Annotated in this window: 48 protein-coding genes (1 of these 48 running past the window's edge); 19 read left to right on the forward strand and 29 right to left on the reverse strand. The window is 66.7% G+C overall.

Features of this window, described 5'->3' with window-relative positions; translation table 11 throughout:
* Window positions 1-131 carry the end of a choline BCCT transporter BetT gene (gene betT, locus FEZ61_RS09815; RefSeq protein ID WP_064307322.1) on the forward strand. 1,843 nt of this gene lie to the left of the window's left edge, so only the last 131 of its 1,974 coding nucleotides appear in the window; its start codon lies off the left edge, out of view; the stop codon is at window positions 129-131.
* A 71-nt stretch (window positions 132-202) separates the two neighbouring features.
* Here the strand turns inward: betT and FEZ61_RS09820 are convergent, their stop codons facing one another.
* The 4 genes from FEZ61_RS09820 to FEZ61_RS09835 form a co-directional block, all read right to left on the reverse strand.
* On the reverse strand, window positions 203-2,206 hold the full coding sequence (locus FEZ61_RS09820) for a methyl-accepting chemotaxis protein (protein WP_173148515.1): 2,004 nt from the start codon (window positions 2,204-2,206) through the stop codon (window positions 203-205).
* Between the two features lie 194 nt (window positions 2,207-2,400).
* Window positions 2,401-3,156 carry a carbon-nitrogen hydrolase family protein gene (locus tag FEZ61_RS09825; protein WP_173148460.1) on the reverse strand — a complete coding sequence of 252 codons (756 nt, stop codon included), beginning with the start codon at window positions 3,154-3,156 and terminating at the stop codon, window positions 2,401-2,403.
* A 284-nt stretch (window positions 3,157-3,440) separates the two neighbouring features.
* The gene (bglX, locus tag FEZ61_RS09830; protein ID WP_173148462.1) at window positions 3,441-5,720 is read right to left on the reverse strand and encodes a beta-glucosidase BglX; all 2,280 of its coding nucleotides are present in this window, start codon (window positions 5,718-5,720) and stop codon (window positions 3,441-3,443) included.
* A gap of 147 nt (window positions 5,721-5,867) precedes the next feature.
* Window positions 5,868-7,145 (reverse strand): glucarate dehydratase, encoded by a 1,278-nt coding sequence (locus FEZ61_RS09835; protein ID WP_173148464.1) that lies wholly within the window; start codon window positions 7,143-7,145, stop codon window positions 5,868-5,870.
* Between the two features lie 185 nt (window positions 7,146-7,330).
* Here FEZ61_RS09835 and FEZ61_RS09840 point away from each other — a divergent pair, with 185 nt between their 5' ends.
* Window positions 7,331-8,992, forward strand: coding sequence for a VRR-NUC domain-containing protein (locus FEZ61_RS09840; RefSeq protein WP_173148466.1), 1,662 nt, complete (start codon window positions 7,331-7,333; stop codon window positions 8,990-8,992).
* Entirely contained in the window at window positions 8,989-11,262 is a 2,274-nt protein-coding gene (locus FEZ61_RS09845; RefSeq protein ID WP_173148468.1) for an ATP-dependent DNA helicase, read from the forward strand. The genes FEZ61_RS09840 and FEZ61_RS09845 overlap by 4 nt, the downstream gene beginning before the upstream one ends.
* A gap of 385 nt (window positions 11,263-11,647) precedes the next feature.
* Here the strand turns inward: FEZ61_RS09845 and FEZ61_RS09850 are convergent, their stop codons facing one another.
* A complete protein-coding gene (locus FEZ61_RS09850; RefSeq protein WP_173148470.1) occupies window positions 11,648-12,031 on the reverse strand; it encodes a glyoxalase superfamily protein in 384 nt (127 codons plus the stop codon).
* Between the two features lie 241 nt (window positions 12,032-12,272).
* On the opposite strand from FEZ61_RS09850, the gene FEZ61_RS09855 reads away from it, so the two are divergent.
* Complete coding sequence (locus FEZ61_RS09855; RefSeq protein ID WP_173148471.1) at window positions 12,273-13,907, forward strand: glucan biosynthesis protein D; 1,635 nt, start codon at window positions 12,273-12,275, stop codon at window positions 13,905-13,907.
* Window positions 13,908-13,997: 90 nt separating this feature from the next.
* Here FEZ61_RS09855 and FEZ61_RS09860 read toward each other — a convergent pair whose 3' ends face one another.
* The 5 genes from FEZ61_RS09860 to FEZ61_RS09880 all read right to left on the reverse strand — a co-directional run bounded on the left by FEZ61_RS09860 (window position 13,998) and on the right by FEZ61_RS09880 (window position 19,190).
* Window positions 13,998-14,732 (reverse strand): GGDEF domain-containing protein, encoded by a 735-nt coding sequence (locus FEZ61_RS09860; protein WP_017642456.1) that lies wholly within the window; start codon window positions 14,730-14,732, stop codon window positions 13,998-14,000.
* Window positions 14,729-15,118: a DUF1987 domain-containing protein gene (locus tag FEZ61_RS09865; protein WP_017642455.1), complete on the reverse strand. Its 390-nt coding sequence runs from the start codon at window positions 15,116-15,118 to the stop codon at window positions 14,729-14,731. The genes FEZ61_RS09860 and FEZ61_RS09865 overlap by 4 nt, the downstream gene beginning before the upstream one ends.
* 19 nt (window positions 15,119-15,137) lie before the next feature.
* Window positions 15,138-15,701 carry a SiaB family protein kinase gene (locus FEZ61_RS09870; protein WP_173148473.1) on the reverse strand — a complete coding sequence of 188 codons (564 nt, stop codon included), beginning with the start codon at window positions 15,699-15,701 and terminating at the stop codon, window positions 15,138-15,140.
* A 5-nt stretch (window positions 15,702-15,706) separates the two neighbouring features.
* Window positions 15,707-16,933: a SpoIIE family protein phosphatase gene (locus FEZ61_RS09875; protein ID WP_017642453.1), complete on the reverse strand. Its 1,227-nt coding sequence runs from the start codon at window positions 16,931-16,933 to the stop codon at window positions 15,707-15,709.
* 112 nt (window positions 16,934-17,045) lie between these two features.
* Window positions 17,046-19,190, reverse strand: a complete 2,145-nt coding sequence (locus tag FEZ61_RS09880) for a polysaccharide biosynthesis tyrosine autokinase (protein WP_017642452.1) — start codon at window positions 19,188-19,190, stop codon at window positions 17,046-17,048.
* A gap of 560 nt (window positions 19,191-19,750) precedes the next feature.
* On the opposite strand from FEZ61_RS09880, the gene FEZ61_RS09885 reads away from it, so the two are divergent.
* Complete coding sequence (locus tag FEZ61_RS09885; protein ID WP_051226197.1) at window positions 19,751-21,328, forward strand: hypothetical protein; 1,578 nt, start codon at window positions 19,751-19,753, stop codon at window positions 21,326-21,328.
* A 37-nt stretch (window positions 21,329-21,365) separates the two neighbouring features.
* Window positions 21,366-22,637 (forward strand): hypothetical protein, encoded by a 1,272-nt coding sequence (locus tag FEZ61_RS09890; RefSeq protein WP_017642450.1) that lies wholly within the window; start codon window positions 21,366-21,368, stop codon window positions 22,635-22,637.
* Here FEZ61_RS09890 and FEZ61_RS09895 read toward each other — a convergent pair.
* A complete protein-coding gene (locus FEZ61_RS09895) occupies window positions 22,634-23,767 on the reverse strand; it encodes a YeeE/YedE family protein (RefSeq protein WP_231893040.1) in 1,134 nt (377 codons plus the stop codon). The genes FEZ61_RS09890 and FEZ61_RS09895 overlap by 4 nt on opposite strands.
* Before the next feature lie 266 nt (window positions 23,768-24,033).
* Here FEZ61_RS09895 and FEZ61_RS09900 point away from each other — a divergent pair, with 266 nt between their 5' ends.
* Together FEZ61_RS09900 and FEZ61_RS09905 are read left to right on the forward strand one after the other, a co-directional pair.
* The gene (locus FEZ61_RS09900; RefSeq protein ID WP_346342862.1) at window positions 24,034-25,170 is read left to right on the forward strand and encodes a DUF1615 domain-containing protein; all 1,137 of its coding nucleotides are present in this window, start codon (window positions 24,034-24,036) and stop codon (window positions 25,168-25,170) included.
* Window positions 25,171-25,310: 140 nt separating this feature from the next.
* Window positions 25,311-25,664 carry a hypothetical protein gene (locus FEZ61_RS09905; RefSeq protein ID WP_017642447.1) on the forward strand — a complete coding sequence of 118 codons (354 nt, stop codon included), beginning with the start codon at window positions 25,311-25,313 and terminating at the stop codon, window positions 25,662-25,664.
* Between the two features lie 3 nt (window positions 25,665-25,667).
* Here FEZ61_RS09905 and FEZ61_RS09910 read toward each other — a convergent pair whose 3' ends face one another.
* From FEZ61_RS09910 to FEZ61_RS09925, 4 genes are all read right to left on the reverse strand, one after another.
* On the reverse strand, window positions 25,668-26,747 hold the full coding sequence (locus tag FEZ61_RS09910; protein WP_017642446.1) for an SMP-30/gluconolactonase/LRE family protein: 1,080 nt from the start codon (window positions 26,745-26,747) through the stop codon (window positions 25,668-25,670).
* A 117-nt stretch (window positions 26,748-26,864) separates the two neighbouring features.
* The gene (locus FEZ61_RS09915; protein WP_093250436.1) at window positions 26,865-28,112 is read right to left on the reverse strand and encodes a diguanylate cyclase; all 1,248 of its coding nucleotides are present in this window, start codon (window positions 28,110-28,112) and stop codon (window positions 26,865-26,867) included.
* A 121-nt stretch (window positions 28,113-28,233) separates the two neighbouring features.
* Window positions 28,234-29,487: an EAL domain-containing protein gene (locus FEZ61_RS09920; RefSeq protein WP_093250431.1), complete on the reverse strand. Its 1,254-nt coding sequence runs from the start codon at window positions 29,485-29,487 to the stop codon at window positions 28,234-28,236.
* Window positions 29,488-29,570: 83 nt separating this feature from the next.
* Window positions 29,571-31,328 carry an EAL domain-containing protein gene (locus FEZ61_RS09925; protein WP_173148475.1) on the reverse strand — a complete coding sequence of 586 codons (1,758 nt, stop codon included), beginning with the start codon at window positions 31,326-31,328 and terminating at the stop codon, window positions 29,571-29,573.
* Between the two features lie 235 nt (window positions 31,329-31,563).
* Between FEZ61_RS09925 and FEZ61_RS09930 the strand changes: the two genes are divergently transcribed.
* A complete protein-coding gene (locus tag FEZ61_RS09930; protein ID WP_064307307.1) occupies window positions 31,564-32,241 on the forward strand; it encodes a haloacid dehalogenase type II in 678 nt (225 codons plus the stop codon).
* Between the two features lie 77 nt (window positions 32,242-32,318).
* Entirely contained in the window at window positions 32,319-33,620 is a 1,302-nt protein-coding gene (locus tag FEZ61_RS09935) for a leucine-rich repeat-containing protein kinase family protein (RefSeq protein ID WP_242455137.1), read from the forward strand.
* On the opposite strand, the gene FEZ61_RS09940 is transcribed toward FEZ61_RS09935, so the two are convergent.
* Window positions 33,617-34,309, reverse strand: coding sequence for an aspartate/glutamate racemase family protein (locus tag FEZ61_RS09940; RefSeq protein WP_093250421.1), 693 nt, complete (start codon window positions 34,307-34,309; stop codon window positions 33,617-33,619). The genes FEZ61_RS09935 and FEZ61_RS09940 overlap by 4 nt on opposite strands.
* Before the next feature lie 183 nt (window positions 34,310-34,492).
* Here FEZ61_RS09940 and FEZ61_RS09945 point away from each other — a divergent pair, with 183 nt between their 5' ends.
* Window positions 34,493-34,684 (forward strand): hypothetical protein, encoded by a 192-nt coding sequence (locus FEZ61_RS09945; RefSeq protein WP_017642439.1) that lies wholly within the window; start codon window positions 34,493-34,495, stop codon window positions 34,682-34,684.
* A gap of 91 nt (window positions 34,685-34,775) precedes the next feature.
* Here FEZ61_RS09945 and FEZ61_RS09950 read toward each other — a convergent pair whose 3' ends face one another.
* The gene (locus tag FEZ61_RS09950) at window positions 34,776-35,582 is read right to left on the reverse strand and encodes an SDR family NAD(P)-dependent oxidoreductase (RefSeq protein ID WP_017642438.1); all 807 of its coding nucleotides are present in this window, start codon (window positions 35,580-35,582) and stop codon (window positions 34,776-34,778) included.
* Between the two features lie 122 nt (window positions 35,583-35,704).
* Between FEZ61_RS09950 and FEZ61_RS09955 the strand changes: the two genes are divergently transcribed.
* Window positions 35,705-35,920, forward strand: a complete 216-nt coding sequence (locus tag FEZ61_RS09955; RefSeq protein WP_173148479.1) for a DUF3820 family protein — start codon at window positions 35,705-35,707, stop codon at window positions 35,918-35,920.
* Here FEZ61_RS09955 and FEZ61_RS09960 read toward each other — a convergent pair.
* Window positions 35,917-36,369: a GNAT family N-acetyltransferase gene (locus tag FEZ61_RS09960; RefSeq protein WP_017642436.1), complete on the reverse strand. Its 453-nt coding sequence runs from the start codon at window positions 36,367-36,369 to the stop codon at window positions 35,917-35,919. The genes FEZ61_RS09955 and FEZ61_RS09960 overlap by 4 nt on opposite strands.
* 2 nt (window positions 36,370-36,371) lie before the next feature.
* Window positions 36,372-36,593: a hypothetical protein gene (locus FEZ61_RS09965; protein ID WP_017642435.1), complete on the reverse strand. Its 222-nt coding sequence runs from the start codon at window positions 36,591-36,593 to the stop codon at window positions 36,372-36,374.
* Window positions 36,594-36,852: 259 nt separating this feature from the next.
* Between FEZ61_RS09965 and FEZ61_RS09970 the strand changes: the two genes are divergently transcribed.
* Window positions 36,853-39,000 carry a methyl-accepting chemotaxis protein gene (locus FEZ61_RS09970; RefSeq protein WP_173148481.1) on the forward strand — a complete coding sequence of 716 codons (2,148 nt, stop codon included), beginning with the start codon at window positions 36,853-36,855 and terminating at the stop codon, window positions 38,998-39,000.
* 69 nt (window positions 39,001-39,069) lie between these two features.
* Window positions 39,070-39,483 carry a VOC family protein gene (locus FEZ61_RS09975; protein ID WP_017642433.1) on the forward strand — a complete coding sequence of 138 codons (414 nt, stop codon included), beginning with the start codon at window positions 39,070-39,072 and terminating at the stop codon, window positions 39,481-39,483.
* 13 nt (window positions 39,484-39,496) lie between these two features.
* Here the strand turns inward: FEZ61_RS09975 and FEZ61_RS09980 are convergent, their stop codons facing one another.
* On the reverse strand, window positions 39,497-39,847 hold the full coding sequence (locus FEZ61_RS09980; RefSeq protein ID WP_173148483.1) for a 4a-hydroxytetrahydrobiopterin dehydratase: 351 nt from the start codon (window positions 39,845-39,847) through the stop codon (window positions 39,497-39,499).
* Window positions 39,848-40,010: 163 nt separating this feature from the next.
* Between FEZ61_RS09980 and acs the strand changes: the two genes are divergently transcribed.
* Together acs and FEZ61_RS09990 are read left to right on the forward strand one after the other, a co-directional pair.
* Window positions 40,011-41,969, forward strand: coding sequence for an acetate--CoA ligase (gene acs, locus FEZ61_RS09985; protein WP_017642431.1), 1,959 nt, complete (start codon window positions 40,011-40,013; stop codon window positions 41,967-41,969).
* 283 nt (window positions 41,970-42,252) lie between these two features.
* Window positions 42,253-43,215: a GlxA family transcriptional regulator gene (locus tag FEZ61_RS09990; RefSeq protein WP_064307302.1), complete on the forward strand. Its 963-nt coding sequence runs from the start codon at window positions 42,253-42,255 to the stop codon at window positions 43,213-43,215.
* Window positions 43,216-43,238: 23 nt separating this feature from the next.
* Here FEZ61_RS09990 and FEZ61_RS09995 read toward each other — a convergent pair whose 3' ends face one another.
* From FEZ61_RS09995 to FEZ61_RS10005, 3 genes are all read right to left on the reverse strand, one after another.
* Complete coding sequence (locus FEZ61_RS09995) at window positions 43,239-45,800, reverse strand: EAL domain-containing protein (protein ID WP_173148485.1); 2,562 nt, start codon at window positions 45,798-45,800, stop codon at window positions 43,239-43,241.
* Window positions 45,801-45,976: 176 nt separating this feature from the next.
* A complete protein-coding gene (locus tag FEZ61_RS10000) occupies window positions 45,977-46,657 on the reverse strand; it encodes a hypothetical protein (RefSeq protein ID WP_093250385.1) in 681 nt (226 codons plus the stop codon).
* 60 nt (window positions 46,658-46,717) lie between these two features.
* On the reverse strand, window positions 46,718-47,317 hold the full coding sequence (locus FEZ61_RS10005; RefSeq protein WP_173148487.1) for a short chain dehydrogenase: 600 nt from the start codon (window positions 47,315-47,317) through the stop codon (window positions 46,718-46,720).
* A 98-nt stretch (window positions 47,318-47,415) separates the two neighbouring features.
* Here FEZ61_RS10005 and FEZ61_RS10010 point away from each other — a divergent pair, with 98 nt between their 5' ends.
* Complete coding sequence (locus tag FEZ61_RS10010) at window positions 47,416-48,327, forward strand: LysR family transcriptional regulator (RefSeq protein ID WP_173148489.1); 912 nt, start codon at window positions 47,416-47,418, stop codon at window positions 48,325-48,327.
* A 448-nt stretch (window positions 48,328-48,775) separates the two neighbouring features.
* Here FEZ61_RS10010 and FEZ61_RS10015 read toward each other — a convergent pair whose 3' ends face one another.
* The 5 genes from FEZ61_RS10015 to FEZ61_RS10035 all read right to left on the reverse strand — a co-directional run bounded on the left by FEZ61_RS10015 (window position 48,776) and on the right by FEZ61_RS10035 (window position 53,665).
* Window positions 48,776-49,477 (reverse strand): ATP-binding cassette domain-containing protein, encoded by a 702-nt coding sequence (locus FEZ61_RS10015; protein WP_007159574.1) that lies wholly within the window; start codon window positions 49,475-49,477, stop codon window positions 48,776-48,778.
* 11 nt (window positions 49,478-49,488) lie between these two features.
* Window positions 49,489-50,256 (reverse strand): high-affinity branched-chain amino acid ABC transporter ATP-binding protein LivG, encoded by a 768-nt coding sequence (gene livG, locus FEZ61_RS10020; RefSeq protein WP_017642424.1) that lies wholly within the window; start codon window positions 50,254-50,256, stop codon window positions 49,489-49,491.
* Window positions 50,253-51,509 (reverse strand): high-affinity branched-chain amino acid ABC transporter permease LivM, encoded by a 1,257-nt coding sequence (locus FEZ61_RS10025; protein ID WP_064307298.1) that lies wholly within the window; start codon window positions 51,507-51,509, stop codon window positions 50,253-50,255. Before FEZ61_RS10025 ends, livG begins: the two co-directional genes overlap by 4 nt.
* Window positions 51,506-52,429: a high-affinity branched-chain amino acid ABC transporter permease LivH gene (gene livH / locus FEZ61_RS10030; protein ID WP_017642422.1), complete on the reverse strand. Its 924-nt coding sequence runs from the start codon at window positions 52,427-52,429 to the stop codon at window positions 51,506-51,508. The genes FEZ61_RS10025 and livH overlap by 4 nt, the downstream gene beginning before the upstream one ends.
* A gap of 114 nt (window positions 52,430-52,543) precedes the next feature.
* Window positions 52,544-53,665: a branched-chain amino acid ABC transporter substrate-binding protein gene (locus tag FEZ61_RS10035; RefSeq protein WP_017642421.1), complete on the reverse strand. Its 1,122-nt coding sequence runs from the start codon at window positions 53,663-53,665 to the stop codon at window positions 52,544-52,546.
* A 214-nt stretch (window positions 53,666-53,879) separates the two neighbouring features.
* Here FEZ61_RS10035 and FEZ61_RS10040 point away from each other — a divergent pair, with 214 nt between their 5' ends.
* Window positions 53,880-54,188: a DUF2288 family protein gene (locus tag FEZ61_RS10040; protein ID WP_173148491.1), complete on the forward strand. Its 309-nt coding sequence runs from the start codon at window positions 53,880-53,882 to the stop codon at window positions 54,186-54,188.
* Between the two features lie 47 nt (window positions 54,189-54,235).
* Here FEZ61_RS10040 and FEZ61_RS10045 read toward each other — a convergent pair whose 3' ends face one another.
* A complete protein-coding gene (locus tag FEZ61_RS10045) occupies window positions 54,236-55,222 on the reverse strand; it encodes an aldo/keto reductase (RefSeq protein WP_064307297.1) in 987 nt (328 codons plus the stop codon).
* 110 nt (window positions 55,223-55,332) lie between these two features.
* On the opposite strand from FEZ61_RS10045, the gene FEZ61_RS10050 reads away from it, so the two are divergent.
* A complete protein-coding gene (locus FEZ61_RS10050; RefSeq protein WP_173148493.1) occupies window positions 55,333-56,220 on the forward strand; it encodes a LysR family transcriptional regulator in 888 nt (295 codons plus the stop codon).
* Window positions 56,221-56,266 lie beyond the last annotated feature (46 nt).

Genomic DNA, 56,266 nt, shown 5'->3' on the forward strand with positions numbered 1-56,266 from the left:
TCCGCGCCCAGGTCTATCTGCGCGAGGGCGGTCAGGACCATGACGTCATGGGCTGGTCGCGCGAGGACGTCATCGGCGACATCCTCGACCAGTACGAACGCCACATGCACTTCCTGCATCTGGTGGGCTGAAACGCGAACCGGGCCTTGCGCCCGGTCCGCCGATACCCGAAGACCGCTGCCGACCCGGCAGCGGTCTTTTTCTATTTCACCCGGAAACGCCGGACCACGGCGATCAACTGCTCGTTGGACGACTGCACCGCCGCGGTGCTCTCGGCGGTGCGCTGACCGCTGGTGACCAGGTCGTCGACCATGTGGCGCACGGCGACCATGTTCTGGTTGATCTCGCCGGCCACCACGCTCTGCTCTTCGGCCGCCGCGGCGATCTGGGTCGACAGGTCGCTGATACGCACCACCGAGCCGTTCATCTCGTCCAGGCCAGCGGTGACTTCGCGGGTCTTTTCGGCGGTGCTCTGGCAGCTGCTCTTGGTCACTTCCATGGCCGCCACGGCGGAGCTCACGCCCTGCTGCAGCCGCCCTAGCATCTCGTTGATCTCGGCGGTACTCTGCTGGGTACGGCCAGCCAAGGCGCGCACCTCGTCGGCCACCACCGCGAAGCCCCGACCCTGCTCACCGGCCCGGGCTGCCTCGATGGCAGCGTTGAGCGCCAGCAGGTTGGTCTGGCCGGCGATCTCGCCGATCACCCCGAGCACATCGTTGATGCGCTGGGCATCGCTCTGCATGGCCTGCACCTTGAGGGTGGCGTCTTCCACCTGATCCACCAGAGCCAGGACGCTGGCCGAGGCCTGCTGGACCACCGCGCGGGAACGCTCGGCCTGGCCATTGGCGGCCTGGGTGAGGGTGGCGGTGTCGCTGGCGCTACGTGCCACGGAATCTGAGGTGGCGCTCATCTCGGTGATGGCGGTCACCGCCTGGTCGGTCTCGCTGGCATGCCGGGCCAGGATGGCGCCGTTCTGCTGGGCCTGGCCATGGAGTTGCTTGAGGCCGGTGTCGATGCGGTCGGTGGCGTCGCCCACCTCGCCGATCAGCCGCTGCAGATAACCGATGAAGCCGTTGACCGCGCCTGCCACCGCATCCACTTCATCCTTGCCGTGCACCGGAATGCGTCGGGTCAGGTCGGCATCACCGGCGGACAGGGATTCGATGTTGCGTTGCAGCAGGCCCAGGCGCCCCATCAGCTTGCCGAGCGCCAGCACCATGATGCCCACCAGCAGCAGGACCAGCGGCAACTGGATCGCCGCCAGGGTCTTGAGGATGCCGGTGTTGGTCGCCGCGATGAGCGAGGTGGGCAGCGCCGTGGCCAGCAGCCAGGGCGTGCCGGCCAGCGGGCGCAGGAAGAAGGTGTGAGGCGTGCCGTGTTCGTCGACATAGGTGTCGCGCACCACCGCCTCACCCTTGAGCTTGCCGAGGTTCTGCTGGATGGCGGCGACGAAGGGCGAACGGGCGGCATAGGCCGAGACGTTGTTCAGGATCTGCGAATCGCCGAGTTCGCTGAGGTTGCTGAGGATCTTGCCATCGGCTTCGACGATCATCATGTCGGTGTCGTCGAGTTCCTTGCGCAGCTGCTCCACTAGCGGGTTGAAGAAGCCCAGGGTCAGGTCGACGGTCGAGACGCCAAAGGCCTTGCCGTCGCGCTGGATGGCCATGGCGCAGTTGGTGCGCGGCTCGGCGCTGGCGGCGTCCTTGTAGGCGGCGGCCCAGACGCACTGGCCGGCGGGGCCCTTGAGGCCGGCCTGGAACCAGGGCTGCTCCCAGTAGTTGAGCGACTCGGGCGAATTCCAGTGGGTGTTGACGATCAGCTTGCCGCTGGCATCGCGGTGATAGAAGGTGCTGAACTTGTCACGGTCCTGTTCGCGCTGGTTGGGCAGCGGCCAGATGCCGCCGCCGAACACCTTGGCATCGCCATACTGGTCCACCAGGCCAGGCAGTACCCGGTCGATGGCGGCGCTGTCCAGCAGCGGTATCGTCTGGGTGATGGAGCGCTGCTGCGCCTGGATCTGATTGAGTTCGCGATAGATGCGGGTACCCACCTCGTTGACCCGGGTGAGCACGGCGGACTCGCCGGCGGCGACCAGGTCCGGGGTCACCCAGAGGCGGATGCCGATGATGGTGGCCGCGAGGGTCGCGCCGATGAAGCCCAGGAAGATCAGGGTGTAGCGGGTCCGAATGGTGTTCAAGGCCATGATGTCGCTCCTGCGGTTACAGCGTCGTTCACGCTGCGAAAGGCATCCTTGGCGCCGTTCTGAAAAAGGATGTCAGAGCCTTATCGGCGTCTGATGTGTGACCTTTAGTCGCAGGAAGGGGCGAGATATCAAATCGCTACCAGGGTCGCAACGTGACCCGCCAGCCGCTTTGCAGTCAGCGGATCTTCCTGCACGGATCAGGCCGGTAAGGCGCAGACTTCACCCTGCCAGTCGTCCGCTACCCGCCGCACGAGCACCAGGCAGGCGCCGTCTCCCGGCGCTGCGATCAGGCACTGGCCGTCGGCCTGCCAGAAGGCACTGCGGCCCACGCAGGCATAGCCACCGGTGGGTGCGCCATGATTGGCCATGAGCACCGGCATGCCCAGCCGTCGGGCATGGCCGGCCAAGAGGGCGCTGTCGGTGGAATAACCGGTCGGGCCGATCACCGCCGAGGCCAGATAGAGATCGGCGCCCCGGGCGCGGGCGGCATCGGCATGGGCCGGATGGTTACTGTCGGCGCAGATGGCCAGGGCGGCTTGCAGGCCCTGCACCGCCAGCAACTCCCCGCCGTTGCCGGGCACGAAGGGCGGTGCCTCGCCCGGATGCAGGTATTGCTTGGTATGGACGCAACAGCCACCGTCCGCGCCCAGGATCAAGGCGCCTATCTGCAATCCTGCCGCACCCTGGACCGGCGCCCCGACCACGGCCGTGAGCCCGGCCTTGCTGCAGGCTTCGCGCAGCGGCAGCAGCTGCGTATCGTCGGGTTCCAGCGCCAAACCCGTCGCCAGCGCCGGTTCATAGCCCGTCAGAGATAACTCGGGAAACAGCAGGAGATCCGCCCCAGCCGCTGCGGCCGCGGCGACGAACGCCAGATGGGTGCGCAGATTGGCGGCGAGATCGCCGGCGACTGACGCGGATTGGGCAGCGGCGAGGGTCAGGCTGAGCGCATTCACCGGGACTCCGAAGGCGTGTGGAAATCATTATTCATGTCGCTAATCAACGCTATAGCGGAGATCCGCTTCGGGGCCGGCTACGCGGTTGAGCTCGGCGTGGTGCTCGATGACCAGTCGGTGTAGATAGCGCTTCGTAGCTGAGGTTGAACGTAGCCAAGCCCGACACCTCGCAGCCTTGGCTTCGTGCCCGGTTGGGCTGAGCGTTAGCGAAGCCCAACAGGCTAGATTCAAGGCGCTCGCCCTCACCCCAACCCTCTCCAGGGGGAGAGGGAGGAAAGCGGTCCTTACAGCAGCGTGAAACTCCCCTCACGCACCCGTTCCGAATCCAGGCCGACCATCACCTTGAATTCGCCCGGTTCCGAGACCAGCTTGAGGTCATTGTTGTAGAAGCGCAGGTCCGCCTCGGTGATGGGGAAGTCCAGCTCGCGGCTCTCGCCCGGTTGCAGCATCACCTTCTGGAAGCCCTTGAGCTCCTTGACCGGTCGCGCCAGGGAGGCGGTCACGTCGTGCAGATAGAGCTGCACCACGGTGGCGCCGACGCGGTCGCCGGTGTTCTTGACCGTGACCCTGGCGGTCAGGGTGTCGCCCTGCTTCAGGGTGGCGCTGGACAGCTGCGGCGCCGAGACGTCGAAGGTGGTGTAGCTCAGGCCGTAGCCGAAGGGGTAGAGCGGACCGTTGACGATGTCGAAGTAGCGCGAGGTGTACTTGTTCGGCTTGGCCGCGTCGAAGGGCCGGCCGCTGCTCAGGTGGTTGTAGTACAGCGGCACCTGGCCCACTTCGCGGGGAAAGGTCATGGTCAGCTTGCCGGACGGGTTGTGGTCGCCGAACAGCACATCGGCCACGGCGTTGCCGCCCTCGGTGCCGGGGAACCAGGCTTCCAGCAGGGCGTTGGCCTGCTCCTGTTCCCATTCCAGCGCCAGCGGGCGGCCGTTCATCAGCACCAGCACCAGCGGCTTGCCGGTGGCCTTGAGCGCCTTGATCAGCTCACGCTGGGTGTCGGGCACGCTGATGCGGGCGCGGCTGGAGGCCTCGTGGGCCATGCCCTGGGACTTACCGACCACGGCCACCACCACCTCGGCCTGGCGTGCCGCGGCCACGGCTTCGGCGATCATCTCGCCGGCACTGCGCGGATCCACCGCGACCGCGGGTTCATAGGAGTTGAGGTAGGCCAGCACATCGCGGTCGTCCAGCAGGTTGGCGCCCTTGGCATAGAGCACCTTGCCCTGGCCGGCCACGGCGTTTTCCAGGCCGCGGCGGATGGAGATGGCCTGGGCGGCCACGCCGGCGGCGGACCAGTTGCCCATGACGTCGCGCGGGCTGTCGGCCAGCGGACCGACCACCGCCAGGGTGGCGCCCTTGCGCAGCGGCAGCACGGCCTTTTCGTTCTTCAGCAGCACCAGGCTCTCGCGGGCCACCTGGCGCGCCTCGACGCGGTGCAGGCGCGATTCGGCGTTGGTGTCGACCGGATCCTGGCCCTGCAGGCGACGATAGGGATCGTCGAACAGGCCCAGGCGGTACTTGGTAAGGAGCATGTCGCGCACGGCCTGGTCGATCTCGGCCTGGGTCACCTTGCCGGCCGCCAGCAGAGCGGGCAGCTGCTTGCCATAAACGTCGTCGTGCATGTTCAGCTCGACACCGGCCTTGAGCGCCTGCTCGGCGGCGTCGCGGGTGTCCTTGGCCACCCCGTGCAGCACCAGTTCGTTGATGGCGCCGTGGTCGCTGATCAACAGGCCCTTGTAGTTCCAGTCCTTGCGCAGCAGGTCCTGCAGCAGCCAGCGATTGGCCGTGGCCGGAACGCCGTTGATGCTGTTCAGGGCCACCATCACCGCGCCGGCTCCGGCCTCGGCGGCGGCGCGATAGGGCGGCAGGTAGTCCTGCATGAGCCGCTGCGGACTCATGTCGACGTTGCTGTAGTCGCGCCCGGCTTCCACGGCGCCATATCCGCCGAAGTGCTTGATGCTGGCCATGAGGCTGTCGGGGGCGCGCAGGTCGTCGCCTTGGTAGGCGTGCACCAGGGTGGCGCCGATGCGCGAGGTCAGCCAGGTGTCCTCGCCGAAGGTCTCGGAGGCACGGCCCCAGCGCGGTTCGCGGGTGACGTCGACGGTGGGGGAGAAGGTCAGGTCGAGGCCGTCGGCGGCCGCCTCGATGGCGGAGATGCGTCCGCTGGTGGCGATGGCGTCGAGATTCCAGGTGCTGGCCAGGCCCAGGTTGATGGGGAAGATGGTGCGCATGCCATGGATGACGTCATAGGCGTAGAACAGCGGGATCTTCAACCGGCTGTGTACGACCTGGTCCTGCATCTGGCGGATGTCGGGACGGGTCACGGTGTTGAACATGGCGCCCACCTTACCGGCGCGGATGTCCGCCATGATGGCTTCCTTGGGATAGTCCGGCCCGACGCTCACCAGATTGAGCTGGCCGATCTTTTCCTCCAGGGTCATCTTCGCCAGCAGGGCGTCGACGTAGGCGCGCGCCGGATCGGCGTCTTGCGCCGAGGCGAGAGTGGCGCCGATGGCCAGTCCCAGGCCGAGCATGAGTGCGGTGAGGCGTGGTGCGTTCAACATCTTCCCCCGATTCCCTGTGCGTATTTTTTCGTTGTTCTTGGGCACTGTCGTGCGCCGCCGATTGTACACAGCGAAGGGGCGGGAGGCGGAGCCGTCGACGGCCGGCGCGGGGCCGGTCGTCCGGGCTCGGGTGGGCTGCTGGAGGCGTCAGAAGCGCGGCTTGCGCGTCTCCCAGTCCGGCTGGTACTTGCGCATCTGGCGCACGTCGTCGCGGCTGCGGATGTCGATGGCGAGGAACTGCTCATGCAGCTTGGCCAGTTGCTCCTGATCCAGCTCTACACCCAGGCCGGGGGCGTCGGTGATCGCCACGCAGCCGTTGCGGATCGGCAGCTTGCCGCCCTGGATGACTTCCTCGTCCTCTTCCTGCCACGGGTAGTGGGTGTCGCAGGCATAGGCGAGATTGGGCACGGCGGCGGCCACATGGGTCATGGCCATGAGGCTGATGCCCAGGTGCGAGTTGGAGTGCATGGAGACGCCCAGGCCGAAGGTGTCGCACATCCGCGCGAGGATCTGGGTATCCCGCAGGCCGCCCCAGTAGTGGTGGTCGGCAAGCACGATCTGCACGCTGTTCTGGGCCACGCTGCGGCGGAATTCGTCGAAGTCGGTGACCACCATGTTGGTGGCCAGGGGAATGCCGGTGCGCCGATGCAGTTCGGCCATGCCGTCGAGGCCGGGGGTCGGGTCCTCGTAGTACTGGAGGTCGCCCGCCAGGACCTCGGCGATGCGCAGGGACGTTTCCAGCGACCAGTTGCCGTTGGGGTCGATGCGCAGCGGTGCTTGGGGAAAGGCCTGGCGCAGCGCCTTGATGCAGGCGGCCTCGTGATCCGGGCCAAGCAGGGTGCCGGCCTTGAGCTTGATGCTCTGGAAGCCGTTCTCCTCGATCATCCGCGCGGCCTGGGCCACCACCTGCTCGGGGCTGATGGCCTCGCCCCAGCGATCGGGCGGGTAGGGGGCGTCGATGTGCTCGGCGTACTTGAGGAACAGGTAGGCGCTGAAGGGGACTTCGCGGCGCACCGCGCCACCGAGCAGCTCCACCAGCGGAATGCCCAGGGAGCGTGCCTGCAGATCGAGGAAGGCCACCTCGAAGGCGGAATAGGCATTGGCCACCTGCTTGCTCGGATGGGAGCCGGGCGCCAGCTCCGCACCGGCCACCACGCCGCCGGCGAGACTGGCGACGGTCTCCACCACCCGCGCGCGCAGGCCATTGAGATCCCAGGCGGAGAGGCCGACCAGACTGCTTTCCATGGCCTTGAGCACTGCCAGCACCGGGGCGTCGCCGTAGCTTTCGCCGAGGCCGATGTGGCCGTTGTCGCCTTCCACCTCGATGATGGATCTCAGCGCATAGGGTTCGTGGATGCCGCTGGCATTGAGCAGCGGCGCATCGCGAAAGGCGATGGGGGTGACTTTGATGCGTTTGATCTTCACGCTCAGACTCCTGGACTTGTAATTATGACGGCGGTCTTTGTCAGTCATCGTATGACTACTGGTCGGCTTCTTCAACCTGGAAATCGCACGACCGCCCGGGCGAACGACCGCGCATCGCTTCAGGGTTGCCCGCTCCGGTCGGGGCTGGATAAATAGCCAGCCGCTTGCCTATTGCCCGTGTCGTCATGAACGCTCCGCTCGAAGATCCCCTCTACTATCTGCACAACTTCCAGCGGGTACTGGACTGGGTTGCCCTGCGCTATCCCGATTTGCTCGACGACCACGAGCAGGGTTTCATCGCGGCCTTCGCCGACTTGCCACAGCCCTCGCGGGCATTGCTGGTGCGCCTGGTGATGCGCAAGGGCGAGGTGTTCCGTGCCAGCAAGCTGGTCTACAGCGAGATCGGCTGCCCGCGTGCCGCCGCCTTGCCGCTGGTGGACCTTGGCTGGCTGCTTTCCGATCCCGAATTGCACCTGATCGAACTCTTCTCCCTGCTGCGCAAGGAAGAACTGCTCGGCTGTTTCGGCGCCCGCCTGCCCAAGGCTGGCCGCAAGGAAGACTGGCTGGCCCGCCTGGAAGCCGAACAGGCCACGCCCCTGGCCTTTAGCGGCTGGGCCGGCACGGTGCCGGAGCTGGTGGAAGAGGGCGTCTGGCGTCTGACGCTGATGGATCTCTGCGACCGCCTGCGCCTGCTGTTCTTTGGCAATCTGCACCAGGACTGGACCGACTTCGTGCTGGCCGATCTGGGCATCTTCCAGTACGAGACGGTGGCCTTCAGTGCCGAATCTCGCGCCTTTGGCCAGCGCCATGAAGTGGACGCCTATCTGCACATCCAGCGCTGTCGCCAGGCGCTGCGCGATGGCCTGCCAGCCGCCGAACTGCTGCCACTGCTGCCCGCCGAGCGCTTTGCCAACACCTGGCTGGAATTGCGTCGGGGCAAGCTGCTCCACGAACTGGCCCAGCACCACGAGCGCCTCGGCGAACTGGCCCAGGCGCAGGCGCTCTATGCCGCCTCGGCGCATCCCGAGTCGCGTATTCGCGCTTTGCGCATGCTCGAACGCCTGGAGGACTGGCCCGCCGCCCAGGCGCTGGCGGAAGCCATCGCCGCCGCACCGGCCCATGACGCCGAGCGCCAGCAGGTGGCGCGTATCCTGCCGCGGCTGGTGCGCAAGCAGGGTGGCCCGCCCAACAAACGCCGCCCCGCCAGCCCGGTGGAGCGCCTCGATTTCGAACTGGTCAACGACGGCCTGCGCCGGGTCGAGTGGCTGGTGCGCGAGCACCTGGGCCGCGACGAGGCACCGGTGCACTATGTGGAAAACACTCTGCTTACCAGCCTCTTCGGCCTGCTGTGCTGGGACGCCATTTTCCTGGCTATCCCCGGCGCCTTCTTCCACCCCTATCAGCGCGAGCCGGCCGACCTGCGTCTGCCGGGCTTCCGCGAACGCCGCGCCGAGGCCTTCGCCGCCTGCCTGGCGCGGCTGGACGATGGCTCCTACGCGGCGGTGATCCGCGAGCGTTTCGCCGCCAAGCGCGGCCTGGCCTCGCCCTTCGTCGCCTGGGGCATCCTCGGCAGCGACTTGCTCGACCAGGCCCTGGCCTGCCTGCCGGCGCGTCACCTGCGGCTGTGCTTCGAGCGACTGCTGGAGGATCCGGAAAACAACCGCACCGGCTTGCCCGACCTGATCCAGTTCTGGCCGGCGGAAGGCCGCTACCGGATGATCGAGGTCAAGGGCCCGGGCGACCGCCTGCAGGACAACCAGCGCCGCTGGCTGGACTTCTTCGCCGCCCACGACATCCCGGTCAGCGTCTGCCACGTGCAGTGGCAGGTGGCCGCGACCTCCGCATGAGCTATCGCATCGCCGTTCGCGCCCTCTGCGAATTCACCGCCAAGGCCGGCGACCTGGATCTCAGGTTCACCCCGTCGCCCACCGCCCTGGAAGGTATCGAAGGCCACCAGCGGGTGGCGGCGCGGCGCGGTCCCGGCTATGAGCGCGAGGTCAGCCTGCAGGGCGACTTCGAGGACCTGCAGGTGCGTGGTCGCGCCGATGGCTTCGATGCCGCTGCCAATCGCCTGGAAGAGATCAAGACCCACAGGGGCAGCCTGGACCGCCAGCCGGGCAACCACCGTCACCTGCACTGGGCCCAGGCCAAGGTCTATGGCCATCTGCTCTGCCAGGCCCGCGAGCTGCCGGGGCTGACCCTGGCGCTGGTCTATTTCGACATCGGCAGTGGCGCCGAGACCGTCTTTACCGAAGCCTGGACGGCGGCCGATCTGGCTGAGCACTTCGCCTTGCAGTGCTCGCGCTTTCTCGCCTGGGCGCGCCAGGAGCTGGCCCATCGCGCCGCGCGCGATGAGGCGCTGGCGACCCTGGCCTTTCCCCATGCCGACTTCCGCCACGGCCAGCGGCCGCTGGCGGAAGCCGTCTACAAGGCCGCCAGCGTCGGCTGTTGCCTGCTGGCCCAGGCGCCCACCGGCATCGGCAAGACGGTGGGCACCCTGTTCCCGCTACTTAAGGCCATGCCGCGGCAGAACCTGGACCGGCTGTTCTTCCTGGCCGCCAAGACCCCTGGCCGCGCCCTGGCCCTGCACGGTCTCGATACCCTGGACGCGCCGGTGCGGGTGCTGGAACTGGTGGCGCGGGACAAGGCTTGCGAGCACCCGGAACTGGCCTGCCATGGCGAGTCCTGTCCGCTGGCACGAGGCTTCTACGACCGACTGCCGGCCGCCCGCGCCGCCGCCCTGGCCGAACCCACGCAGTTGACCCGGGCGCGGGTGCGGGAGACCGCCCTGGCCCATGAGGTCTGCCCCTACTACCTGGCCCAGGAACTGGCGCGCTGGAGCGACGTGGTGGTGGGCGACTACAACTACTATTTCGACGGCAGCGCCATGCTCCATGCCCTGGCCCAGACCCAGGAGTGGCGGGTAGGGGTGCTGGTGGACGAGGCCCACAACCTGCTCGACCGCGCCCGCGGCATGTACAGCGCCAGTCTCGACCAGCGCCGCCTGGCCGCCGGCAAGAGCGTGGCACCACCGGCCATCGCCAAGGGCCTGCAGGCGCTCAATCGCGAATGGAACCGCCTGCACAAGGAGCAGCAGGTCGACTACCAGATGCAGCCGGAATTGCCCGCCGCCTTCCTCACCGCCCTGCAACGGGTGGTGGGTCTGCTCACCGAGCATTTCGGCGAATCCGGCCAGCCCCCGGCGCCGGAGTTGCAGACGCTGTTCTTCGACCTGCTGCAGTTCATGCGCCTGGGCGAGACCTTTGGTGATCACTCGCTGTTCGACGTCACCCTGCTCAAGGGCCGCGGCAAGGCACAGTCGCAACTCAATCTGCGCAACCTGGTGCCGGCGCCCTTCGTCGGTCCGCGGCTGGCGGCGGCGCACAGCTGTACCCTGTTCTCCGCCACCCTGATTCCCCAGCATTTTCACCGCGACCTGCTCGGGATCCCGGTTGGCAGTGCCTGGGTCGATGTCGCTTCGCCCTTCGCCGCCGAGCAGCTGGAGGTGCGCCTGGTGCGGCTCTCCACCCGCTACGCCGACCGCGCCGCCTCTCGCGCACCCATCGCCGCCCTGATCGCCAGCCGCTATCGCCAGCGACCGGGCAACTACCTGGCCTTTTTCAGCAGCTTCGACTACCTCGACCAGGTGGCCGAGGCCCTGGCCGAATTGGCACCTGACGTCCCCCAGTGGCGCCAATCGCGCGGCATGGACGAAGCCGCGCGCCAGGCCTTTCTCGACCGTTTCCAGGCCGACGGTCGTGGTATCGGTTTCGCCGTGCTTGGCGGCAGCTTTGGCGAGGGCATCGACCTGCCCGGCGACCGCCTGATCGGCGCCTTCGTCGCCACCCTGGGCCTGCCCCAGCTCAATCCGGTCAACGAACAGCTGCGCCAGCGCCTGCAGCGGCGTTTCGGTGATGGCTATCGCTACGCCTATCTCTATCCAGGGCTACAGAAGGTCATCCAGGCCGCCGGCCGGGTGATCCGTACCGTGCAGGACCGCGGCTGCCTCTACCTCATCGACGACAGATTCACTCAGCCCGAGGTCCGGGCGTTGCTGCCGACCTGGTGGCAAGTGGAGGAGGGCGCGGTGCCCCTTTTGGAGCCGCTGCCGGCCTGAGGCTGTTGGGCTTCGCTGCGCTCAACCCAACCTACGAAGGTGACGGTGACCTTGGGCGGTGCCTTTCCCTCACCCCAACCCTCTCCCCGAGGGAGAGGGGGCAGGGCGGCAGAGGTTTGGTCCTGTAGGTTGGGTTGAGACGGCTCCACCGTCGAAGCCCAACATGGCGGCGTCGGGCGGTGCCTATCCCTCACCCCAGCCCTCTCCCCGAGGGAGAGGGGGCGGAGCGGCAGGGGGGGCGTGACGCCGGCGTAGGGTGGAAAACCGCGTAGTGTTTTCCACGAAGTGTGCCTGCCCTGATAGCCAAGTCCATCCAGGGTCTTCCGTAGGTTGGGTTGAGACAGCTCCACCGTCGAAGCCCAACGAAGCGGGCCCGCGCCGAGGGCTAACCCGCCGCCTCGTCCTCGCAAAACCTCAACCTGTTGCCAAAGGGATCGGCGATCTCCATCACCAGGCCCCAGGGCAGTTCCTGGATGCCCGGCCAGGCGAAGCCGTAATCCTTGGCCAGCAGCTCGGTCTGCAGAGCGCGGATGCCGGTCAGCCGTACGAAGACCGTCGAGCCGGGACAGGCGTCGCCATGATGGCCGGAAAGGTGCAGGCGCAGACCGGCGCGCTCGACTTCAGCGTAGAGCGGCAATCCCGGCTCGAAGCGATGCTCCCAGACCAGGCGGAAGCCCAGGAAGCTGCAATAGAATTCACGCGCCTTTTCGTCATCGAAGATGCGCAGGATGGGGCTGGGTTGCCCGAAGGCGACGGTATCGATGGGCATGGCGGTACTCGACAGGCGCAGAAAGCGCGGTGGGGTGAGCGCCAGGGCGCACCTTTGAGGCTGCCCGGCAACCCGAACTGTGATCCGGAAAGCTTTGGTAACCCCTCTGGCAGGCCAGAGCGTGCGCTAGGCTGCAGTTCACCGGTGCGATGGCGAACCTATCCGGGTATCGTGCATTCTTTTTCTCTCTGGCGGTTCGGCTGGGCCGAATCTTTTCATCCTTAGTGACCAAGGTTGATCCATGCAGCGTCGACACCTGCTCAAAGCGTCCCTGGCCCTGGCGGCCTACACCGGCATTCCTTCCACCGGGCTGTTCGCCCTCCAGGCCTTTGCCAATCCGGCCAATGGCGACGGCCAGGCCTTCGATTTCGACTGGCTCAAGCAGCATGCCAAGGAGCTGGCCGGCAAGGCCTACCAGCCTACCGCCCAGAAGCTGCCCGACACCCTGGCGAACATGACGCCTCAGCAGTTCAATGCCATTGGCTACGATGCCCAGCATTCGCTCTGGCACGACCTCAAGGGCCAGCTGGACGTGCAGTTCTTCCATGTCGGCATGGGCTTCAAGACACCCGTGCACATGTATTCAGTGGACCCCAAGACCAACGAGGCCAAGGAAGTCCACTTCCGCCCCGAGCTGTTCAACTACAACGACAGCGGCGTCGACAAGAGCCAGCTCAAGGGCGACCTGGGCTTTGCCGGCTTCAAGCTGTTCAAGGCGCCGCACCTGGCCCAATACGACATCGTCTCCTTCCTGGGTGCCAGCTACTTCCGCGCCGTGGACAAGACCCGCCAGTACGGCCTCTCGGCTCGCGGTCTGGCCATCGACACCTATGCCGATCGCCCCGAGGAATTTCCCGACTTCACCAAGTTCTGGTTCGTCACCCCGAACAAGAACAGCACCCGCTTCGTGGTCTATGCGCTGCTGGATTCGCCCAGCGCCACCGGCGCCTATCGCTTCGACATCGACTGCCTGAACGACCGCGTGGTGATGGACGTGGACGCCAACGTCAACGCCCGCCGCGACATCAAGCAACTGGGCATCGCGCCCATGACCAGCATGTTCGGCTGCGGCACCCACGAGCGCCAGACCTGCAACACCTACCACCCGCAGATCCATGACTCCGACCGCCTGGCCATGTGGAAGGGCAACGGCGAGTGGATCTGCCGCCCGCTGAACAATCCGCCCAAGCTGCAGTTCAACGCCTTCAAGGACGACAGCCCCAAGGGCTTCGGCCTGGTACAGACCGACCACGAATTCGAAAGCTACCAGGACGTCATGGTCCGCTACGACCGCCGGCCGAGCCTGTGGGTCGAGCCCACCTCCGCCTGGGGCGAGGGCGCCATCCAGCTGCTGGAGATTCCCACCACCGGCGAGACCCTGGACAACATCGTGGCCTTCTGGGCCCCGGCCGAGACCATCACCGCCGGCAAGTCGCTGCACTATGGCTACAAGCTGCACTGGAGCGCGCTGCCGCCGGTGAGCACGCCGCTGGCGCGGGTCAACGCCACCCGTTCCGGGATCGGCGGCTTCCCCGAAGGCTGGGCGCCCGGTGAGCATTGGCCCAAGGTCTGGGCACGGCGCTTCGCCATCGATTTCAATGGCGGCGGCCTGTCGTTCCTGCCCGAAGGCACCGGCATCGAGCCGGTGGTGACCGTCACCGACGGCAAGGTGCAGGATTTCCACGTGCTCAAGATCGACGAGATCGGCGGCTACCGGGTGATCTTCGATTGGTACCCCACCAGCGACAAGGCCGATCCGGTGCAGATGCGCGCCTTCATCCGCACCCAGGATCGCGCTCTGAGCGAGACCTGGTTGTACCAGTACTTCCCGCCGGCCGCCGACCAGCGCCGTTATCCGGACTGGAAGCAGTCCTAAGCGACCGCTATGAAAAAGCCGCTGCGCCCTTTCGGCGCAACGGCTTTTTTGTGTCCGGGAGCCGGACGGCTGGCGAGACGGCCGAGCTCGTCAGTCGGCCAGCACCACCTGATTACGGCCGCCGCGCTTGGCCCGGTAGAGCGCCGCGTCGGCCAGCCCATAGGCGAGCTCGAATTCGGTACCCGGTGGATTGAGACTGAGGCCGAAGCTGGCCGTCACCGGCGCCGGGCCGGTCGCCTCCTGGGCGATGCGCTGGCGCAGCCGCTCGGTCATGGCCAGGGCCTCGTCCCGTGCCAGGGTCGGCAGCAGCACGGTGAATTCCTCGCCACCCACCCGGCCGACGATGGCCGGCGCCTGGACGAGCTCCTGCAGGCAGCGGGCGATGGCCTGGATCACCCGATCGCCCGCGGGATGGCCGAATTCGTCGTTGATGCGTTTGAAGTGGTCGATGTCCAGCACGATCATGGCGCCGCCGTTCCGCCGCAGGGCCTGACCGGCCTGGTCGATGACCGCGCCGCGATTGAGCACTCCGGTGAGGGCGTCATGGGTGGCCCGGTATTCCAGTTGCTGGGTGAGGGTCTGCAACTGCTGGTTGAGGGCGTTCATCTCGCGTTCGGCGCGGTCGCTGCGGGCGATCAGCCGGCGCGTCTCGCGCATCAGGCGTTCGAAATGCAGCGTCAGGTCGCCCAGCGCCGCCCGGTAGCGCTCGGCGTCGGCATCGTCGGCCACATAGAGGGCGCGCGCGGCCTGCAGCACCCCGGCCTCCTGCTCGAACAGGTCGGGTCCGGGGTCGGCCGGGCTGTAGCGCCTGACGCTGGCGGTCATGCCGGCAGCTCGGGATGCTCGACGAAGGTCAGCGCCTGGAAGTCCAGTCGCAGCTCTTCGCCGAATTCCTGGATGGTCTCGTCCTCGGCGTCGTAGTACCAGTGCAGCTCCACCCGATTGCCGGCCTGGGCCGCCTGGTCCAGGGCGTCGAACAGGGTGAACAGCATCTTGGTGCTGGAGCTGTTGAAGTAGGCGAGGGCGACGTGCACCCGGATGCTGGCGCCCTGGCGCTGGTCGAGATAGGCGCGCAGGGATTCGATCACCGGCAGGTAGAAGGCCGCGGCGTTTTCCGGAAAGGATTCGCCCTTGAGCCAGAGTTCGTCCTCGGTAAAACGGAAATCCACCTCTGGAGAGGTGGGCGTGGGAGCGATGAACATGGTGTCCATACGAAGTTGGAGCCCCTGATCAGATGATGGCTTTCAGGCAGAACAGGGTGGTGCCCGGCGTCTGCGTGGAGGGATGGAAGGCGAACTCCAGGGGCGCGCTGGCATCGCGCGCCATGGTCAGGAAGCCGAGGCCGGCCCCCTTGCTGTCGGCCGGGGTCTCGGCGCGCAGGGATTCGCGATAGGCCTGCTTGATCTGTTCCAGCGACATGCTGCACAGCGGTTCGAGCCGCTCGCGCAGGGCGTCGACCTTGTCGCTGGCGATGGGATTGGCACAGAGCATCTGGTAGTTGCCGTCCTGGCGGGTGATACAGACCGAACCCTGACCCAGCTTGGCGTCCGCCAGGGCGTCCGGGGGCAGGGCATCGGCGGAATAGTGCAGGACGTTCTGTGACAGTTCGATGAAAGAGGAAAACAGCTTGCGCCGGGTGGCGCCGCTGATCCCTTCGAATTCCAGTTGCAGCTTCACCACCTCGGCCATGGCGGCGACGATGCCATGGGAGAAATAGCCATGGTGATAGAAGATCACGTGCTGCTGTTGGGCGATTTCGAGAAAGGCGCCGTTCGCGGTAAAGGAGGCGGTCATGTCGGTCAGGCCACGCGAATGCAAAGGAAGGTGAGGTCGTCGCGGCGGAGTTCGTCGCCTTGCCAGCGGGCGAGGTCCGCGCTGAGTTGCTCGCAGAAGACGGCGGTGGGCGCCGTGCGCGATTCGGTCAACCGGGCCAGGGCGCGGCGCTTGCCAAAGGAGGTGCGCCGCGGGCCGCCGATCTGGTCGATCAGGCCATCGGTGGTGGCGAACAGCAGGCTGCCCGGCTGCAACGGCAGGGTGGTGGCGGGCCAGCACTGCTCCAGTGGGCTGTCGGCGTAGCCGATGCCCAGGCGCAGCGGCGCCAGGGTCAGTACCTCGGCGGCGTCGGGCGCCAGCAGGTAGAGCGGCATGCGGGCGCCGGCGTAGGTCAGGCTATGGCTGCGGCTATCCACCCAGAAGCAGGCCAGATCCAGGCCATCGTTGGACTCGGAGATGCCGCCGGACTGCCCCAGCATCGCCTTGACGCTGCCGTTGATCGCCGCCAGCAGCGCCGAGGGATCGCGCGGCCCCAGCTGTTGCAGGGCCTGGGTCAGGGACGCCGAGGCGATCAGGGTCATGAAGGCGCCCGGCACGCCGTGGCCGGTGCAGTCGGCGATGGCGCCGAACCAGCCGTCCTCATGCTGGGCGAAGTGATAGAAGTCGCCGCCGACCACGTCGCGCGGTTCCCAGACCAGGGTGGCGTCCTGCTCCATCACCGCCAGGGCCTCGCGCGAGCTGCGCAGCATGGCCCGCTGGATGACGCTGGCGTATTCGATGCTGTGCATGATCTGGCGATTCTTCTCGGCCTGCAGGTCCGAGACGATGCGCATCAGCTGCACGCCCAGGCCGAGGCCGACGAAGCGGCCCTCGCGGGTGACGATGAAGCCGTCGGCCAGCACCTTTTCGCCCACCTCGACGGTCCGGCGGGTCAGCTCCTCGATGGACAGGCCGGCGTCCACCACCAGCGGCTCCTTGTCCATGAAGGCGATGCAGCTCTTGCGATCATAGACTTCGCGGTGATACGGCTTGCTCATCTGCGAGAGGAAGATGTCGCGATTGATGAGCCCGATCGGCCGGTCGTGCTCGACCACCGCGAGACTGGTGATCTCGCGGCGTTCGTTGAACAGGTCCATGACCATGGCGTTGGTGTGCTCGGCCTCGACCGCGGGCCATTGGGTGCAGAGGTCGAGGGCGCAGCGTTGGCCGGGGCGGGTGGCGGAGCGCGCGGAGGGCAGGGGAGCGGACGACATCGATACGAATCCGTTCTCGGGAGGTCGATGCAGCCTAGGGGCTCCGTGTTGAGCTTTGATGACAGGAGGTGGCCAGGCGCCAGCATCGCGCTGGGCCTGGCCAGGGGGTGGGTCAGCCGGTCAGCACGCCCAGAGCTGCGCGCGTGAACGGCGGTGGCGGGACGGCATTGAGCACCGCGCCCTGCAACGCCAGACCGCTGTGGGCGAACTGGCGCTGGGTCGCCTCGATCTCCTTGGCAGTGTTGCAGCCGTGGCGTGACACCAGCAGGCAGGTGCCGGCCTGGGCGGCCAGCAGCACGGCGTCGGTCACCGCCAGCACCGGCGGGGTGTCGAGGATGATCAGCTCGTAGTCCTGCTGCAGGCCGCGCAGCAGCTCGGTGCAGCGTGCGCTCATCAGCAACTCGGCCGGGTTCGGCGGGCGGATGCCGCCCACCAGGCAATCCAGGCCAGGTATCGCCGTGGGCTGAATCGCCTGCTCGGGGGTCGCCAAGCCGGCCAGCACCTCGGCGAGGCCCGGGCGGCGAGCCAGCTGCAGACGGCGGTGCAGGCGCCCACGGCGCAGGTCGGCATCCACCAGCAGCACTCGCGTTCCACCTTCGGCCAGCACCCGGGCCAGTTGCACGGCCACCGACGATTTGCCGGCGGCGGGGCTGGCACTGGTGATCAGCAGCAGGTCGTTGCGTGCCTCGGTGCGAGCGAAGGCCAGGCTGGTGCGCAGGATCCGCAGGGCTTCCTGGTAGCCGCTGTCGAGCGGCGTCTGCAACGGTCCGCCGAGCTGGCGGCCTGGCGCCAGGGGCAGTTGCGCCAGCACCGGCAGGCCCAGATTCTCCAGGCCCTCGGCGTCCTCGATACCGCGCTCCAGGCTGGCGCGCAGGTATACCCAGGCGGCGCCGGCCAGGCAGCCGAACAGCAGGGCGCTAAGGATCAGCAAGGGCTTCTTCGGGTAGACCGGCGCAATCTGGGTGTAGGCGCTGTCGATGATGCGCACGTCGCTCACCGTGCCCGCCCGCACCACCGACAACTCTTGGATGCGCTTGCTGATCAGTGCATAGACCTTGTCCGCCGCCTCCACTTCGCGCTGCAGGCGCAGCACCTCCTGCTGGGTCTGCGGCAGCTGGCCCAGGCGCCGCTGCAGGACCTGGCGCTCGCGATTCAACACCTGGCGGCGCGCCAGCAGGGTCTGGTACAGCGGATGAGTAGTGGTGAAGCGCAGCGCCAATCCGAGGCGCTCCATCTCCAGGGCCGACAGCTGACCGTCGAGCTCCACCGCCTGACGCAGCAGGCTGCGCCCCTCCGCGCCGATGGCGATGGAGCCCCGTTGCCGCTGGTAGCCGTCCAGGGCCTGGCGACCGGCACTCAGGCGCTGGTTCACCCGTGGCAGCTCCTGGCGCAGGAAGGCCAGTTGCTGGGTCGACTCGTCGGCATTACGGGTCACGTCCTGGCGCACATAGGCCTCGGTGATGCCGCGCAGGATACGTTGCGCCTGCTGCGCATCAGTACCCTGCAGCTTGATCGAGAGGATCCCCGAGCGCTTGCCGCGTTCGCTGACCATGAGGCGCTCCTGCAGCGCCTGAATGGCGACCCCACGGCGCTGCTTGACCAGGATGAATTCGGTGCCCGGATAGGCGTGCAGCTGGGTGATGTCCAGCTGTAGCTCGCCGGCGCTGGCCGGCTGGCCCAGGCGGCCCTCCAGCAGGCGTTTGCCCTGGGCATCGCTCAGCAGGAAGCGATCCGGGGCTTCGGCGGTGAGGGTCAGCGGCTGGCCATAGAGGGCAGCGGGTACGTTCAGGCTGGCGATGGCCAACTGCTCACCGCCCCAGCCGAACCGGGCGAGACCGAAGCGCGGCGGGGCCACCGCGTCGCTGGTCCTTTCGTGGCGGCGAGCCAGCCAGTCGCCCAGCAGCGGCAGGCGCCGCGGGGTGACGCTCAGGTCCAGGCCCTCGGCGTCCACCACCTCGCCGACCACCCGCCGCGAGGTGAGCAGCTGCATCTCGGTGATGGCTTCCGGCGGCGGCAGGGGGCGGCCATTGTCGGACTCGTCCAGGCGCACGATGCCGCGCTGGTATTCGATCTGCACGGTCGCCACCGCCTGGTAACGCGGCGCGGCGAGTTGGGTATAGGCCACACCGAGCAGGGTGCAGAGGGCCACGCAAGCCAGCAGGCTGCGGCGATGGCGCCAAAGGGCGGCGCAATAGCGGGCGAAACCGATGTCCGCGGCCTGGGCGGCGGCGGGTGGAGACTGATGCGACTGGTCCATGCAGGAGCGGGCCTTGGGCAGGTACGGAAGAGGACGGCCGTCGCGGCCGATGCCTGTCCAGAAAGACAGCGATCGGCGAACCGGGGTCAGGATCTTCACACCAGGCTGGGCACAGCTGGAAACGCCAGGCGCTGGATCGGGGATCCGCGCCTTGTCGGCTGGAGTGCTGCGTCGACTCTAAGCGAAAGCAAAAGCCAAAAATGTGACACCCCGTGCAGAACGCGACGGATGCCGGCTTGGCAGCGTCAAGGTGCTAAGGCAGTCTTCTTTGCGACCTGTCATGCCTGCCGACGACGCACCGTGGCAGGCCCTGTTCGTCGTCTCCACGCGGGGTCGTCGAGCCAGTCTTCGTGTTGAGCGGCGTCGCCCCTTGCGACGCCGTGTTCCTGACGGCTTCTTGAATGTAGTCAGCGGTTGAAGCCCGGTTACCCGCCCGCGCGGCCTCCTTGGTCTGCGTGGGCGGTCTTGCACCGGTTGTACCAGGCCTGCGGAAGAGGACGCCTGGTTCTTCACTGCCCTGGACGGCGTTCTCGACTGCATGGCTGTCAGGAGACAGGACAATGAGCGTGGTATCTGACGTTACCCATCCCGGAGTCGGGGTGGGACGGTGGCCGTTCTGGCTGGGCGGTCTGGCGGTCGGCCTGCTGTTGCTGCTGGCCCTGCTGTGGCGCCTGCCGGATTTCCGTGACGGCACCGGGGCGCAGAATCTCGAAGCCAGCTACCACGTCCTGCTCAGCCTCAATGCCCTGGACGAATCCGGCGTGGCCCGGCACTGGTGGTTGCCCACGGTGACCCTGGGCGGCAGTCACGACCGGCAGGTGTCCTGGGGCGCGACCATCCCTACCCATAGCGGCGACTACGTCTACACCAGCTTCAGCAGCTACGGCTTCCTGGCGGCCTATCTCGGCCTCAAGGCCGCAGGCCTCTCGCCTTCGCTGCACAGTCTCGCGCTGTTCAACGCCGCCCTCGGCGCCCTGACGGCGCTGCTGTTGTTTCGCTTGCTCTATCTGGTGCTGCGCAGCCATGGCGCCACCCGCGCCCTGGCCGCCACCGGCGCGGTGTTGAGCTGCCTGATCGCGATATTCAGCCGCGAGGCGCTGTTGTCCCAGGGCCTGCTCTACTGGGTGCAGAGTTTCTACCAGGTGCTGCTGCTGGCCAGCCTGCTGACGCTCTTCCACTACCTGCAGGCCCCGGCGCGCCAGCGCAGCCGGCTGGGCTGGCTGCTGGCCGGGCTGGTGTGCTTTGGCGCCCTGACCGAATGGACCGGCTATGTCTTCGGCGGCGGGCTGGTCGCGCTGTTCTGGCTGCAGCGCCGGCAGCTGCCGGAAGGCCAGCGCCTGGCCTGGCGCCTGGCCTTCGCCACGGCGCTGGCCGGGCTGCTGGTGCTGCTGCACTACAGCCTGGCGGCGGGCCTGTTGCCGACGCTCAAGGCCTTTGCCCGACGTTTTCTCGCCCGCAGTCCGAACAATGCCCACCTGACTGACTTCCTTGCCGGCTATGGCCTGTCCTTCGGCCTGTTCCTGGCGGCCGTGGCCATTGCCCTGGGGGTGCTGGTCTGGAAGCGCCGGAGCCTGAGCTGGCCACGCAGCACCGGCCTGCTGCTGGCGGCCGCCAGCGTGCCGCTGCTGGAAAATCTGCTGCTGCTGCAGCACGCCACCCAGTTTTCCTTCGACCGCCTCAAGTTCATCTTTCCGGCCGCGCTGCTGCTGGGGCTGGCCTTTGTTGCCCTCAAGACTCCGGGGCGCGCCCTGCTTGCGGTGCTGCTGGTGGCAGCCGCTCTGCAGAACGGCCAGACCTATCGCCAGGATCTCGCCGGCTATGCCGGTTGGAGTGCCATCGACCGGCAGAACCAGGCGCTGGTCGGTCTGGTGCAGGGCCAAGTCGCATTGGATTGCACCCTCATCTCCACCGACATGTCGGTGCGCGGCTACGCCAACCTGCTGTTCCACCGCAGCATCCACGAATTGCAGCGCCAGCCGCTGGACTACCACGGCGAGCCGGGGGCCTGTGGCGGACTCTATCTGGAAGGCCGGGATTTCCGCGTCGACCTGCCCGAATACACCCGCGCCCGCCTGAGTCTGGCGGACGGTCGCCAGTTGACCTACGCCAAGGTCGAGGGTGACTGGCGCCTGCAATGAACGCCTTATCCATGAACACGCTGCGAGGAAACCGGGCATGCCGGGTACGCTGATCAATCGACTGAGTTTTCTGGCCCTGGGTGGCCTGATGGTCCTGCAGTTCGGCGTCTTCGAACAGAGCCCGACCAATCCGGTGGGCATCCGCTACGTGGGCGAAATGTACCTGGCGATCTGCCTGGGCTTCTTCGCGCTCTTCACCCTGAGCACCTGGCACCGGCCCCAGCGCGACTATCGCCTGCTGATGGGCTTCTGCCTGTTTTCCACGGCGGTGTTCGTCGGCCTGCCGGCAGTGTTCGCCCAGCTGTTCTGGGGGCAGCCGCTGGTCTATGGCCTCATCGAGGAGCGGCGCGTGCTCTACTGCTTCAGCGCCTTTCTGGTGCTCTACCTGGCCAAGCGGCTGAACGCCACCCAGTTCGAGAATCTGATCATCCTGGTGGGGCTGCTCTCGGCGCTGCTGTGCTGGCTGTCCTACTTCAAGATGCTGCCCGATCTACGCGAGGAGGTGAAGGATCTCAGCCGCCCCGGACGGGCGTCCACGGGCGCGGGCGCCATCTTCTTCGGCTACTTCATCTGCATCTACTTCGCCGGTCGCGGGCGTTCCTTCATCGACGGCCAGTTGCGGCCCAAGCTGCGTCACGGCCTGCTGGCGCTGTTCTTTCTGGCGACCATCGTGGTGGTGCTGCAGACCCGCCAGCTGATCGTGGTCTGCCTGGTGTTCACCATCCTCGCCCTGCGCGCACGCCTGGTGGGGCCAGCACTGTTCGGCGCCATCATCATCGCGCCGCTGATCCTCTATCCGCACCTGCTGGAGACCCTCGGCTTCAACCTGGATTTCTATGCACGCTCGGTGCAGGAAGGCCCCACCGACAACGTCCGGGAAAACACCATTTCCCAGATCATCAACCACCTGCAGCTGTACAACGGCCTGCCCAGCGGCAGCCTGAGCCTGATGTGGAACGACGGCTTCAAGCCGATCTTCGGCGACTACTTCTTCCTCTCCGACGTGGGCATCTTCGGCACCGTGTTCCGCTTCGGCTTCCTGTCCATCCTGGTCATTCCCATCGGCCTGGCGATCCACTACCTGGTGGCGCGCAAACTGAGCCGTGACCTGGAATTCACCCTGGCGGTGTTTCTCGCCTTCATGACCATCTGGCCGCTGCAGGGCCTGTTCGAATACCAGGGCACCGCGGCCCTGCTCTTCGTCATGCAGGCGCTGAAGACCTACCACGGCGCGCCCCAGTACGGGGTGGTGAGTCTGTCGGAGCGACCGGGGGCGCTGCCGCCCGGTCGCCAGGTCTTGCCGGTCTAGCAGCCGGTCAGGCGTTCCACCCGACGCTCGCCGGGAAAGAAGAAAGGCCGCAGGCGCACGCCCAGGCTGTTGCCGAAAAAGGCGGCTACCAGCCATAGCCAGCCATGCAGGCTGCCCGAGGCGATGCCGCTGAAGTAGGCGCCGATGTTGCAGCCATAGGCCAGCCGCGCGCCATAGCCCAGCAGCAGGCCACCCAGCACCGCCGCCACCAGCGACCGCGCGGGGATGCGCAGGCTCGGGGCGAAGCGCCCGGCGAGGCCCGCCGCGGCCAGGGCGCCCAGCATGATGCCGAGGTTCATCACGCTGGTGACGTCGAACCAGAAGGGCTCGGCCAGGGCTCGGGCATTGGCCGGTTGCTGCCAGAAGGCCCAGCCGGAGACGTCCAGCCCGAGCAGGCCGGCACCCTTGGCACCCCAGAGGGCGAAGGCCGAGGTGACGCCCCAGGGGCGACCGGCCAGGGCCAGGGTGACGAAGTTGAGCACGGCCAGGGCGATGGCGCCCCAGACCAGCGGCCAGTTGCCGCGTAGTAGGCGCGCTGCGCCCTGGTGTTCACCGGGTACCGTGACTTCCAGGCTGCCATGGCGACGGCGCTCCAGCACCACCGTGGCCGCGGCGATCAGGGCGAACAGCGCCAGGCTGACCAGGATGCCGGGCAGCACGCCCAGGCGGGTCACCAGGGAGGTGGGTGGCAGGCTGGGCAGGGCGAACCACCAGCCCAGGTGCTGGGTGGCGATCAGCGAACCGATGACGAAGAACAGCAGGGTCACCAGCATCCGCGCATTGCCGCCGCCGGCGGTGAACAGGGTGCCGGAGGCGCAGCCACCGCCCAGTTGCATGCCGATGCCGAACAGGAAGGCGCCGATCACCACCGAGGTGGACAGCGGCGAGACGTTGCCACGGACCGCCTCACCGAACAGGCTGCCGGCACCGAGGACGGGAAAGAACAGCAGCACCGCCAGGGCCAGCATCACCATCTGCGCCCGCAGACCGGCGCCGCGACGGTCGAGGATGAACACTCGCCAGGCCGAGGTGAAGCCAAAGGCGGCGTGATAGAGGGTCAGGCCCAGGGCGCCGCCGAGCAGTAGCAGCAGGGCCTGACGACCGCTCACGGCCTGGTTGAGAAAGACCATGCCCACGGCCAGCAGGCAGGTCGCCCACAGGGCCGCCCAGGGCAGGCGAGGAGAGGAGAACGTAGAGGTCTGCTGCATCATGGTTCCGGTAGCTTCGAACTAAAGTCCGACTATTTTAGTGGGACTTGTTCGGGAATCCCAGCGGACATCCGCTGCTGGTTGAATGAAAAGGTTACATCGATATAGCTAGAAGTTATTGATGGTTCAGGGCAGCCGTTTGCCGAGGGATGTGGTCAAAGCGGCCAAAGGAATCCTCTGGAGTTGCCGTGTCCGCTGTTGTCGCCCTGTCCGTTCCCGCTCTGCCCAGGCTGTCTCGACTACGCGGCTGGACCGCCCTCGCCGCTGCGCTGGTCCTGGCCGGTTGCAGCCTGACGCCCACCTCCCAGGGACCCACCCGCTCGCCAGCCGAGGTGCGTGCCGAGCTCCTGCGCCTGCTGCCCGCCAAGGTGGTGGACCGTCAGGGCTGGGCCAGTGACATCCAGATCGCCTTCAGCGCCCAGGGCCTCGAGCCCTCGACGGACAACCTCTGCGCCGTGCTGGCGGTGGCGGAGCAGGAGTCCACCTACCAGGTCGATCCGCCGGTGCCGGGGCTGGGACGCATCGCCCGGGAGGAGATCGACAGACGCGCGGCGCGGGCCTATGTGCCCCAGCTGCTGGTGCGCACCGCGCTCAACCTCAAGTCGCCCACCGGCAAGACCTACGCCCAGCGCCTGGACAGTGCCCGTACCGAGCGCGAGCTGAGTCTGATCTTCGAAGACTTCATCGCCATGGTGCCCCTGGGCGGCCAGCTGTTCGGGCGCTTCAATCCGGTACGCACCGGCGGCCCCATGCAGGTCAGCATCGACTTCGCCGAGGCCCATGCCCGCGGCTATCCCTATGACCGCGACGGGTCCATCCGCCACGAGGTGTTTAGCCGCCGGGGCGGTCTCTATTTCGGCACCGCGCACCTGCTCGGCTATCCGGCGGACTATTCCACGCCGCTGTATCGCTTCGCCGATTTCAACGCCGGCTGGTACGCCAGTCGCAATGCCGCCTTCCAGAGCGCGGTGAGCCGGGCTACCGGGATGAAGCTGGCGCTGGACGGCGATCTGGTGGTGCCTGGCTCGCGCACCCAAGGCGAGACCGAGCGGGCGGTGAATCGCCTGGCGCCGGCCCTGGGCATGAGCGACATCGCCATCCGCCATGACCTGGAGGCGGGGGAGTCCGAAGACTTCGCCAAGACCGATCTCTATGCCAAGGTCTATGCGCTGGCCGAGCGCAAGGCCGGACGCAGCCTACCGCGCGCCATGCTGCCGGGCATCACCCTGGAAAGCCCCAAGATCACCCGCACCCTGACCACCGCCTGGTTCGCCCAGCGAGTGGAAGAGCGCTGGCAGCGCTGCCGGGGCCGCGCCGCCCGCTGAGCGGGGCAGGGGGCCGAACGGCGTTTTCCGGGCGATGAGGGTCGGGGTTAACTATGGCAATTGGCCAGACTATTGCCCTACCATGGGGAGATGAAGCGGCCTCGTGCCGTACGGTTCTGGTGTAGTCCCTAGAGGTCCAGATGACCGATATCCCCGGCTCCCGGTTGACGCTCGTCGTCGACCAGCCCACCCCCTCGGCCCGCCATCGGCTGCCGCCCCGCGAACAGGCCAAGGCGCTGCGCCTGCTGCGCACCCTGGGCCTCGAGGCCGATACCCCGCCCGAACTGGTGCTGGCCTGGCTGGAACGCCGCGACGGCGGCTGCTCGCTGCCGGAAGCGGCGCGCCAGATCGGCCTGGGCAACTGGCTGGGGATCACCACCAGCCTGGCCGACCTCACCCAGAATCTGGCGCGCTTCGAAGCGGCCTATGCCCTGGACAGCGTGCTCGACTCCCTGACCACCCTGGTCGAGCAGTCGCCGCCCGAGTCCCGCTAGCGGCTAGAGCCCGGCACCGCGGATATTGACGTAGAGGCTATACAGCGAGTGGGAGCCGGCCATGAACAGCCGATTACCCTCAGGTCCGCCAAAGCACAGGTTGGGGCAGCGCTCCGGCAGGTGGATATGCCCCAGCGCCTTGCCGCTGGGATCGAACACCCGCACGCCATCGAGCACCTCGGGCTTGGCCGCTGGGGCGCCACTGCTGCCCCAGCCGCACCAGAGATTGCCCGCCACGTCGCACTTGATGCCATCCAGGGCGCCATACTCCAGCGCCTCGATATGCTTGCGGCGTTCGCCCAGGCTACCGTCGTCCTTGACGGTATAGGCCCACACCAGGCGATTGGGCTTGGCGCGGCCCTCGACCACATAGAGCAGTTTCTCGTCCGGTGAGAAGGCCAGGCCATTGGGGCCGTTAAGATCGCCAATGACCCGCGTCACCGCCAGGCTTTCGCCGTCGATGCGATAGACCGCATCGGGCTGCTCGGTCTTGACCCTGTGGCCCTCGTAGTCGCTGTTGGCCTGGAACGGCGGATCGCTGAACCAGATGGAGCCGTCGCGCTTGACCACCACGTCATTGGGCGAATTGAACGGCTTGCCTTCGAAGTTATCGGCCAGCACCGTGAGGCGCCCGTCGTGCTCGGTGCGGGTGACCCGCCGACCGAGACCGTGGGTGGTGGAGCCTTCGCAGGCGATCAGTCGACCCTGGCGGTCGCGGGTCAGGCCGTTGGAGAAATTCGACTGGGCGCGATAGGTGTCCAGCCGGCCGCTGACTTCATCCCAGCGCACGATGCGGTTATTGGGGATGTCGCTCATCAGCAGGTAGTTGCCGTCGCCGATCCAGACCGGCCCTTCGGCCCAGCGCAGACCGGTGGCCAGGCGCTCGACGCTGGCATTGAACAGGCGCAATTCCAGGAAGCGGTCGTCGAGGATCTCGATGAGCGGATCGGGATAGCGTTGGCTCAGGGGTTCGGCGGCGCGGGCGAGGGTGGGTAGCGCGAGGGCCGCGCTGCAGACCAGGCCGCCCTGAAGCAGACGACGACGCGACAGCGGCCGGGCGAGCCCCGGGGAAGAGTCATGCATGGTGCAGGTCCTTGATTGTTATTGTTCAGACGAGGCTATGCGGATCGACCTGCGGCAGCAGATCAATCGTCTGACATCATATGTCTTGTGGCGCAGGGCGCCAACCCGGGATCCGCGCTACTCGGCGTCCAGCACCAGGCAGGTACGGCCACGGCCCTGACGCTTGGCCTGATAGAGGCGGCGATCGGCTTCGTGCAGGAACCCTTCGAGATCGTTGGCGAGGCCGCTGAAGACCCCCGCGCTGAACGACAGCGGCGGCGCGCCCGGGGCATAGGCCTGGGACTGGCAGTAACGTCGCAACAGGTCCAGCGCCTGCAGCAACTGCTCTGGCGGCATGCGGCTGACCAGGGCGAATTCCTCGCCGCCCAGGCGCCCGGTCAGGTCCTGGGGCAGGGTGCGGGCCAGCGCCTGGGCGAAGACCACCAGGGCGCTGTCGCCGCTGGCATGGCCGTGTTCGTCGTTGATGCGCTTGAAGTGATCCAGGTCGAGCATGGCCACGCTCAGGGTGTGACCCTCGCGCTCGGCCTGGCGAAACCACTCCTGGGCCTGATCCTGGAAGGCACGCCGATTGCGCAGCCCGGTGAGGGAGTCGTACTGGGCGGCATGGGTGAGGGCGCGCATGAGATCCCGCCGCTCCAGGGTCGAGACCACCCGGCAGTTGAGCTCCTCGGGGCAGAAGGGCTTGCGCAGGAAGTCGTCGGCGCCCTGCTTGATGAACTTGGCGCTGAGCGAGCCCTTTTCGTCGGCCGACAGGCCGATGATGCTGAGGTCGTGGCGGCGCAGCTTCTGCCGCAGCAGCTGCACCAGTTCGAAACCGCTCAGGCCGGGCATGCTGTGGTCCACCACCAGCAGGTCGATGTCCGGCTGCTCCTCCAGCAGGCGCAGGGCTTCGTTGCCGTCGCAGGCATCCAGCAACTGGTAGCGGTGGGGCGTCAGCACGTGGCGGATGTAGTTGCGGGTGGCGTCGGAGTCCTCGGCGATCAGAATCTTCACCGCGGTATTGCTATCCAGCCGGCGCAGCAGGCGGAAGGCGAATTCGTAGGAGTACTGACTTTCCTTGAGCACGTAGTCGACCACGCCCTTGGTCAGCAGGTCGTCGCGCCGGCGCTCGTCGTAGGAACCGCTGAGGACGATGCAGGGCAGACGATAGCGCAATACCAGGTCGACGCTTTCGCCATTGGGCGCATCGGGCAGGTTGAGATCCACCAAGGCGGCAAAGAACAGGTTGGCCGAGGTTTCCAGCATCAGCTCGGCTTCGGCGAGGGTGGCGCAGAACACCGGCTCGAAGTCGCGCTGCTGACGAAAGAGGTGCGCCAGGATCTTGAGGACCATGGGGCTGTCTTCGATGACCAGGATGGAGCGCACCGGTAACTCCTGCAGGACAAAGAACGGCCGAGAACGGGTCTGGCGTCAGATGAAGCGATCATTCGCCTAGGCGTATCGGCCAAAGGATCGGCGACTTGAATGGTCGCCGATCCTTGCCGGTTCAGCTGTCCTGCAGGCCTTCCAGCTCGCGCCGCCGGGGCAGGCGCAAGGCGTCGTCGCGCGGCAGCGGACGGCTCAGCAGGTTGCCCTGCACCTTGTCCACCTGCAGCGCCCTGAGCGCTTCCAGCTCGGCGAGGGTCTCCACCCCCTCGGCGATCACCTCCTTGTGGGTCTCGCGGGCGAAGGCGATGATCGCCGACGCCAGCGCCCGCCGCTCGGCGTCGCGATCGATGTCGCGCACCAGGCTCATGTCCAGCTTGATCATGTCCGGACGCAGCCTAAGGATGTGCCTCAGACTCGAATAGCCGGCGCCGGCATCGTCGATGGCCAGGCGCACGCCCTGGGCCCGCAGCGGTCGCAGCTGGGCGTGGAGGGCGTCGTAGTCGTCGACTTCGGCGTGCTCGGTGATCTCCAGCACCAGCCGGCCCGGCGGATTGCCCGCCAGCAGCACGGGCAGGCGGCCGGCCAGGATGGTCTGCGGTGAACAGTTCATGGTCAGGTAGCTGTCGTCGGGCAGACTCTGCAGCCCCTGCAGGGCAAAGCGCATGGCGCATTCTTCGAGCTCGTCGCCCAGACCGATGGCGCTGGCTTCGGAAAACCACAGGTCCGGGCTGCGCTGTGGCGGGCAGTGGAAACGCGACAGCGACTCCCAGCCAGCGATGCGCAGATCGGCGAGATGATAGATCGGCTGGTAGACGATGCTGGGCTGGTGCGCAGCCACCGCGCCCTGAATGCGCTGACGCATCTCGACCTGGCCGCGGCGACTGGAGACGTCCAGGCTGAGGCGATCGGCCACCAGTTCGGCGAAGGTCCGCACCAGTTCCAGGTCACGGGGACTCAGGGTCGGATCGGGTTGGTACTTGAAGCAGCAGAAGGTGCCATAGAGTTCGCCATCGCTGAGCCGGACGGGCACGCTGACGTGGGCGCCGATGGGGACGCTGCGGGTTTCCGGGATCAGGCGGGCCGGGCCGACGGCGCGGGTATCGGGGATGAGTTCGGGCAGATGGCCGGTGACCACCTGCTGACAATAGCCCTGGCTGAGCGGCAGGGCGTCGCCGGCCTTGAGCGGCGCATCGGGCACGGCATCGACATTGCGAAAGACCCGGTCCTGCTGGCGAAATTCGGCCAGGAAGGCCACGTCCATGTCCAGGTGGATGCGCAACGCGTGCAGCACCTTGTCGATGCAACCTTGACTGCTCAGATTGCCAGTATCCAGGCCAACCACGTCCAACAACTCGGTACCTGATTCCCTCATGTCCTCACTCCCGGGAAACTACGACCTGAACCAGTGTAGAGCCTGGAATGAATTTGTCAGTCAAATGACCTCATCCGTTCGGCTTAAGCCTGTTCGGCGTACCAGGCCTCGAAGGCGGGCAGGGCCATGGGGCGGGCCAGCAGATAGCCCTGAACCTCGTCGCAGCCGGCTTCCTGCAGGAAGGCCAGGACCTCTGGCGTCTCTATGCCCTCGGCGACGCTGCGATAACCGAGCTTGCCGATCAGCGCCAGCAGCGCCCTGACCACCTCCTGCTTGCGCGGATCCGTGGGCAGGTCGTGGATCAGCGAGCGGTCGAGCTTGACGCTGGTCACTGGCAATTCGTAGAGATAGGCGAAGTTGCTGTAGCCACTGCCGAAGTCGTCGATGGCGATCTCCAGCCCCAGCTCGCGCAGCTCATGCAGCTGGGCGATGGCCACCGGATTGCGTCTGAGCCATTCGCCTTCGGTGATCTCCACCTCCAGCCGGCGGGGATCGACGCCCTGGCGCTGGCAGGTCTCGCGCAGCAGGTCGACCAGGTCGCCCTCGTCGAAATCCCGGGGCGACAGGTTGAGCGACAGTCGTCCCTGGTAGCGGGTGTCCCACTGCGCCAGCTGGCCGACGGCGGTGCGGATCACCCAGCGGGTGACGCTGTGGATCAGCGCGGTCTTCTCGATCGCCGTGATGAAGTCGCCCGGGGCGATGGGACCGCGTTGTGGATGGGTCCAGCGCAACAGGGCTTCGGCGCTGCACAGACGGCGTCCGGGCAGGCTCAGGCGCGGCTGGAAGGCCAGGCTGAAGTCACCGCGTTCGAGGCCTTCGGGAATCTCCCGCACCAGTTGGAAGATCCGCTGGAAGGCCTCGTCCTGCGGGCGCTCGTAGACGACCCAGTGACGACTGCTCAGCGCCGCCTGGTCGACCGCCACCATGGCCTTGCGCAGCAGGTCGCGGACCTCGCCCGGATTGAGCAGGAAGGACACCACGCCGGCCTTGACCGGCGGGTCGATGGGGATCCGGTCGGCCTGGACCGGCATGCGCAGCTGGGCGATGAGGGCGTCGAGCAACGGTGGGAAATCGCACTCCGCCGGTAGCAGGAAGGCAAATCTCTTGGTATCCACGTGATAGACCTTGGCCCGCTCGCTCAGGGCGTCGCACAGCCGCAGGGCCAGGCTGCGCAGGAAGGTCTCGAAGGGCCACATGCCCTGGGCCAGGATCAGTTGCTCCTTCCAGCGGGTCTCCAGCGGGTCCACCAGCACCAGCAGCCGTGCCTCCCCGGGCTGGAACTCGGCCAACTGGGCGACATCGGCCTGGAACTGCTGGCGATTGGGCAGGCCGCTGACCGGATCGCGGCGGCGCAAGTGCTGGCGCAGGCCTATGAGGCTCATCACCTGGGCGGCGAAATCGTCCAGGCGCTTGCGTTCCGTCGCCGTCAGCTCGCGTGGTTGGTTGTCGAGGATGCAGAGGCTGCCGATGGCATAGCCGCCCTCGGTGACCAGGGCCGAGCCGGCATAGAAGCGCACCAGCGGCGCCTTGACCACCAGGGGATTGTGGCTGAAGCGGGTATCGCAGCGGGCATCGTTGATCTCCATCCGGCCATCCGCGGCCTGGATGGTGTGAGCGCAGAAGGCGTCCTCGATGGGCATCTGCGCCAGGTCGAAGCCGACGCGGGCCTTGAACCACTGGCGATCGCGATCCACCAGGCTGATCAGCGCGGTCGGCACATTGAAGCTGCTGGCGACCAGTTCGCAAAGGCGATCGAATTCCTCCGCCGGCGCCGAATCCAGCAGCTCCAAGGCGTGCAGGGCGTTGAGGCGGTCATCTTCGTACTTCAAGGGATCGGCCATCGGACTAGCTCAAGAGAATCGACAGGCCTGGCAGGAGACCCAGGCACAGCTTGGAAGACCGGAGCGCCAGTCGAGCCGGACGAGCGGCTGACAAGAGGCGGGCTGACTGAGGGTATCGGCTGCAAATCATAAGACTTTAGCTGTTTCTCGCGTCTGCACGTCCTGCAAACCTTAGCGCGGCTGCACGTCGATCGCGAGTCCTGGTCGAACGCCCAACCTCCGCCGAGTAGCGACCATGACCCTGACCTGCCTGTTCGACATCAACGAGACCGTGCTGGACCTGTCCGCGCTTGACGGCCTGTTCACCGAGCTGTTCGGCGACCCCCAGAGCCGCACGCTGTGGTTCGCCCAGACCCTGCAGAACGCCATGACCGCCGAGCTCTGCGGCCGGCACGCGCCCTTCGAGGCCCAGGGCCAGGCGGCGCTGGACATGATCGCGGCGCGGCTCGGCCGTACGCTGGCCGCAGCGGACAAGCAACGTGTCGCCGATGCGCTCAAACGGCTGCCCGCCCATGCCGATGTCCGCGCGGGCCTCGATTTTGCTCGGGCGCAGGGCGTGCGCTGCATCGCCTTCTCCAACAACGCCCGCGCCGCCACCCAGGCGCAGCTGGAATACGCCGGCCTGAGCGATGCTTTCGCCGACATCCTCTCGGCCGAGGACGCCGGCGCCAGCAAGCCGGTCACGGCCACCTATCGCCAGGCCGCCGCCAGCCTGGGTCAACCCACCGAGGGCCTGTGGCTGATCGCCGTCCATGCCTGGGACATCGCCGGCGCCCAGGCTGCCGGGTTCAGGGGTGCCCTGCTGCAGCGGCGTCCCGAGCAGGTGGCCAATCCTCTGGCGCCGCCCCTGGTGACCGCCGGCACGCTGCAAGAGGCAGTGGCGCGCATTCTGGCGCACGAGGGCCGCAGCTAGCGGCCTGGCATGCTAACGTCCGCGCCATCACCGGCCGGATGCCGGTTTTTCCAGACCGTGAGAGTCGCTTTGCCATGATGGATACCCTAGCCCGGCTGCGTGCCGGCGAACTGGCCGGGGCCACGCGCCTGACCCTGCGCGCCGACCTGACCGAATTCCCCGAAGAGCTCTATAGCCTGGCCGACAGCCTGGAAATCCTCGACCTGTCGGGCAATCGGCTGACCCGCCTGCCCGCCGACCTGGGCCGACTGCACCGGCTGCGCATTCTCTTCTGCTCGGGCAATCCCTTCACCGAGTTGCCGGAGGTGCTGGGTACGCTACCCAACCTGGAGATGATCGGCTTCAAGGCCTGCCAGCTGGAGCGGGTGAGTGCTGCGGCCCTGCCACCGCGCCTGCGCTGGCTGATCCTCACCGACAACCGCATCGCCGAGGTGCCCGCTGCCCTGGGTGAACGACCGGCGCTGCAAAAACTGATGTTGGCCGGCAACCGGCTGGAGGCTTTGCCGGCGAGCATGGCCGACCTGCACCAACTGGAGCTGCTGCGGCTGTCGGCGAATCGCTTCGCGACGCTGCCCCCGGCCATTCTCGCGCTGCCCCGGCTGACCTGGCTGGCCTATGGCGACAATCCCCTGGGGGCCGAGCGCGAGCGCGCGGTGCGCACCCAGGCGGCGCGGCAACAACGCATCGCCTGGAGCGACCTGGCGCTGGGCGAGCGGCTGGGGGAGGGCGCCTCCGGCATCATCCACCAGGCGCGCTGGCAGTCGCCCACGGGGCCGCGCGAGGTCGCCGTCAAGCTGTTCAAGGGCAGCATGACCAGCGATGGCACCCCGGAAAGCGAAAGCGCCGCCAGCCTCAGCGCCGGCACCCATCCCTGGCTGATCGGGGCCCTCGGCGATCTGGCCGAGCATCCCGAGCAGCGCAGCGGCCTGGTGCTGGAACTGGTGGAGCCGGCCTTCGGCAACCTGGCCGGACCGCCCAGCTTCACTACGTGCAGCCGTGACGTCTATCCGGAAGACACCCGCTTTACCGCCGCCGCCGTACGTGAGATGGCCGGCGGCATGGCCAGCGCCCTGGCGCACCTGCATGGCCACGGCTTGGTCCATGGTGACTTCTATGCCCACAACATCCTCTGGGACGGTGGCGCGCGCTGCCTGCTGGGCGACTTCGGGGGCGCCTCGCTGCTCCCTGAGGACGCTGCGCAAGCCGCGCGCCTGCAGCGCTTCGAGAGTCGTGCCTTCGGCATCCTGCTGGAAGAGTGGTTGACGCGGTGCAGCGAGCCGGTCGATCCAGCGTTGGCGGCCCTGGCCGCGGAGTGCCAGCAACCCGATCTCGATGCGCGCCCCCTGCTGGCCGAGGTGGCGCAGCGGCTGCAGGGCTAGTCCAGCGCCCAGTCCACGGCGGCCAGGGCGTGCAGTCGCGTGGTGTCGAACAGCGGCACCGCGCTGTCGCCCTGGTCCACCAGCAGCATGATCTCGGTGCAACCGAGCACGATGCCTTCGGCCCCCTGGGCGACCAGCTCGGCGATGATCGCGCGATAGGCTGTCCGCGACTCGGGGCGCACCTCGCCACGTACCAGCTCGTCATAGATGACGTGATGCACGGTCTGGCGCGCGGTCGCTTCGGGCACCAGGACCTCCAGACCGAAGTGTGCCGTCAGCCGCTCGCGATAGAAGGCCTGTTCCATGGTGAAGGCGGTGCCCAGCAGGCCGACGGTCCGCAGGCCCCGGGCGCGGATCGCCGCACCCGTGGGGTCGGCGATGTGCAGCAACGGCAGCGCCGTGGCTGCCTCGATCTCCGTTGCCAGGCAGTGCATGGTGTTGGTACAGAGCACCAGCGCCTCGGCGCCGCCGGCGGCCAGTTGCCGCGCATGGCCTTGTAGACGCTGACCAAGCGCCGTCCAGTCGCCGGCATGCTGCAGCGCGGCGATCTCGGCGAAATCCACCGACAGCAGCAGGCAGGCTGCCGAATGACTGCCGCCCAGCCGGCGCCGGACTTCTTCATTGAGGATGCGATAGTAGTGAGCCGAGCTTTCCCAGCTCATGCCGCCCAGCAGGCCAAGGGTGCGCATGGCGTGTCTCCCGTTATTCGCGAGGGCTTATCTTGCCTGGCAGGCAGGGCCTCTGAAGAGACGCAGTCGCGACCGGATCTAGGCATACAGTGGTCCTGGCCGCGGCTTTGGCCGGGCAGGTGGCGACTGCACTGGCTTCCGCTACGCTTCAAGGGGCCACTCCCGGCCCTGAAGGTGATCGTCATGCTCAAAGCGTTGCTCACCGCGGTAGCCCTGACCCTCTTCGCCGCCGCCAGCGTCCAGGCGGCGCCCTGCCGCGACGCTCACGGCAAGTTCGTCAAATGCGATACAGCCAAGACCAAGGCGGCGCAATGCAAGGACAGCCAGGGCAGGTTCGCCAAGTGCGGCACACCTGGGGCCACGCCGGTCAACTAGAGGCGGCTATCTGGATGTCAGGCGGGGCCTTGGCCGTGACGCCTCGCCTGACGTCACCAGCGGCGTCTGCCAGCGCCTGGCATGAGGGCCGCTAGTCCTTTTCCGCCGAGCCCGGCTCCGACCAGGCGCGATGACGCTCGGCCTTCTGGGCTTCGCTTTCCACCCGATTGAGCACCTCGCCCTCGTGCTGCACCTCTGGGCCGCCGCCATAGACATGGTCGAGGCCCTGCATCAGGGCGGCGTAGCCCTGGGCGGCCACCTGGACCGGATCGTTCTTGGGCCCGGCACCCACACTGGTGTCGTCCTCGCCGGCGCGGTGGAAGAAGTTGGTATCGGTCTGGCCGGGCATGAGCACCGTGAGGGTCACGCCGCTGTCCTTGAGTTCGTTGCGCAGGGCGAAGGCGAAGGAATTGATGAAGGCCTTGGAAGCGCCGTAGACGGCCTCGAAGGGAATCGGCGCGGTGGCCGAGATGGACGAGGTGAAGAGCACCCGGCCGCGACCGGCGGCGACCATGTCCGGCAACACCAGCTTGGCCAGGTGCACGGTGGACATCACATTGAGCTGGATCAGCGCCATCTCGTCTTCCAGCCGCGTCTGGCCAACGAAGGCGCCGCCCAGGCCGACGCCGGCGTTGAGCACCACGACGTCCAGCGGACGGCCCTGGCGGCGCAGGAATCTATAGGTCTCTTCCACGCCTACGGCGGTGCGCAGATCGGCCGCATGGCTCCAGACCTTGACCCCCAGGGCACGCAATTCGCGCTCGGCGGCGTCCAGCCCATCACCGCGAGAGACCAGCAGCAGATCGTGGCCATGGCGGGCCAGCTGCTTGGCCAGTTCGAAGCCGATGCCACTGGAGGCACCGGTGACGGCGGCCAGTGGCCGGGTAACATTGCTCATGCGGAAATCCTCTGCAGACCTGGTGTAGCTGGGATCGTCGCGGAGGCGCAGTGCTCCCCGCGGCCGACGGTTGACCCCTGACGGCATGGCATAATCGCCAGGCCGTCTGGAGGAGACAAGCGATGCAACCCGCTGACCTGGAAGCCCTGGTGACCTGGGCCATGCCCTATGGCAAGTACGCCGGCCGCCTGCTGGTCGACCTGCCGGGCCACTACCTCAACTGGTTCGCCCGCAGCGGCTTTCCGCCCGGTGAACTGGGCCGGCTGCTGGCGCTGATGCAGGAGATCGACCACAACGGCCTCAAGCCGCTGCTCGATCCGCTGCGCCGTCGCCGTTAGTCCGCCGCGCGATGCATGTCGACATGGGGGATGCCGTCCTCGTCGTACACCCCTGAACAGGGCGTGAAGCCATAGCGGCCATAGTAGGCCTGCAGATGAGCCTGGGCGGAGAGGAACAACGAACGTCCGGGCCAGCGCTCGGCGCAGACGCGCAAGGCTTCCGCCAGCAATAGATGGCCCAGACCGCTGCCGCGGCCCTCGGGGGCGACGATCACCCGACCGATCACCACTTCATCGCGTACGGAGCCCAGCAGGCGCAGGTAGGCGTGCAACTGGTCGTCGCGCCAACCGAACAGGTGCCAGACGTCGTCCGCCAGATCCAGGCCGTCGGGATCGGGATAGACGCACTGCTGCTCCACCACGAAGACCCGGGCGCGCAGGACCAGGGCGGCGTAGAGCTCGGCGGTAGTCAGCGCCGGGGCGGCGCGGCAGATCCACTGGATGGCCATGCTCAGTCCTTGCGCCGGCCGAACATGAAGCGGAAGCGATTGCGATTGAGCAGCACGTAGCCGGTCAACTGCAGCCCCGCTGCGAACAGCAGGCTGCGGATCGCGCCGGGGTCGGCAGGGCGGGGCCCCTGGTAGAGACCGTAAAGGGCGAAGGCCACGCCTAGCAGGCCGAGGATGAAGAAGACCAGACCTATCTTGGTCAGGCGACTTAGCTTTTTATCCATCACGGAGAGGAGGACTCCAGTAGTGGCCGTTCAGGCTTGGAAAGGCTCTATATCAAGGGTTTAAGAGGTTTTTTGTGCATCGATGTAGGTCTCATTTCACCGTGGAAATCTCGATTCGCACCACTTTGGCACCCAAGACGCCTTGCGGATCCTACACATCCAGGCTGAGCGGATTCAAACAGGAGACAGGCGGTTTCGATTGATGGCCTTTTGATTGCACTGCATCTCGCGATGATGTCCCACTCGAGGAGGTGTCTGTATGCATAGCTCCACGCAATATTCCAAACCCATGGCGCTGACACCCGAGGAGCGCGCCTGGTTGCCCTGGCTGGGTACCAATAGCAAGCTTGTGCGCAGGTGGGCCGCTTGCTTGAACCGGGATCGCCAATCTGAATTGGAGGCCACATTCGTCAGCTTTGCCAACACTCGTCGCGATCTACTGCAGACCTGGGCGGAAAGCATCTGGGAACATTTACGGACCTTGAAGGCGGCCATCACAGACCTGTCTGGGGAAGAGGTACCCGCCCTGCTGGCGGCCAAGCAACAGGTTATCCGGGACGCGAGCGAGATAGCGTTCATCGATGCCCAAGGCGAGGTGATAGTTTCCACCAAGACCAGCCGCATTGGTAGTTGCGATCTGCACAAGGATGCGGTGCGCAACGGACTGACCCAGCGGTTCCTCCATGGCCCTTATGTGGATCCGGTGACGGAGGCGTTAGGGCGGACGTCCTCGAAGTTTCACGATGCGGTCACCCTAATGTTCTACGAGCCGGCCCGCTGTGGAGATCAGCAGGGTGCATTGATCGTGCGTATTCCCAATGATGTGCTCGGTGATCTGATCCAGCGCGAAGCGGGGCATATCTATCAGGATTCAGGCGACAACTATCTCTTCATGGTCGAATCGCGGTTCGATCCTAACCTGAGGCCGGGTATCGCCTTGTCGCGTTCGCGGTTCGAGGATTCGACCTTTTCTAAGGGGGAAAATCTGAAGAGTGGGGTCCGCACTGCCTTCGGTGACGTCCGGATCCGCAACCATACCGAATTCGAGATCGTCTTCAACGATCCCGCCACGGGTCAGCTCCATCCCGGCATTCGCGAGACCATCCGCCACGGTGAAAACCTCTTCGTCGACTATCCGGGGTATGCCGATTACCGTCATGTGCCCGTGGTCGGACGAGGCATCACCTTTTCACTGCCAGGATCGCCTGATCGTTGGGGCATGATGTGCGAAGCGGATCTGGAGGAAGTCTTTCGCTATCGCAGCCTGAGATACCGCCTCAACCTGCACTTCTTGGTGACGTCGCTCTGCTGCAGTCTGCTACCGCTGCTGGCTTGTTCCAAACTGAACCTGGGGCTGGTCGCGCAGTGTGCAGCCGTAGTCACGAGCGCGATGGCGGGTACGGTCCTGTTCAGTGCGCGCGTCAGCAGACCGCTGATAAACAGACTCAGGAAGACCAGCCAAATGCTGCGAACCATCGCCGAAGGCGGCGGCGATCTCACCGAGCGGTTGCCGGCCCAAAACGAGCGGCCCGACGAAATCTCGTTGGTGGCCCAGTGGATCAACAGCCTGATCGACAGCCTTGGCCAAATGGTGGGGCAGGTGGTCATGACCAGTAGTGACATCGAACAGGCCAACAGCCAGCTGCAGGGAACCAGCCAGCGTTCATTGAATGAGTCTCAGCGGCTGCGCTCGTCACTCGAGTTGGGCATGCAGACGCTCGGCAGTCAGGTGAAGGAATTGGAAGAGGCGGGGACGGAGGTGGAGGTCATGCGCGCCCAGGTACGAACCGCTGCACAGGAGGCGCGTAAGCAGTTTCAGGAGGTCCAGAGCAGCAGCAGCGATATCCAGCGTTCGGTACAGGAGGCCACCGTCACCATCAAGCAGGTGAAAGACAGCGCCAGTGAAGTCGGCCGGGTCGTGACGGTAATCAACGCCATCGCCAATCAGACCAACCTGCTTGCCCTCAACGCCGCCATCGAGGCGGCGCGTGCGGGCGAAAGTGGCCGGGGCTTCGCCGTGGTTGCCGATGAAGTCCGGCAATTGGCCGATCGCACCTCACGTTCCACGGGAGAGATCGCCGACATGATCAGCAACATGCAGCGTCGAACCGAGGACGCCGTGGCCATCATGGACAGCAGCATTGAACAGCTGAAATCGGGCCTGCAATTGGCCTTGGCCGCTGCAGAAGACAGGCAGGAGGTTCAACAGGTGTTGCAACAACTGTTCATCACCATCGACAAGCTCACCGCTGGAACTCTGGAGAACGGGCAGCGATTCAGGGTCATGGGCAGCCTGGCGGCCAGTGTTCATCAGTCCAGTACCGCGGCGCATCAGAGTGCGCAGTTGACCGGTGGGGCAGTGTGCACACTGGAGCGGCTCGCCAACAGGTTCAAGGTGAGCGCTTGATCGCCGTAGCTTGACGGACTCGCAAGAGCGGTATGGTGTTGGCGGATGGGAAGTCAACGGGTACCGCTCATGTTCAGTCACATCCAGCTAGGTGCACGCGACCTGGAACGCTTGGTCGATTTTTACGATGCCGTTCTGCGTGAATTCGGTTTCGTGCGGATGCCCGTCGAGGACGACGGCGGTCCTCCTGGCTGCGGCTGGCAGCGGCAGGGTCGCCCCTGGCCGCAATTCTATGTGCAGATTCCCTTCAACGGCCTGCCCGCGTCCTGGGGCAATGGCGTGCAGGTGAGCTTCGCCGCGCCGTCGCGCCAGGCCGTGGAGGCCGCCTGGCACCGGGCATTGCAATCGGGCGGTAGCGACGAAGGCGCACCCGGGGTGCGCCCTGGCTACGGTGCGGACTTCTACGCCGCCTATTGCCGGGATCCGGAAGGCAACAAGCTGTGCTTCGTGCACGCCGAAGGACTGGTCGAGGCCAGCGCCTGAGGCGCTGGCCGGTCTAGCCTTGGGCGGCCAGGGCGACCGCGTCGGTACGGGCGGCCATGATGAAGTCGTTGCGGTGCAGGCCGCCGATGTTGTGGGTCCACCAGCTCACCGTCACCGCGCCCCATTCGGTGAGCAGGGCCGGGTGATGGTCTTCGTCCTGCGCCTCGCGGCCGACCCGGTTGGTGAAGTCCAGGGCTTCGAGAAAGTTGCCGAAGGCATAGCGGCGTTCCAGGCGCGCAATCCCTTCGCGTTCTACCAGCGTCCAGCCGGGGACCGCCTTAAGCAGCTCGGTGCTGGCGGCCGCGCTCAGGGCCGGCTCGCTGGAGCGGCAGGGGACGCAATGGGAATGGGCGAGATCGGCCATGGGGCGCTCCTTGGGGGAAGAAAGTCATGAAGGGGCAAGGGTAACAGACCCGTCGGTCAGCTCCCGGCGCCCCGTCCGACCATGGTCGAATGGTTCGAAACCGGTGCGCGCCGTACAACGGAAGGCAACAAGAACAACAGTTTCCCGCCGAGGAGATCGTCCCATGAGTGCCGCCTTCTACCCGGTCCGCGCGGAAGTCGCTTCCCGGACCCTGACCGATGAAGTCACCTATCGTCGCCTGTACCAGCAGTCCATCCTCAACCCGGATGGCTTCTGGCGCGAACAGGCCCAGCGCCTGGACTGGATCAAGCCCTTCAGCCGGGTCAAGCAGACCTCCTTCGACGATCATCGCGTCGACATCCAGTGGTTTGCCGACGGCACCCTGAACGCCTCCTACAACTGCCTGGATCGCCACCTGGAAACCCGTGGCGACCAGACCGCCATCATCTGGGAAGGCGACGATCCGGCCGACAGCCGTCACATCACCTACCGCGAACTGCATCGCGAGGTCTGCCAGCTGGCCAACGCCCTGCGCGGCCAGGACATCCACCGCGGCGACGTGGTGACCATCTACATGCCGATGATCCCCGAGGCCGTGGTCGCCATGCTGGCCTGCGCCCGCATCGGCGCGGTGCACTCGGTGGTGTTCGGCGGCTTCTCCCCCGAATCCCTGGCCGGCCGCATCAGCGACTGCCAGTCCAAGCTGGTGATCACCGCCGACGAAGGCGTGCGCGGCGGTCGCAAGATCCCGCTCAAGGCCAATGTCGACGAAGCCCTGACCAATCCGGCCACCCATTCGGTGCACAAGGTGATCGTCTGCAAGCGCACCGGTGCCGACATCGCCTGGCACCGCCACCGCGACGTCTGGTACGAAGAGATCACCTCGGTGGCCCCGGAACACTGCGAGCCCAAGGAGATGTCCGCCGAGGCGCCGCTGTTCATCCTCTATACCTCCGGCTCCACCGGCAAGCCCAAGGGCATCCTGCACACCACCGGTGGCTACCTGACCTATGCCGCCCTGACCCACGAGCGGGTCTTCGACTATCGCCCCGGCGAGGTCTACTGGTGCACGGCCGACGTCGGCTGGATCACCGGTCACAGCTATATCGTCTACGGCCCCCTGGCCAATGGCGCCACCACCCTGCTGTTCGAGGGCGTGCCCAACTACCCGGACGTCACCCGCATGGGCCAGGTGGTGGACAAGCACCAGGTCAACGTCCTCTACACCGCGCCCACCGCCATCCGCGCCATGATGGCCCAGGGCGATGCCGCCATGCAGGGCGTCGACGGCAGCAGCCTGCGCCTGCTCGGTTCGGTGGGCGAGCCCATCAATCCCGAGGCCTGGCACTGGTACTACAAGACCGTGGGCCAGGAACGCTGCCCCATCGTCGACACCTGGTGGCAGACCGAGACCGGCGGCATCCTCATCAGCCCGCTGCCCGGCGCCATCGGCCAGAAGCCCGGTTCGGCGACCCGTCCCTTCTTTGGCATCCAGCCGGCGCTGGTGGACAACGAAGGCAACCTGCTCGACGGCGCCGTGGAAGGCAACCTGGTGATCCTCGATTCCTGGCCGGGCCAGTCGCGTTCCATCTATGGCGACCACGACCGCTTCGTCGACACCTACTTCAAGACCTTCAAGGGCATGTACTTCACCGGTGACGGCGCCCGTCGCGACGAAGACGGCTACTACTGGATCACCGGTCGCGTCGACGACGTGCTCAACGTCTCCGGCCATCGCATGGGCACCGCCGAGATCGAGAGCGCCCTGGTAGCCCATCCCAAGGTCGCCGAAGCCGCGGTGGTGGGCATGCCCCATGACCTCAAGGGCCAGGGCATCTATGTCTACGTCACCCTCAACCAGGGCGAGGAGGGCAACGAGGCCCTGCGTCAAGAACTCAAGCAGTGGGTACGCAAGGAGATCGGCCCCATCGCCACGCCCGACGTCATCCAGTGGGCGCCGGGGCTGCCCAAGACCCGTTCCGGCAAGATCATGAGACGCATCCTGCGCAAGATCGCCGTGGGTGAATACGACTCCCTCGGCGACATCTCCACCCTGGCCGATCCGGGGGTGGTGCAGCATCTGGTCGGGACTCACCAGCAGATGAGCCAGGCCGTCGCCTGATCATCGTCCACCAGCAGCCGCCCGCGTCCGTCTCCGGTCGCGGGCGGTTCGTTTTTGGCATCCCTGTAAAGACTTGTCGCCAGGGCAGAAGCCCTGGCCAGCCAGGCGGGGCTAGAATCGCGCCAGCCAGCGGACCGGAGGGCGCATCGGTCCGCTGCCCGGGCAAAGGCTGGGACAGGGGCAGTACTCCGGCGTACCATGCGTGCCACCCCACAAGGGTTTCATGGCGCGCGGTCCCGGATCGGTCCGCCCCCGCCGCTCTCGACAGGAAGCCAGACGTTAGATGACCATCCGCATCGCCTTTCTGCTGTGGCCCGACGTTCGTCCGCTGACCGTGGGCCTGGTCGAGGAAGCGCTGGAACTCGCCGCTCGCCATTCGAGCGATACGCCCTACGAGGTGCGCTTTCTGCAGGCCGGCAGCGAGTTGCAGCCGCGCCTGCCGGGTGGCCATTGGGAAGGGCAGCTGGATCGCCTGGATCGCCTTTTCGTGCTGGCCGACGAACCTTCGCCGACGCTGCCGCCACCCCTGGCCGCGGCTCTGCGTCAGACCGCCCGGGCCGGAGTGGTGCTGGGAGGCTTTTCCGCCGGGGTGCACATCCTCGCCCAGCTCGGCCTGCTCGACGGTCATCGCGCCGCCGTGCACTGGCGCTGGCTGGAGGAATTCAGCGAGCAGTTCCCCAAGGTCATCGCCACTCACCACCTCTATGAGTGGGACCGCGATCGCCTGACCGCCTGTGGCGGCCTGGCCATTCTCGATCTGCTGCTGGCGATGATCGGCCGCGATCGCGACGCGGAGCAGGCCGGCACCATCGCCGAGGAGCTGATCGTCGAGCGCCTGCGCGAAGGCAGCGAGCGGCAGCGCATTCCGCTGAAGAACCGGCTGGGGTCGAGTCATCCCAAGCTGACCCAGGCGGTCATGCTGATGGAGGCCAACATCGAAGAGCCGCTCACCACCGACGAGATCGCCCAGCACGTCTGCGTGTCCCGTCGGCAACTGGAGCGGATCTTCAAGCAATACCTGGCGCGGGTGCCCAGCCAGTACTACCTGGAATTGCGCCTGAACCGCGCGCGCAAGATGCTCACCCAGACCAGCAAATCCATCATCCAGATCGGCCTGTCTTGCGGCTTCTCGTCGGGACCGCATTTCTCCAGCGCCTATCGCAACTTCTTTGGCGTCACCCCCCGCGACGACCGCAACCAGCGCCGTGGCGCGGCGGGCGAGGGCAGCATGGTGGCCGAGCGCTAGGCGCCCGGCGCACCCCCTTCAGCTCACAGCGGCTCGGCCACCCCTTCGTCCAGCCAGGCGCCCAGCCGATCGGCCGGCAGGGGCGCGCCGCAATGGAAGCCCTGGATCTCGTCCGCCGGCAGGTGCTGCAGCTGGCGCAGGTGCTCGGCGTCTTCCACGCCCTTGAGGGTCACGGTCAGCCCCAGCGAGCGACCGAGATCGATCATGGCGCGGACCAGGGCACTGTCTTCCGGCGCGTGGTTGCGCCGGGCGATCAGGCTGCGATCCAGGCGGATGCCGTCCAGCGGATAGCGGCGCAGATAGGCCAGGGAGCAGAGGCCGGAACCGAAGTCGTCCAGGCACAGCCGTACGCCCAGGCCCTTGAGCGCGCTCAGGGTATTGGCCACATCGGCCGCGGGGTCCAGCAGGGTGCGTTCGGTGAGTTCCAGCTCCAGGCGCGGGGCGGCCAGGCCGCTCTGGTAGAGCGCCTCGGCCACGGTCTGCACCGGATCCTCGTTGGCGTGGAATTGCTGCGGTGACAGATTGACCGACACCGAGAGCCGTTCCGGCCAGCCCTGGGCGTCGTGGCAGGCGGTCTCCAGCACCCAGCGGCCGAGGCGCTGGGCGAGTCCGGCGTCTTCGGCCAAGGCCAAAAAGTCCAGCGGCTCCAACAAGCCCTGGGTCGGGTGTTCCCAGCGCACCAGCGCCTCGAAGCCGCGCAGGCTGCCGTCGGCGAGGCTGCGCCGCGGCTGGTAGTAGAGACTGAGACGGTCGTCGCGCAGGGCCTGGCGCAGGTCCTGTTCCAGTTGCCGGCGCAACAGCACCTGTTCGTTCATGGCCGGTTCGTGGAAGCGCCAGGTGCCACGGCCAGCGGCCTTGGCCTGGTAGAGGGCGATGTCGGCCAGGCGCAACAACTCGGCCGGGATGCTGGTATCCCGCGGTGCCAGGGCCACGCCCAGGCTGCTGCCGATGAAGATGCGCTGCTCGCCGAGGCGGAAGGGCTGCCGCAGCTGCTCCACCAGCCGTCGACAGAGGTCGGCGATGGCGCCCGGCTCGCGTTCGCCGCTGAGCACCACGCAGAATTCATCGCCGCCCAGACGCGCCACCAGGTCGGTGGCGGTCACGTTCTGCCGCAGACGCTGCGCTGCCTCCTGCAGTACCTGATCGCCGGCGGCATGGCCGAGGGCGTCGTTGACCGTCTTGAATCTATCCAGGTCGAGACTGAGCAGGGCCAGGGGACGGGGCTCCGGGCCCTCCAGGTGGGTGGCGAGAAATTGGTGCAGGCGGTGGCGATTGGGCAGGCCGGTGAGGGGGTCGTGCCAGGACAGGTGCTGGACCTGGGCCAGGGCCTCGATCTCGTCGGTGAGGTCGGTGACGGTGCCACGATAGCCACCCTCGGGAATGGCCCGGGCGGCCACCCGGCAGGTGCGCTCGCGACCGCTGCCATCCAGGTAGTGGCAGACCAGCGGGGGTCTCGGTTTGCGGTCGTGGGCATGGCCGGCCAGCCAGTGCGCCAGGGTATCGGCGTGGGGTGTCAGGAGTTCGTTGAGCGGCCGTCCCAGCCAGCGGTCGGCGGCTTCCCCGGTGACCTCGGCGAAGCGCTCCGAGACATAGACCAGGCGCAGACCGGCATCGACCTCCCACAGCCAGTCCGAGGTGGCCTCGGCGATGTCGCGGAAGCGTCGCTCGCCAATGGCCAGTTCGCTGCGACTGGCCAGCAGGTCATCGTACTGGGTATCCAGCTGGCGCATCGACAGCAGCGCCTGGCGAAACAGCCAGATCAGTCCCAGCAGCAGGATCAACACCCCGCCGCCGAACAGCGGCAGGGTCTGCTGCATCAGCCACAGCCCCGGGCGCGGCGGACGCCAGGTCAACTGATAGCTGGAGCCGGGCAGTTGCCAGCTGCCGCGACTCCCGGCCGGATCGGTGGTAATGCCGAGCGGTGGCAGGTTGTTGGCTTCGCTCAGGGTCGCCAGCCGGGCGGGACTCAGCACATTGACGAAGACCAGTACCGAAGCCGGCGTATCCAGGGAACGGACGCCGGGCTGGTCACCCGGGGTGATGGCCGCGGCGGCCACCAGCGCCGGCGTGCCGGCCACGTTGAGGACGCCAGACACACTGCCGGCGCGGGCATCGACGCTGCGCGCCGCGGCCAGCAGACCAGCGATGTCGCCCTGCAGCCAGGGCGTAGCAGGATCGGCCAGTTGCCCTTCGAGCAGGCGATAGCGGGGCCGATCCTGGCTGTCGAACACCAGCACCCCTTCGTAGCCATAGACCCGGTACAGCGATTCGCCGAGATTGCCCTGGTCGTAGGCCCAGTCGTGGTCCAGCTCCAGGTGAAGGCGGCGATAGGCCTCGTCCCATTTGCTGTAGTCGATCAGGTTGCGGGCCACCTCTTCGTCGAGGCGGGTGAAGGTGCGGCCGACGGCACGCTCGGTGTGCTGGGCGACGGTGGCATCCTGGCGCACGGCATTGTCGACCAGCAGGTAGCAGCCCAGGCCGATAAGGCCCAAGAGCAGTACGCAAAGCGCTGGGAACAGCCGCAGGAGGACGGTATGGCCCCGTCGGCGCGGAGAGGCGCTACGGGACGCTGGAGAGGTAGGCATGCCTGGACCCTGGCTAGATGAGCGTTCCTGTGCCTTCGCCTGATCGGACCCGGGGGCGGCCAAGCGAAGCGGGTGAATCCTTGCCGTCGCTAGACTAGCCCCTGAGGGCGCGCGACGCTAAACGTAAAGCGCGAGATGCCAAGGGGATCGCGCTAAGCAACGCGCGAACACCCGGGCTAGGTGGGGTTGCCGGCACCGCCGTAGAAGGCGCAGCCCTGCCAGGTCTGGCCATTGATGCGCAATTCGGCCTGCAGCGATTGCACGGTGCCGGTACGGCCGTCCACGCAGCGGCGCGGATTGATCCACAACTCGACCTTCTCGCCATTGGCCTCGGTGGACAGGGCGCGCATGCCGCCGGGCAATTCTTCCTGCACGAAGGGCAGGGCGCGCCGCTGCTGGCCGGCGGTGCTGACCAGCATGCCCTGATTGCTGACTTGGACGCTCCAGTCCGGTCCATGGCCACCGGCGTTCATGGCGGTGCGCTTGAAATTGGGATCGCTGCAACCCGGACCGCTGTACTGCACGCGGTAGACGTCGGTGACGGCGAACACGCCCTGGGCGCCATCGCGACCGCCGGACTTGAGCTTGCCGCGCAGATCGGCGAACAGCGACGCGGCACCACTGTCGGCGGCCAGTTCGTGGGCATCACGCAGGATGGCGGTGTTGTTGGCGTCGGTGACGTCGAAGAAGCGCTGTTCCTGGCAGGGGCGGAACAGCAGCTGGTCACCGCTCCAGCGCAGATCGCCCTGCAGGCGCTCGCCGCCCGGCGCACGCGGGGTGTCGTCGCTCTGGAACAGACTGCAACCGCCGAGGAGGCCGAGCAGGGCAAGGGGAAAGATGGAACGCGGCGCTGGCATCGCGGGACTCCCGACTGAGGTGGGCACACGTTACTCAGACAACGTCGGGAGCTCAAGGACTTACCAGACGCGATAAGTCTTGCCGGTTTCTCGTCCTTCTACGCTGCGTTCGTAGGCGCGGGCGGCTTCGGCGACGGGAATGGCCTTGAAGCCGAGGAAGAAGTCGCCGTAGCGCGCCAGGGACTCTTCTACCACGGTGGGGCTGACCACATTCAGGCGCTGGCCGCGTGGTAGCTCGATGGCGGCACCTCGGGCGAAACCTTCTAGCCCCGCGTTGACCATGGCCGCTGCGCTGCCCTGGTGGATGGGATGTTCGCTCACGATGCCGCTGGTGAGGGTAAAGGAGGCACCGTCGGACGCCTGGGCCTGGCCCAGCAACACCAGGTTGACCTGGCCCATGAGTTTACTGCTCAGGCCGACTTGGAAGTCGGCCTGGGTCAACTCGGTCACAGGTGCGAAGGCGAGGGCGCCGGTGGCACTGACCAGGGCATCGAAGCGGCCGACCTTGGCGAACAGGGCACGGATGGTATCCGGCTGGGTAATGTCGACCTGGACGTCGCCGGAGCGACGACCGACGCGGATCAGGTCATGGCGGCTGCCCAGGCGTTCGGCGATGGCACTGCCCAGGGTACCGCTGGCTCCGACAAGGATGATTTTCATGGGGCAACTCCGTGAAGGGAAAGGAGTCCTCAGCCTAGAATGGCGCATTACCCTGATAAATTACCGGAATGGCAATCCAGTGTTTCCTGGAGGAAACGATGCAGGACGACTTCGCCGATCTCGCCGCCTTCGCCATCCTCTGTGAAAGCGGCAGCTACACCCGTGCCGCCGAGCGCCTGGGCTGCAGCAAGGGGCAGCTGTCGAAGCGCATCCGCGCGCTGGAGGTACGGCTGGAGACCCGCCTGCTGCACCGCACCACCCGCCGCCTCGATCCCACCGCCGCCGGGCGCACCCTGCTGCCCGAGGCCCAGGCCCTGGTGCGCCAGCGTGAGCGGGCCCTGCAGAGCGTGGCCCGGCTGCAGGAGGAGGCCGTCGGTCCGGTACGCCTGACCGTGCCGGTGTCCCTGGGCTACACCTTTTTCGAGGTGCTGCTGGCCTGCCGCGCCGCCCATCCCGCCATCCAGTTGGACCTGGTGCTGGACAATGGCTACCGCGACCTGGTGGCCGAGGGCTTCGACCTGGCGATCCGTGCGCGGGTGGAGCCGGACGAGCGCCTGGTCGCCCGCCCACTGTTCGCCATGCAGGAGGTGACCTGCGCCGCGCCCGCCTACCTGGCCGCGCATGAGTTGCCGCAGGTGCCCGAGGAGCTGCTCGGCCACCGTTGCCTGGTGAACAATCACTATGCCGAGGGCGAGGTCTGGCTCTATCACCGCGATCACCGCCTCGGTCGTGTCCAGGTGGCGCCCAGCCTGGCCTGCAATCACTACAGCCTGCTCAAGCAGGCAGCCCTGGCCGGGCAGGGCATCGCCCGGTTGCCGTCGTTCATGGTGCACGAGGAGTTGGCCAGCGGTGCACTGGTCTGGCTGCTCAGGGACTGGCGCACGCCCAGCCAGCCGCTGTTTTTGGTGCATCCCTACCAGGGCGGCCTGCCCAAGCGGACGCGGGTGGTGGCGGAAGCCCTGAGCGACTGGTTCGAGCGCAGTCGGCAGCGGTTGGAGGCGTTGGGGTAGGTGCGGTGCCTGTACATCACCGTAGGTTGGGTTGAGCGCAGCGAAGCCCAACAGAGCTGGAGTTCGAGCATGCACTGTTGGGCTTCGACGGTGGCGCCGTTTCAACCCAACCTACGGTCGATCCGCCGTAGGTTGGGTTGAGCGTAGCGAAGCCCAACAGAGCCGGAATTCGAGCAGGCACCGTTGGGCTTCGACGATGGCGCCGTCTCAACTCAACCTACGGTCGATCCGCCGTAGGTTGGGTTGAGCGCAACGAAGCCCAACAGAGCCGGAATTCGAGCAGGCATCGTTGGGCTTCGACGAGGGAGCCGTCTCAACCTAACCTACGTGCTATCGCGGCCATGGGCCGCTCCTACAGGCAACCGTAGGAGCGGCCCGTGGCCGCGATGAGATCCACAGCAAGAGCGGTCGCATCAGCGGACCGCCATGGCCGCGATTGGAGAAGGACTCAACCGCCCAGATAGGCCTTGCGCACGTCCGGGTTGGCCAGCAGTTCGGCGCCGCTGTCCTGCATGACGATGCGGCCGTTCTCTAGCACATAGCCGCGATCGGCCAGCTTGAGTGCCTGGTTGGCGTTCTGCTCGACCAGGAACACCGTCACCCCATCCTGGCGCAGTTGTTCGATGATCTCGAAGATCTGCTGGATGATGATGGGCGCCAGCCCCAGCGAGGGTTCGTCGAGCAGCAGCAGGCGCGGCTCGCTCATCATCGCCCGGCCGATGGCGAGCATCTGCTGTTCGCCACCGGACATGGTACCGGCACGCTGGGCATAGCGCTCCTTGAGACGGGGGAAGAGGCCGAGGACCTTCTCCAGCTGGCGGTCGTAGGCGTGCTTGTCGGTGAAGAAGCCGCCCATGGCCAGGTTCTCCTCCACGGTCAGGCGGGCAAATACCCGGCGACCCTCGGGCACCACGGCGATGCCCTTTCGCATGATCTGCGCGGTTTCCTGGCCCACCAGTTCCTCGCCTTCGTAGCGGATGCTGCCGCCATGGGCGCGCGGCGTGCCGCAGAGGGTCATCAGCAGGGTGGACTTGCCGGCCCCGTTGGCGCCGATCAGGGTGACGATCTCGCCCCGGTTCACCTGCACGCTGACGCCATGCAGCGCCTGGATCTTGCCGTAGAAGGTGGAGACGTTGTCGAACTGCAGCATGGTGGTCTCCATCAGGATTCGCCCAGGTAGGCCTTGATCACGTCGGGGTTGTTGCGGATCTGCTCCGGCGTCCCGTCGGCCAGGGGGGTGCCCTGGTTGATCACCACGATGTGGTCGGAAATGCTCATCACCAGGTGCATGTCGTGCTCGATCAGCAGCACGGTCACGCCATGCTCGGCGCGCAGCAGGGCGATGAGCGCCTTGAGGTCCTCGGTCTCGCGCGGGTTGAGACCGGCGGCCGGCTCGTCGAGCATGAGGATCTGCGGGCGGGTCATCATGCAGCGGGCGATTTCCAGACGGCGCTGCTGGCCATAGGCGAGGTTGCCGGCGTTGCGGTTGGCGAATTCGGTGAGGTTGACCTGCTCCAGCCAGAAGCGCGCGTAGTCCATGGCCTCGGCCTCGCTCTTGCGAAAGGCCGGGGTCTTGAACAGGCCGGCCAGGAAGCCGGTGTTGAGGTGGCGATGCTGGGCGACCAGCAGGTTCTCCACCGCGGTCATTTCCTTGAACAGGCGGACGTTCTGGAAGGTGCGCACCACGCCCTTGCGGGCGATCCTGTGCCCAGGCAGGCCCTGGATGGCCTCGCCGTTGAGCAGGATCTCCCCGCCGCTGGGACGGTAGAAGCCGGTCAGGCAGTTGAACACGGTGGTCTTGCCGGCGCCGTTGGGGCCGATCAGCGAGACCACCTGGCCCTGCTCCACGCGAATGTTGACGCCGTTGACGGCCAGCAGGCCGCCGAACCTCATGGACAGGCCGGAAACATCGAGAAGGGCTTGGCTCATTTGCGCAACTCCAGGTGCGGGCGTTGCATCGGGAGCAGGCCTTGCGGACGCCAGATCATCATCACGACCATCAGCAGGCCGAACATCAACATGCGGTATTCGCTGAATTCGCGCATCAGCTCCGGCAGCAGGATCATCACGATGGCCGCGAGGATCACGCCGAGCTGGGAACCCATGCCGCCCAGCACCACGATGGCCAGGATGATGGCCGATTCGATGAAGGTGAAGGACTCCGGCGACACCAGGCCCTGGCGGGCGGCGAAGAAGCTGCCGGCGAATCCGGCGAAGCAGGCGCCCAGGGTAAAGGCCGAGAGCTTGATCAGCGTGGGATTCAGACCCAGGGCGCGGCAGGCGATCTCGTCTTCGCGCAGGGCTTCCCAGGCGCGGCCGATGGGCATGCGCAAGAGCCGGTTGATCACGAACAGGGTCAGCAGCACCAGCAGCAGGGCGATCAAATAAAGGAAGATCACCTTGTACTCGGAGTTGTAGGGGATGCCGAAATACTCGTGGAAGGGCGTCATGCCCTCGGGTGCCCGGCGCTCGAAGGTCAGGCCGAACAGGGTCGGCTTGTCGATGCCGCTGATGCCGTTGGGGCCGCCGGTCCATTCGGTGAGATTGCGCAGGAGGATGCGGATGATCTCGCCGAAGCCCAGGGTGACGATGGCCAGGTAGTCGCCGCGCAGGCGCAGCACCGGGAAGCCGAGCAGGAAGCCGAACAGCGCCGCCATCAGCCCCGCCAGCGGCAGGCAGACCCAGAAGCCGAGGCCGTAGTAGTGGGAGAGCATGGCGTAGGTGTAGGCGCCGACGGCATAGAAGCCGACGTAGCCCAGGTCGAGCAGACCGGCCAGACCCACCACGATGTTCAGACCGAGGCCGAGCATCACGTAGATGAGGATCAGGGTGGCGATGTCCACCGCGCCGCGCGAGCCGTAGAAGGGCCACGCCAGGGCGACCAGCACCAGGGCCAGGATCACCCAGCGCTGGGTCTTGGGTTCGGTGAGCTTGGTGCCCAGGCCGGTAACCGGCAGCTGCAGGCCGCCGCGGTTACGCCAGCCGGCGGTGAGCGGATCACGCACCAGTTGCCAGACGAACATCAGCACCGCGGCCAGGGCCACGATCCAGAGGGTACGCGGCGTGGCGCCGTGCACTTCTAGGTTGACGCCGACCGTTTCCAGCTTGAGGCCGAGGATGGGATAGGCGACGGCCAGCACCAGCAGGGCGCTGAAGAAGGCGGTTCGCAGACGGGCACTCATACCTTTTCCACCTCCGGGCGACCGAGGATGCCGGTGGGGCGGAACAGCAGCACCAGTACCAGCAGGCTGAAGGCCACCACGTCCTTGTACTGGTCACCGAAGACGTCGGCACCGAAGGCTTCGGCCACGCCCAGCACCAGGCCGCCGAGCATGGCGCCGGGGATGCTGCCGATGCCGCCGAGCACGGCGGCGGTAAAGGCCTTGATGCCGGCCAGGAAGCCCAGGCTCGGGTTGATCACGCCGTACTGGATGCCCAGTAGCACCGCAGCCACGGCGGCCAGGGTGGCGCCGATGACGAAGGTCAGGGCGATGATGCCATTGGTGTTGATGCCCAGCAGGTTGGCCATCTTGATGTCCTCGGCGCAGGCGCGGCAGGCGCGGCCCAGGCGGGAGCGGGAGATGAACCAGGTCAGGCCGAACATGGTGAGCAGGGTGACGATGAAGATCAGCACCTGTACATAGGAGATCACCACGCCATTCATGGCGTCGGTGCCGATGATGAAGTTGCCCGGCAGCAGGTTGGGGATCGACTTGTCCTTGGAATCCTGCGCCAGCAGCACCCAGTTCTGCAGGAAGATCGACATGCCGATCGCCGAGATCAGCGGGATCAGCCGGTTACCGCCACGCAGGGGGCGATAGGCGATGCGTTCGATGCTGTAGCCATAGGCACTGGCGATGACGATGCTGGCGGCGAAGGCGGCGAGCATGACGATGGGCAGGCTGTGGATGCCCAGCATGGCGAGGCCCGCGATGGCGATGAAGGCCACGTAGGAGCCGATCATGTACACCTCGCCATGGGCGAAGTTGATCATGCCGATGATGCCGTAGACCATGGTGTAGCCGATGGCGATCAGGGCATAGGTGCTGCCGACCGTGAGGCCGTTCACCAGCTGTTGCAGGTAATGGTAGAACTCGGGCATGGGTGTCTCCAGGGGACCCAAGTGCACTTCTGGTGCGGGTCCCAGGCCTCGGATGGAGGCGGATAAACGAAGCCCACCGCCGTTGGCGGTGGGCTCCGGTGTTACAGGCAGGGCTTACTTGGCTTCGGTCTTGGAGCCGTCGGCGTGCCATTCGTAGACCACGAACTCGAAGTTCTTCAGGTCGCCTTTCTCGTCGAACGCCAACTCACCGGTGGGGGTGTTGAAGGTGTTGCTGCGCAGTGCCTTGGCCACGTCCTCGGGCTTCTCGTCGCCCGCCTTCTCGATGCCCTGGGCGATGACCTGCACGGCGGCGTAGGAGGGGAACACGAAGGGACCGCTCGCATCCTGCTTCTTGTCCTTGAACGCCTGCACCAGGGCCTGGTTCTTGGGATCCTGGTCGAAGGAGCGCGGCAGGGTGACCAGCAGGCCTTCGGAGGCCTTGCCGGCGATGGCGGAGATGGAGCTGTTGCCCACGCCTTCCGGACCCATGAACTTGGCGGTCAGGCCCTTCTCGGCCGCCTGGCGCAGGATCAGACCCAGCTCGGGGTGGTAGCCGCCGTAGTAGACGAAGTCGACGTTGGCCTGCTTGAGCTTGGCGATCAGCGAGGAGAAGTCCTTGTCGCCGGAGTTGATGCCTTCGAACATGGCGACCTTGATGCCGGCCTTGTCCAGGGTCTGCTTGACCGCGGTGGCGATGCCTTCGCCGTACTGCTGCTTGTCGTGGATGACGGCGACGACCTTGGGCTTGACGTGCTCGACGATGAACTTGCCGGCGGTCGGGCCCTGCATGTTGTCCAGGCCGATGGTGCGGAAGATCAGCTTGTAGCCACGGTTGGTGATGTCGGGGCTGGTGGCCGCCGGAGTCACCATCAGGATGCCTTCGTCTTCATAGATGTCGGAGGCCGGCTGGGTGGAGCTGGAGCAGAGGTGACCGACGACGAACTTTACGCCATCGTTGACGATCTTGTTGGCAACCGCCACGGCCTGCTTGGGATCGCAGGCGTCGTCGTAGATCACGCCTTCGAGTTGCTTGCCCTTGACGCCGCCGGCCTTGTTGATCTGCTCGATGGCCATCTGGGCACCAATGAACTCCATGTCACCGTACTGGGCGACCGGACCGGTCTTGGGGCCGGCCAGACCGATCTTCAGGGTGTCGGCTGCCAGGGTGTGGCTGGCCATGCCGGCCAGGGCCAGGGCCGCGATCAGACGGGAGAAACGCAGAGTTGCCTTTTTCATGAGTGCTCCACTCGGAATGCTTTTATTAATGAGGCAGTTGGAAGCGAAAGTGTGCCGATTTTGTTCTATATGACGCGCTGCGCAGTTTAATCACCGTCTGTTCGTCTTGGAAAGCTGGCGACGACAACTTGTTGGACTTGTCGACCGCGCGTCCGGGCGCTCGGCAAGCGAAGAGGGCGCCGGTAGAATCCGCCCTTTTCACGAGGCCCGCACCATGACCGATCACGCAACGCGCTACGCCACCCTGCTCGGGCAGACTGCCGCCATCAGCTGGGAAGAATTGCAACCGCATTTTGCGCGGGGCGTGCTGCTGGAAGTGGCACCGGAGCTGGACCTGATCGAGGCGGCCATCGCCGTGACCGAGGACGATGCCGCCCAGGTAGGGCTGTGGCTGCAGCAGGGCCAGCTGGCCAAGGTCGACGAAGACCGGGCGCGCCGCCGACTGGAAGCGCCGGCGGTGGCTCTGTGGGCGGTGGTGGTGGCGCCCTGGGTGCTGATGCAGGAGCGTCCGGCCGAGCGCTAAAACGTCAACGGCCCGCGCAAGGCGGGCCGTTGGCTGGCGGGCGTGACTCAGCGTTCGCTGTCGAGATCGCGCAACTGGTGTTCGCCGTAGCGATCGCCGGCCACCGCGCCTGGCGGCAGCAGCCGTTCCAGCTCGGCACGGTCCGCGGCGCTCAGGGTCACCGCCAGCGCACCGAGGGATTCGTCCAGTTGTTCGCGACGGCGGGCACCGACCAGGGGCACGATGCCGTCGCCCTGGGCGGCGACCCAGGCCACCGCCAGCCGGGCCGGGGTGGTGCCGCGGCGTTCGGCGAATTGCTTCAGGCCTTCCACCAGCGCCAGGTTGCGCTCCACGTTGCCCGGCTGGAAGCGCGGACTGAGGGCACGGAAGTCGCCGCTGCCCGAGGGTTGGCGCCAGTGACCGCTGAGCAGGCCGCGGGAGAGCACGCCATAGGCGGTGATGCCGATGCCCAGGTCGCGGCAGGTCGGCAGGATCTCGGCCTCGATGCCGCGCGAGACCAGCGAATACTCGATCTGCAGGTCGCAGACCGGATGCACCGCGGCCGCCCGCCGCAGGGTCTGGGCGCCCACTTCCGAGAGGCCGATGTGGCGGATGTAGCCGGCCTGCACCAGCTCGGCGAGGGCGCCCATGGTGTCCTCGATGGGCACCTGGCGATCCAGCCGCGCCGGGCGATAGATGTCGATGTGGTCCACGCCCAGGCGCTTGAGGCTGTAGGCGACGAAATTCTTGATCGCCGCCGGCCGGGCGTCGTAGCCCAGCCACTCGCCGCCCGGACCGCGCAGGGCGCCGAACTTGACGCTGATCAGCGCCTGCTCCCGCCGACCGCGCAGGGCTTCGCCCAGGAGCAGCTCGTTGTGGCCCATGCCATAGAAGTCACCGGTGTCGAACAGGGTGACGCCGCGTTCGAGGGCGGCCTGGACGGTGGCGATGGCCTCGCCACGGTCGGCGGCGCCATAGAGATCGGACATGCCCATGCAGCCCAGACCGAGCGTGGATACCAGAGGGCCCTGCTGGCCCAAGCGACGCTGTTGCATGAGGGATTCCTCGTCAGGTGGATGAGGCTTCACTCTAGTCGTCCGGACGCTGTGCGATAATCCGCTCCTGACACAACGACCTGTTCGCGCAGCCGTACAATGGAGGCGTCTTGAATCTGGATGACCTGGCGGCCTTCGCCGCCGTGGCCGAGGCTCGCAGCTTTCGCGGCGCCGCCTATGTGCGTGGCGTGGCCGCCTCTTCGCTGAGCGATGCGGTGCGGCGGCTGGAGCGGGAACTGGATGTGCGGCTGCTGCACCGCACCACCCGCAGCGTGACGCCCACCGCGGCCGGCCAGCGCCTGCTGGAACGCCTGACCCCGGCCCTGCGCGAGGTGCGCGGCGCGCTGGACGCCATCAATGCCGAGGGCGAGAGTCCGGTGGGCAGCCTGAGACTCAATGTGCCCACCATCGTCGCCCGGGTGCTGCTGCCGCCGCTGATCGGCCCCTTCCTGGCCCGGCATCCGGGCATTCGCCTGGAGGTGGTGGCCGAGGACCGGCTGATCGACGTACTCGCCGCCGGTTTCGATGCCGGGGTGCGCTACGACGAGCATCTGGAGGCCGACATGATCAGCGTGCGGCTGGGCCCCGTCACCCAGAGATTCGCCGTGGCCGGAACCCCGGCCTACCTGGAGCAGCACGGCGTACCGGCACACCCCGCCGACCTGGTCAGGCATTCCTGCATCGGGCATCGCTTCGCCAGCGGCCTGGTGGCGCAATGGAGCTTCGAGCGTGGCAGCGAGGTCATCAACGTTGCGCCGGGCAGTCGCCTGCTGGCCTCGGCGCTCGACCTGGAGCTGCAGGCCGCCCTCGACGGCGTCGGCCTGATCTATTCCTTCGCCGACTATCTGGCCCAGCCCCTGGCCGACGGGCGCCTGATCGAGGTGCTGACGGACTGGTCCACGGCCTTTCCGGGGCCGCGGCTCTACTATGCGGATCGCCGCCAACTACCGGCTCCGCTGCGGGCCTTCGTGGCCTTCTTGCGCGAGCGTCATGACTAGGCGATCACGCGGGGCGCCGCTACCCTGAGGTCCAGTCCGCCGCCTG

The sequence above is a fragment of the Pseudomonas sp. MS15a(2019) genome (assembly GCF_013277805.1).
GTDB classification, from domain to species: domain Bacteria; phylum Pseudomonadota; class Gammaproteobacteria; order Pseudomonadales; family Pseudomonadaceae; genus Chryseomonas; species Chryseomonas benzopyrenica.

Coding starts and splice junctions, on each gene's coding strand:
- bglX (WP_173148462.1), bottom strand. CDS start 5,720: ATGTTGAACGCACCACGCCTCACCGCACTCATGCTCGGCCTGGGACTG.
- FEZ61_RS09840 (WP_173148466.1), top strand. CDS start 7,331: ATGAACGCTCCGCTCGAAGATCCCCTCTACTATCTGCACAACTTCCAG.
- FEZ61_RS09845 (WP_173148468.1), top strand. CDS start 8,989: ATGAGCTATCGCATCGCCGTTCGCGCCCTCTGCGAATTCACCGCCAAG.
- FEZ61_RS09850 (WP_173148470.1), bottom strand. CDS start 12,031: ATGCCCATCGATACCGTCGCCTTCGGGCAACCCAGCCCCATCCTGCGC.
- FEZ61_RS09855 (WP_173148471.1), top strand. CDS start 12,273: ATGCAGCGTCGACACCTGCTCAAAGCGTCCCTGGCCCTGGCGGCCTAC.
- FEZ61_RS09860 (WP_017642456.1), bottom strand. CDS start 14,732: ATGACCGCCAGCGTCAGGCGCTACAGCCCGGCCGACCCCGGACCCGAC.
- FEZ61_RS09865 (WP_017642455.1), bottom strand. CDS start 15,118: ATGGACACCATGTTCATCGCTCCCACGCCCACCTCTCCAGAGGTGGAT.
- FEZ61_RS09870 (WP_173148473.1), bottom strand. CDS start 15,701: ATGACCGCCTCCTTTACCGCGAACGGCGCCTTTCTCGAAATCGCCCAA.
- FEZ61_RS09875 (WP_017642453.1), bottom strand. CDS start 16,933: ATGTCGTCCGCTCCCCTGCCCTCCGCGCGCTCCGCCACCCGCCCCGGC.
- FEZ61_RS09880 (WP_017642452.1), bottom strand. CDS start 19,190: ATGGACCAGTCGCATCAGTCTCCACCCGCCGCCGCCCAGGCCGCGGAC.
- FEZ61_RS09885 (WP_051226197.1), top strand. CDS start 19,751: ATGAGCGTGGTATCTGACGTTACCCATCCCGGAGTCGGGGTGGGACGG.
- FEZ61_RS09890 (WP_017642450.1), top strand. CDS start 21,366: ATGCCGGGTACGCTGATCAATCGACTGAGTTTTCTGGCCCTGGGTGGC.
- FEZ61_RS09895 (WP_231893040.1), bottom strand. CDS start 23,767: ATGGTCTTTCTCAACCAGGCCGTGAGCGGTCGTCAGGCCCTGCTGCTA.
- FEZ61_RS09905 (WP_017642447.1), top strand. CDS start 25,311: ATGACCGATATCCCCGGCTCCCGGTTGACGCTCGTCGTCGACCAGCCC.
- FEZ61_RS09910 (WP_017642446.1), bottom strand. CDS start 26,747: ATGCATGACTCTTCCCCGGGGCTCGCCCGGCCGCTGTCGCGTCGTCGT.
- FEZ61_RS09920 (WP_093250431.1), bottom strand. CDS start 29,487: ATGAGGGAATCAGGTACCGAGTTGTTGGACGTGGTTGGCCTGGATACT.
- FEZ61_RS09925 (WP_173148475.1), bottom strand. CDS start 31,328: ATGGCCGATCCCTTGAAGTACGAAGATGACCGCCTCAACGCCCTGCAC.
- FEZ61_RS09930 (WP_064307307.1), top strand. CDS start 31,564: ATGACCCTGACCTGCCTGTTCGACATCAACGAGACCGTGCTGGACCTG.
- FEZ61_RS09935 (WP_242455137.1), top strand. CDS start 32,319: ATGGATACCCTAGCCCGGCTGCGTGCCGGCGAACTGGCCGGGGCCACG.
- FEZ61_RS09940 (WP_093250421.1), bottom strand. CDS start 34,309: ATGCGCACCCTTGGCCTGCTGGGCGGCATGAGCTGGGAAAGCTCGGCT.
- FEZ61_RS09945 (WP_017642439.1), top strand. CDS start 34,493: ATGCTCAAAGCGTTGCTCACCGCGGTAGCCCTGACCCTCTTCGCCGCC.
- FEZ61_RS09950 (WP_017642438.1), bottom strand. CDS start 35,582: ATGAGCAATGTTACCCGGCCACTGGCCGCCGTCACCGGTGCCTCCAGT.
- FEZ61_RS09955 (WP_173148479.1), top strand. CDS start 35,705: ATGCAACCCGCTGACCTGGAAGCCCTGGTGACCTGGGCCATGCCCTAT.
- FEZ61_RS09960 (WP_017642436.1), bottom strand. CDS start 36,369: ATGGCCATCCAGTGGATCTGCCGCGCCGCCCCGGCGCTGACTACCGCC.
- FEZ61_RS09965 (WP_017642435.1), bottom strand. CDS start 36,593: ATGGATAAAAAGCTAAGTCGCCTGACCAAGATAGGTCTGGTCTTCTTC.
- FEZ61_RS09970 (WP_173148481.1), top strand. CDS start 36,853: ATGCATAGCTCCACGCAATATTCCAAACCCATGGCGCTGACACCCGAG.
- FEZ61_RS09975 (WP_017642433.1), top strand. CDS start 39,070: ATGTTCAGTCACATCCAGCTAGGTGCACGCGACCTGGAACGCTTGGTC.
- FEZ61_RS09980 (WP_173148483.1), bottom strand. CDS start 39,847: ATGGCCGATCTCGCCCATTCCCATTGCGTCCCCTGCCGCTCCAGCGAG.
- acs (WP_017642431.1), top strand. CDS start 40,011: ATGAGTGCCGCCTTCTACCCGGTCCGCGCGGAAGTCGCTTCCCGGACC.
- FEZ61_RS09990 (WP_064307302.1), top strand. CDS start 42,253: ATGACCATCCGCATCGCCTTTCTGCTGTGGCCCGACGTTCGTCCGCTG.
- FEZ61_RS09995 (WP_173148485.1), bottom strand. CDS start 45,800: ATGCCTACCTCTCCAGCGTCCCGTAGCGCCTCTCCGCGCCGACGGGGC.
- FEZ61_RS10000 (WP_093250385.1), bottom strand. CDS start 46,657: ATGCCAGCGCCGCGTTCCATCTTTCCCCTTGCCCTGCTCGGCCTCCTC.
- FEZ61_RS10005 (WP_173148487.1), bottom strand. CDS start 47,317: ATGAAAATCATCCTTGTCGGAGCCAGCGGTACCCTGGGCAGTGCCATC.
- FEZ61_RS10010 (WP_173148489.1), top strand. CDS start 47,416: ATGCAGGACGACTTCGCCGATCTCGCCGCCTTCGCCATCCTCTGTGAA.
- FEZ61_RS10015 (WP_007159574.1), bottom strand. CDS start 49,477: ATGCTGCAGTTCGACAACGTCTCCACCTTCTACGGCAAGATCCAGGCG.
- livG (WP_017642424.1), bottom strand. CDS start 50,256: ATGAGCCAAGCCCTTCTCGATGTTTCCGGCCTGTCCATGAGGTTCGGC.
- FEZ61_RS10025 (WP_064307298.1), bottom strand. CDS start 51,509: ATGAGTGCCCGTCTGCGAACCGCCTTCTTCAGCGCCCTGCTGGTGCTG.
- livH (WP_017642422.1), bottom strand. CDS start 52,429: ATGCCCGAGTTCTACCATTACCTGCAACAGCTGGTGAACGGCCTCACG.
- FEZ61_RS10035 (WP_017642421.1), bottom strand. CDS start 53,665: ATGAAAAAGGCAACTCTGCGTTTCTCCCGTCTGATCGCGGCCCTGGCC.
- FEZ61_RS10040 (WP_173148491.1), top strand. CDS start 53,880: ATGACCGATCACGCAACGCGCTACGCCACCCTGCTCGGGCAGACTGCC.
- FEZ61_RS10045 (WP_064307297.1), bottom strand. CDS start 55,222: ATGCAACAGCGTCGCTTGGGCCAGCAGGGCCCTCTGGTATCCACGCTC.